The sequence below is a fragment of the Streptomyces sp. NPDC021020 genome (assembly GCF_044333285.1).
Lineage (GTDB): Bacteria > Actinomycetota > Actinomycetes > Streptomycetales > Streptomycetaceae > Actinacidiphila.
In genome coordinates this window covers 1-57,196 of sequence record NZ_JBIRQQ010000013.1, presented here as the reverse complement: position 1 = coordinate 57,196, position 57,196 = coordinate 1, and the positions used below count along the sequence as shown (strand labels likewise).

At 76.0% G+C, this 57,196-nt stretch carries 46 protein-coding genes and 1 pseudogene (1 of these 47 cut by a window edge); 27 read left to right on the top strand and 20 right to left on the bottom strand.

Features of this window, described 5'->3' with window-relative positions; all coding sequences use genetic code 11:
- Positions 1-200, top strand: partial view of an alpha/beta fold hydrolase gene (locus ACH4SL_RS31960; RefSeq protein ID WP_398452170.1) — the 3' end only. 505 nt of this gene lie to the left of the window's left edge; 200 of the gene's 705 nt are visible here — the last part of the coding sequence; the start codon falls outside the window, past its left edge; it ends in the stop codon at positions 198-200.
- A gap of 343 nt (positions 201-543) precedes the next feature.
- On the opposite strand, the gene ACH4SL_RS31955 is transcribed toward ACH4SL_RS31960, so the two are convergent.
- The 5 genes from ACH4SL_RS31955 to ACH4SL_RS31935 all read right to left on the bottom strand — a co-directional run bounded on the left by ACH4SL_RS31955 (position 544) and on the right by ACH4SL_RS31935 (position 3,745).
- Complete coding sequence (locus tag ACH4SL_RS31955) at positions 544-1,476, bottom strand: phosphotriesterase (RefSeq protein WP_398452167.1); 933 nt, start codon at positions 1,474-1,476, stop codon at positions 544-546.
- Complete coding sequence (locus ACH4SL_RS31950; RefSeq protein ID WP_398452164.1) at positions 1,473-1,871, bottom strand: carboxymuconolactone decarboxylase family protein; 399 nt, start codon at positions 1,869-1,871, stop codon at positions 1,473-1,475. The genes ACH4SL_RS31955 and ACH4SL_RS31950 overlap by 4 nt, the downstream gene beginning before the upstream one ends.
- Positions 1,871-2,467: a DUF4865 family protein gene (locus tag ACH4SL_RS31945; protein ID WP_398452161.1), complete on the bottom strand. Its 597-nt coding sequence runs from the start codon at positions 2,465-2,467 to the stop codon at positions 1,871-1,873. The genes ACH4SL_RS31950 and ACH4SL_RS31945 overlap by 1 nt, the downstream gene beginning before the upstream one ends.
- A 49-nt stretch (positions 2,468-2,516) precedes the next feature.
- On the bottom strand, positions 2,517-3,089 hold the full coding sequence (locus tag ACH4SL_RS31940; RefSeq protein ID WP_398452158.1) for a TetR family transcriptional regulator C-terminal domain-containing protein: 573 nt from the start codon (positions 3,087-3,089) through the stop codon (positions 2,517-2,519).
- Between the two features lie 113 nt (positions 3,090-3,202).
- Positions 3,203-3,745, bottom strand: coding sequence for a hypothetical protein (locus tag ACH4SL_RS31935; protein WP_398452155.1), 543 nt, complete (start codon positions 3,743-3,745; stop codon positions 3,203-3,205).
- 140 nt (positions 3,746-3,885) lie between these two features.
- Here ACH4SL_RS31935 and ACH4SL_RS31930 point away from each other — a divergent pair, with 140 nt between their 5' ends.
- Both ACH4SL_RS31930 and ACH4SL_RS31925 read left to right on the top strand, forming a co-directional pair.
- The gene (locus ACH4SL_RS31930; protein WP_398452152.1) at positions 3,886-4,554 is read left to right on the top strand and encodes a response regulator transcription factor; all 669 of its coding nucleotides are present in this window, start codon (positions 3,886-3,888) and stop codon (positions 4,552-4,554) included.
- A gap of 1 nt (position 4,555) precedes the next feature.
- A pseudogene (locus ACH4SL_RS31925) lies at positions 4,556-5,776 on the top strand (ATP-binding protein); the annotation flags it as partial.
- A gap of 33 nt (positions 5,777-5,809) precedes the next feature.
- Here the strand turns inward: ACH4SL_RS31925 and ACH4SL_RS31920 are convergent.
- Entirely contained in the window at positions 5,810-6,373 is a 564-nt protein-coding gene (locus ACH4SL_RS31920; protein ID WP_398452149.1) for an isochorismatase family protein, read from the bottom strand.
- Positions 6,374-6,569: 196 nt separating this feature from the next.
- On the opposite strand from ACH4SL_RS31920, the gene ACH4SL_RS31915 reads away from it, so the two are divergent.
- Entirely contained in the window at positions 6,570-6,809 is a 240-nt protein-coding gene (locus ACH4SL_RS31915) for a DUF397 domain-containing protein (RefSeq protein WP_398452147.1), read from the top strand.
- A gap of 73 nt (positions 6,810-6,882) precedes the next feature.
- On the opposite strand, the gene ACH4SL_RS31910 is transcribed toward ACH4SL_RS31915, so the two are convergent.
- Positions 6,883-7,623, bottom strand: coding sequence for a maleylpyruvate isomerase family mycothiol-dependent enzyme (locus ACH4SL_RS31910; RefSeq protein WP_398452144.1), 741 nt, complete (start codon positions 7,621-7,623; stop codon positions 6,883-6,885).
- Positions 7,614-8,267, bottom strand: coding sequence for a pyridoxal 5'-phosphate synthase (locus tag ACH4SL_RS31905; RefSeq protein WP_398452141.1), 654 nt, complete (start codon positions 8,265-8,267; stop codon positions 7,614-7,616). Before ACH4SL_RS31905 ends, ACH4SL_RS31910 begins: the two co-directional genes overlap by 10 nt.
- Positions 8,268-8,315: 48 nt before the next feature.
- On the opposite strand from ACH4SL_RS31905, the gene ACH4SL_RS31900 reads away from it, so the two are divergent.
- From ACH4SL_RS31900 to ACH4SL_RS31890, 3 genes are all read left to right on the top strand, one after another.
- Positions 8,316-8,966 carry an ABATE domain-containing protein gene (locus ACH4SL_RS31900; protein ID WP_398452138.1) on the top strand — a complete coding sequence of 217 codons (651 nt, stop codon included), beginning with the start codon at positions 8,316-8,318 and terminating at the stop codon, positions 8,964-8,966.
- Positions 8,967-9,594: 628 nt separating this feature from the next.
- Positions 9,595-12,288, top strand: a complete 2,694-nt coding sequence (locus tag ACH4SL_RS31895; protein WP_398452135.1) for an ATP-binding protein — start codon at positions 9,595-9,597, stop codon at positions 12,286-12,288.
- 23 nt (positions 12,289-12,311) lie between these two features.
- Complete coding sequence (locus ACH4SL_RS31890) at positions 12,312-12,809, top strand: hypothetical protein (RefSeq protein ID WP_031523462.1); 498 nt, start codon at positions 12,312-12,314, stop codon at positions 12,807-12,809.
- Positions 12,810-12,832: 23 nt separating this feature from the next.
- Here the strand turns inward: ACH4SL_RS31890 and ACH4SL_RS31885 are convergent, their stop codons facing one another.
- Positions 12,833-13,945, bottom strand: a complete 1,113-nt coding sequence (locus ACH4SL_RS31885; protein ID WP_398452132.1) for an aminoglycoside phosphotransferase family protein — start codon at positions 13,943-13,945, stop codon at positions 12,833-12,835.
- A 239-nt stretch (positions 13,946-14,184) separates the two neighbouring features.
- Between ACH4SL_RS31885 and ACH4SL_RS31880 the strand changes: the two genes are divergently transcribed.
- Complete coding sequence (locus ACH4SL_RS31880; RefSeq protein ID WP_398452129.1) at positions 14,185-15,669, top strand: hypothetical protein; 1,485 nt, start codon at positions 14,185-14,187, stop codon at positions 15,667-15,669.
- 126 nt (positions 15,670-15,795) lie between these two features.
- Here the strand turns inward: ACH4SL_RS31880 and ACH4SL_RS31875 are convergent, their stop codons facing one another.
- Positions 15,796-17,262, bottom strand: a complete 1,467-nt coding sequence (locus ACH4SL_RS31875; protein ID WP_398452126.1) for a PP2C family protein-serine/threonine phosphatase — start codon at positions 17,260-17,262, stop codon at positions 15,796-15,798.
- A gap of 406 nt (positions 17,263-17,668) precedes the next feature.
- Between ACH4SL_RS31875 and ACH4SL_RS31870 the strand changes: the two genes are divergently transcribed.
- From ACH4SL_RS31870 to ACH4SL_RS31855, 4 genes are all read left to right on the top strand, one after another.
- Positions 17,669-19,096: a HEAT repeat domain-containing protein gene (locus tag ACH4SL_RS31870; RefSeq protein ID WP_398452123.1), complete on the top strand. Its 1,428-nt coding sequence runs from the start codon at positions 17,669-17,671 to the stop codon at positions 19,094-19,096.
- 201 nt (positions 19,097-19,297) lie between these two features.
- Positions 19,298-20,416, top strand: a complete 1,119-nt coding sequence (locus tag ACH4SL_RS31865; protein WP_398452120.1) for a glycosyltransferase family 4 protein — start codon at positions 19,298-19,300, stop codon at positions 20,414-20,416.
- Entirely contained in the window at positions 20,413-21,555 is a 1,143-nt protein-coding gene (locus ACH4SL_RS31860; RefSeq protein WP_398452117.1) for a glycosyltransferase, read from the top strand. Before ACH4SL_RS31865 ends, ACH4SL_RS31860 begins: the two co-directional genes overlap by 4 nt.
- A gap of 576 nt (positions 21,556-22,131) precedes the next feature.
- Positions 22,132-23,082, top strand: coding sequence for an SGNH/GDSL hydrolase family protein (locus ACH4SL_RS31855; protein WP_398452114.1), 951 nt, complete (start codon positions 22,132-22,134; stop codon positions 23,080-23,082).
- Here the strand turns inward: ACH4SL_RS31855 and ACH4SL_RS31850 are convergent.
- The 3 genes from ACH4SL_RS31850 to ACH4SL_RS31840 form a co-directional block, all read right to left on the bottom strand.
- A complete protein-coding gene (locus ACH4SL_RS31850; protein WP_398452111.1) occupies positions 22,968-23,861 on the bottom strand; it encodes a biotin-dependent carboxyltransferase family protein in 894 nt (297 codons plus the stop codon). The two genes, ACH4SL_RS31855 and ACH4SL_RS31850, sit on opposite strands and share 115 nt — an antisense overlap.
- 502 nt (positions 23,862-24,363) lie before the next feature.
- Complete coding sequence (locus tag ACH4SL_RS31845) at positions 24,364-24,987, bottom strand: allophanate hydrolase subunit 1 (RefSeq protein WP_398452108.1); 624 nt, start codon at positions 24,985-24,987, stop codon at positions 24,364-24,366.
- 19 nt (positions 24,988-25,006) lie between these two features.
- Positions 25,007-25,816, bottom strand: coding sequence for a LamB/YcsF family protein (locus ACH4SL_RS31840; RefSeq protein ID WP_398452105.1), 810 nt, complete (start codon positions 25,814-25,816; stop codon positions 25,007-25,009).
- A 138-nt stretch (positions 25,817-25,954) separates the two neighbouring features.
- Between ACH4SL_RS31840 and ACH4SL_RS31835 the strand changes: the two genes are divergently transcribed.
- From ACH4SL_RS31835 to ACH4SL_RS31825, 3 genes are all read left to right on the top strand, one after another.
- Positions 25,955-27,502 carry a hypothetical protein gene (locus ACH4SL_RS31835; RefSeq protein WP_398452102.1) on the top strand — a complete coding sequence of 516 codons (1,548 nt, stop codon included), beginning with the start codon at positions 25,955-25,957 and terminating at the stop codon, positions 27,500-27,502.
- A 155-nt stretch (positions 27,503-27,657) separates the two neighbouring features.
- Complete coding sequence (locus ACH4SL_RS31830; RefSeq protein WP_398452627.1) at positions 27,658-28,506, top strand: hypothetical protein; 849 nt, start codon at positions 27,658-27,660, stop codon at positions 28,504-28,506.
- Positions 28,507-28,567: 61 nt separating this feature from the next.
- Positions 28,568-33,787, top strand: coding sequence for a hypothetical protein (locus ACH4SL_RS31825; RefSeq protein ID WP_398452099.1), 5,220 nt, complete (start codon positions 28,568-28,570; stop codon positions 33,785-33,787).
- Positions 33,788-33,799: 12 nt separating this feature from the next.
- Here ACH4SL_RS31825 and ACH4SL_RS31820 read toward each other — a convergent pair whose 3' ends face one another.
- Positions 33,800-34,204 (bottom strand): hypothetical protein, encoded by a 405-nt coding sequence (locus ACH4SL_RS31820; protein ID WP_398452096.1) that lies wholly within the window; start codon positions 34,202-34,204, stop codon positions 33,800-33,802.
- Between the two features lie 172 nt (positions 34,205-34,376).
- Between ACH4SL_RS31820 and ACH4SL_RS31815 the strand changes: the two genes are divergently transcribed.
- From ACH4SL_RS31815 to ACH4SL_RS31800, 4 genes are all read left to right on the top strand, one after another.
- Positions 34,377-37,154, top strand: coding sequence for a nitrate- and nitrite sensing domain-containing protein (locus ACH4SL_RS31815; RefSeq protein WP_398452093.1), 2,778 nt, complete (start codon positions 34,377-34,379; stop codon positions 37,152-37,154).
- On the top strand, positions 37,151-37,567 hold the full coding sequence (locus ACH4SL_RS31810; protein WP_398452090.1) for a roadblock/LC7 domain-containing protein: 417 nt from the start codon (positions 37,151-37,153) through the stop codon (positions 37,565-37,567). The genes ACH4SL_RS31815 and ACH4SL_RS31810 overlap by 4 nt, the downstream gene beginning before the upstream one ends.
- 82 nt (positions 37,568-37,649) lie before the next feature.
- Positions 37,650-38,060 carry a DUF742 domain-containing protein gene (locus ACH4SL_RS31805; RefSeq protein WP_398452087.1) on the top strand — a complete coding sequence of 137 codons (411 nt, stop codon included), beginning with the start codon at positions 37,650-37,652 and terminating at the stop codon, positions 38,058-38,060.
- Between the two features lie 180 nt (positions 38,061-38,240).
- A complete protein-coding gene (locus ACH4SL_RS31800) occupies positions 38,241-38,849 on the top strand; it encodes an ATP/GTP-binding protein (RefSeq protein ID WP_031525414.1) in 609 nt (202 codons plus the stop codon).
- 24 nt (positions 38,850-38,873) lie between these two features.
- Here ACH4SL_RS31800 and glpK read toward each other — a convergent pair whose 3' ends face one another.
- The gene (gene glpK, locus ACH4SL_RS31795) at positions 38,874-40,493 is read right to left on the bottom strand and encodes a glycerol kinase GlpK (protein ID WP_398452083.1); all 1,620 of its coding nucleotides are present in this window, start codon (positions 40,491-40,493) and stop codon (positions 38,874-38,876) included.
- A gap of 275 nt (positions 40,494-40,768) precedes the next feature.
- On the opposite strand from glpK, the gene ACH4SL_RS31790 reads away from it, so the two are divergent.
- The 4 genes from ACH4SL_RS31790 (at position 40,769) to ACH4SL_RS31775 (ending at position 44,924) form a co-directional block, all read left to right on the top strand.
- Positions 40,769-41,677, top strand: a complete 909-nt coding sequence (locus tag ACH4SL_RS31790) for an NUDIX hydrolase (protein WP_398452080.1) — start codon at positions 40,769-40,771, stop codon at positions 41,675-41,677.
- The gene (locus ACH4SL_RS31785) at positions 41,674-42,576 is read left to right on the top strand and encodes a molecular chaperone DnaJ (RefSeq protein ID WP_398452077.1); all 903 of its coding nucleotides are present in this window, start codon (positions 41,674-41,676) and stop codon (positions 42,574-42,576) included. Before ACH4SL_RS31790 ends, ACH4SL_RS31785 begins: the two co-directional genes overlap by 4 nt.
- 99 nt (positions 42,577-42,675) lie before the next feature.
- Complete coding sequence (locus ACH4SL_RS31780) at positions 42,676-43,590, top strand: hypothetical protein (protein ID WP_398452074.1); 915 nt, start codon at positions 42,676-42,678, stop codon at positions 43,588-43,590.
- Positions 43,587-44,924, top strand: a complete 1,338-nt coding sequence (locus ACH4SL_RS31775) for an adenylosuccinate synthetase (protein ID WP_398452071.1) — start codon at positions 43,587-43,589, stop codon at positions 44,922-44,924. Before ACH4SL_RS31780 ends, ACH4SL_RS31775 begins: the two co-directional genes overlap by 4 nt.
- On the opposite strand, the gene ACH4SL_RS31770 is transcribed toward ACH4SL_RS31775, so the two are convergent.
- Complete coding sequence (locus ACH4SL_RS31770) at positions 44,849-45,655, bottom strand: M15 family metallopeptidase (RefSeq protein WP_398452067.1); 807 nt, start codon at positions 45,653-45,655, stop codon at positions 44,849-44,851. The genes ACH4SL_RS31775 and ACH4SL_RS31770 overlap by 76 nt on opposite strands.
- Positions 45,656-45,713: 58 nt before the next feature.
- Between ACH4SL_RS31770 and ACH4SL_RS31765 the strand changes: the two genes are divergently transcribed.
- On the top strand, positions 45,714-46,268 hold the full coding sequence (locus tag ACH4SL_RS31765; protein ID WP_398452064.1) for an NUDIX domain-containing protein: 555 nt from the start codon (positions 45,714-45,716) through the stop codon (positions 46,266-46,268).
- On the opposite strand, the gene ACH4SL_RS31760 is transcribed toward ACH4SL_RS31765, so the two are convergent.
- Positions 46,235-48,628, bottom strand: a complete 2,394-nt coding sequence (locus tag ACH4SL_RS31760) for a glycoside hydrolase family 31 protein (RefSeq protein WP_398452061.1) — start codon at positions 48,626-48,628, stop codon at positions 46,235-46,237. The genes ACH4SL_RS31765 and ACH4SL_RS31760 overlap by 34 nt on opposite strands.
- Positions 48,629-48,808: 180 nt before the next feature.
- Here ACH4SL_RS31760 and ACH4SL_RS31755 point away from each other — a divergent pair, with 180 nt between their 5' ends.
- Entirely contained in the window at positions 48,809-50,830 is a 2,022-nt protein-coding gene (locus tag ACH4SL_RS31755; protein WP_398452058.1) for an acetoacetate--CoA ligase, read from the top strand.
- Positions 50,831-50,878: 48 nt separating this feature from the next.
- On the opposite strand, the gene ACH4SL_RS31750 is transcribed toward ACH4SL_RS31755, so the two are convergent.
- Positions 50,879-52,207 (bottom strand): aminotransferase class I/II-fold pyridoxal phosphate-dependent enzyme, encoded by a 1,329-nt coding sequence (locus tag ACH4SL_RS31750; protein ID WP_398452056.1) that lies wholly within the window; start codon positions 52,205-52,207, stop codon positions 50,879-50,881.
- 80 nt (positions 52,208-52,287) lie between these two features.
- Between ACH4SL_RS31750 and ACH4SL_RS31745 the strand changes: the two genes are divergently transcribed.
- Both ACH4SL_RS31745 and ACH4SL_RS31740 read left to right on the top strand, forming a co-directional pair.
- The gene (locus ACH4SL_RS31745) at positions 52,288-53,616 is read left to right on the top strand and encodes an MFS transporter (protein WP_398452053.1); all 1,329 of its coding nucleotides are present in this window, start codon (positions 52,288-52,290) and stop codon (positions 53,614-53,616) included.
- 192 nt (positions 53,617-53,808) lie between these two features.
- The gene (locus ACH4SL_RS31740; protein ID WP_398452050.1) at positions 53,809-54,651 is read left to right on the top strand and encodes a hypothetical protein; all 843 of its coding nucleotides are present in this window, start codon (positions 53,809-53,811) and stop codon (positions 54,649-54,651) included.
- 91 nt (positions 54,652-54,742) lie between these two features.
- Here ACH4SL_RS31740 and ptsP read toward each other — a convergent pair whose 3' ends face one another.
- Both ptsP and ACH4SL_RS31730 read right to left on the bottom strand, forming a co-directional pair.
- The gene (gene ptsP / locus ACH4SL_RS31735) at positions 54,743-56,413 is read right to left on the bottom strand and encodes a phosphoenolpyruvate--protein phosphotransferase (RefSeq protein ID WP_398452047.1); all 1,671 of its coding nucleotides are present in this window, start codon (positions 56,411-56,413) and stop codon (positions 54,743-54,745) included.
- A gap of 11 nt (positions 56,414-56,424) precedes the next feature.
- On the bottom strand, positions 56,425-56,874 hold the full coding sequence (locus tag ACH4SL_RS31730) for a PTS glucose transporter subunit IIA (RefSeq protein ID WP_398179383.1): 450 nt from the start codon (positions 56,872-56,874) through the stop codon (positions 56,425-56,427).
- Positions 56,875-57,196 lie beyond the last annotated feature (322 nt).

Below are 57,196 nucleotides of genomic sequence, written 5' to 3'. Positions count from 1 at the left end.
AGGGGCTCGCCGAGATCACCGCCCCGACGCTGGTCCTCGGGGGCGGCCCGAGCAGCCACATCCCGCAGGACCAGCTCGCGGACGTCGCCGCCCGCATCCCCGGCGCCCGCTTCACCACGATCCCCGCGGGTCACATGATCCACGACGACCGCTTTTCCGACTTCGTCGCGGCGACCCGGGCATTCCTCTCCGAGAGGTGAGCCCGACGACGCTCGGGGGCGCCGCTCGCGGTGCCCCGCGCCCCTTCCCGCCGGGCTGCCACTTCCCGCCGTCGCGGGACCGTCCCTCTCCTGTGGCTGGTCGCGCAGTTCCCCGCGCCCCTGGTTAGTCGCCCCGCGCGGCATACGCGAGCCCCTGACGGGCGCTTCCCTCTGCGGGGGGGCGGGCCTTGCGGGGAGAGGGCGAGCGTTTTTAGGGGCGCGGGGAACTGCGCGACCAGCCCCCACCGGGCGGAAAGGCGGCCTGCCACGCCAAGTGGCAATCACCTGAGCTTGCTCAGCCCCCGCCGGGGGAGAGGTACCGGAGCGCGTCCGGGGCGCGGGCCTAGCGGGGCCACGGCGCGGAGAGAGCCCGCGCCGGGTTGGCGGCGAAAATCGCTTCCGCCGCCGCGAGGCCGAGTTCGCGGATGAGGCGGGGGCGCAGGGTCCGCAGAAGATACGCCGCGCCGGGGCCCGCGCCTGGCGCCGTCGTGTCGGCGCCGAGCAGCAGTTGGGCGGTGTGGCCCGCCGCGGCGAGGGCGACGAGGGATTCGACCAGCCACGGATCGGTCGCGCTGTGCGCCCGGCTCGGCCCGTCGAAGGCCAGGTACGCCCCCGCGGCGGCGAGTTCGCGGTGCACCCCGGGATCGGGGAAGCGGTTGAGGTGCCCGAGCAGCAGGCTGCTCGCGGGCACCCCGAGTTCGCCGTGGAGCAGCCCGAGGACGTCCACCGCCGCGGTGCCCATCTCGTGGTGGATTCCGATGGGCGCCCCCGTGGCGTGGTGGGCCTGCGCGGCCGCGGCCATGACCCAGCGGGTGTGGTCGTCGAGGGCGTGGAACATCCCGGCGACCTTGATCATCCCGGCTCGCGGCCCGCTCCGCGCCCCACCGGGGTCGTCGCCCACGACTGTGCCCTCGGTCAGCTCGGCGGTGAAGAGTTCGGCGAGCGTGTCGCCGCGGCGCAGCTCCCGCAGCAGCTCCGGCGCGTAGTGCACCTCCTGGTGGAGGCCGGTCGCGGCGATCACGTGCACCCCCGTGGCACGTGAGGCCGCGACCAGCCGGTCGGAGTGCCGCCCCATGGCGAACGGCGTCCACTGGGCGAGCGCCCCGCCGCCGAGGTCGCGGAAGGTCCGCAGCGTGCCGAGCGCGGCCTCCTCGTCGTCGAGCGGGAGGGGCAGCGCGGGGCTGCGCAGGAAGAGGTGGTCGTGCGCGTCGACGAGGCCGAGCGCGGCGGGCCCGATGTCGCCGAGCACCGTGCGGACGGTGCGGGGCCCGGTCACGGGGCCTCCTCCGGCTCGGTCTCGCGCAGCACCGCCGCGGCGACGCGCAGGCCCGCGAGGGCCTTGGGCACCCCGACGTAGGGCGCCAGATGCACCATCACCTCGACGATCTCCCGCGGTTCGACGCCGATCCGCAGGCTGTTGCGGACGTGGTCGTCGAGCTGCGGCTCGACCCCGCCGAGCGCGGTGAGCGCGGCCATCGTGGCGATCTGCCGGTCGCGCAGCTCCAGGCCGTCGCGCTGGTACGTCCCGCCGAAGAGGCTGGTGACGATCCAGTCGGGAAAGCCGGGTGCCAGCGCGTCCAGGCCGGCCAGGGTGCCCTCGATCGTCTCGGGGCCGGCGAGTTCGCCGAGCAGCCGGTAGCCGGCCGCGCGGTCGATCACGGACTCGCGCATCACCACATCCTCCCCTCGGGCAGCTTGTCGAGCTCCGGGCGCGACAGGTGCAGCACCTGGTAGCGCTCCTCGCCGGGTGATTCGGGCGTGTCGGGCACGGTGTCCTCCCAGAGGGTGAAATGGAGCAGCTCCCAGTGCCGCGGGTCGACGACGAGCGCGGTGGAGTGCACGCCGGGCCGTTCCGCGGTGCGCGCCAGGTCCTCCAGGCCGCGCTCGACCGCCTCGGCCGGGGCCGTACCGGCGGGAATCGGGTACGCGCGGCGGGCGGCGGCGCGCGGCGCGGCCTCGTAGGCGGAGCCACGGGCGAAGCCGAGCCCCGTCCAGTGCTCGACGGCCGGGCGCCCGAAGTCGGCGCACAGGCCCTGGAAACCGGCTCCCCACAGGAAGCTGTTCATGCCCTCGGGGGTGTTCCACAGGTAGAAGGGGGCGTACTGGTTGACGGGCGAGCCGTCGACGCCCCGCTCCCGTATCAGATAGGCCTTCTGGCCGAGCCCCGGGAAGTCGTCGAGCAGATGGCCCTTGGTGGCGACCCGGTGGCGGATGATCCGCATGTCGTAGTCGGCGGGCAGGGTGATCCGGTAGTTCATGGCGTGCACGAGCACGTCCTCCTGAGGTCTCGGCTGGTTACGGGGGTACGGCCGCGGTTCACGCGCGGGGGACGGCCTGGGCCGCGAGGAGGGCGACCGCCCCGCGGACGGCGGCGTCGAAGGGCTCCTGCGAGTCGGCGGCGCGGGCCAGCACGTACCCGCCCTGGACGACGGCGACGATCGCCGCGGCGGTGTCGTCCGGGTCGAGGCCGGGCCGCAGCTCGCCGGACGCGACGCCCTCGGCGATGACGCCGGAGAGGTGGCCAATCAGCCAGGCGAAGGTCTCCTGCACGGGCGCGCGCAGTTCGGGGCTCGCGATCACGTCGGGGTCCATCGCCATCCTCCCGACGCGGCAGCCGCGCAGCGCGTCGCGCTCGCGGACGAGGTAGGCGGTGGCCCGCTCCAGCGCGGTGCCGCCGCGGGCGATCTGCTCCTCGGCCTGGGCCCGCAGTTGCGCGGCGCTGCGGCGCATCGCGGTGACCGCGAGGTCGGGCTTGCCGCGGAAGTGGTGGTACATGCTGCCCTGCCCGGCGCCCGCCCGTTCCTGGATGGCCTTGGGGCTGGTGCCGACGTACCCGCGCTCCCACAGCAGCGCCTGCGCGCTCTCGATGAGTCGTTCCGACGTCTCCATGATCGCAGTGTACATACTAGTAGGTACAGAAAGCCAGCCGGAAAGCCGGAAGGCCGGGACGGCCCCTCCCCCGTAGGGGGCCGCCCCGGCCGCGATGGTGCGGTTCGGGCAGGTCAGACGTGCAGGCCGGACACCGTCAGGCCCGCCTCGTCCGCGCCCGGCGCGCCCTTGAGGACCACGCCGCCCGCACCGGGGTGCACGCTCACGCCGCCCTTGCCGGGCTGCGTGGTGACACCGCCGGCGCCGGGCAGGCCCTTCGGCGGCGCCGGGCATTCGGCGCCCGTACCGACGTGCACCGAACCCGCGGGCGCGGGCTTGCCGTTGACGTAGACCGTGACCTTGCCGTTCACGACCTTCACCACGACCTTGTCCCCGGTGCCCTTGCCGGGCCCGCCGGGCCTCCCGGGCAGCGGCGGCAGCGTGACCGGGCCGCCCTTGCCACCCGGCTTGCCGACCTGGACGATGCAGACGACCTGCTTGCCGCCCTTGGCCCCGCCCTTCCCGCTGCTCTTGCCGCCGTCCTTGCCGGCGGGCTGCGCGTGGGCCGCGTGCGCGGCCGACGGTGTCGCGGCGCCGCTGACCGGCGCCGCCGCGACGCTCGCCAGGCCCAGCCCGGCCACGAGGGCGAAGCCCGCGGCAATCCTCTTGTCGATCATCGTGTGCTGTCTCCCGTTCGAGATCGCCGGACCGGCCGGTCCGGCGGTCAGCAGGCTCGTCCGCGGCGGGTGAAGCGGACCTGAAGGCCCGCCAGATGATCTTCATGTTCGCCTTAGGTGGCAGCCCGCACGCTGGGGAGGTGCGCATACTCGTGGTGGAAGACGAACGCAGGCTGGCCGAACTCCTCGCCGACGGGCTGAGCCGCGAGGGCTTCGCCGTCGACCTCGCGCACGACGGGCGCGAGGGGCTCTGGATGGCCACCGAGCACGGTTACGACGCGATCGTGCTCGACGTGATGCTCCCGGAGCTGGACGGCTACGGCGTCTGCCGCAGGCTGCGCGAGGCCGGCGTGTGGACGCCGATCCTCATGCTCACGGCGATGGACGGCGAGTACGACGAGGCCGAGGGGCTCGACACCGGCGCCGACGACTACCTCACCAAGCCCTTCTCCTACGTCGTGCTGCTCGCCCGGCTGCGCGCCCTCGTGCGGCGCGGGCTCCGCGAGCGCCCCGCGGTGCTGGCGGTGGGCGACCTGCGGGTCGACCCGGCGGGGCTGCGCGCGAGCCGCGGCGACGTGCTGATCCCGCTCACGCCCAAGGAGTTCGCGATCCTGCACTGCCTGGCCCGGCGGCCCGGCGAGGTGGTGCCCAAGTCCGAACTGCTCGCGCGGGCCTGGGATTTCGCCTACGACGGTGACTCCAACGTGGTCGAGGTCTACATCAGCGCGCTGCGCCGCAAGATCGACAAGCCCTTCGGCCGCAGCACGCTGCGCACCGTCCGCGGCGCCGGCTACCGGCTGGAGGCCTGAGATGAGCGTCCGGCTGCGCACCACGCTCGCCGCGACCGCCGTGGTGGCGGTGGCCCTCGGCCTCGCCGCGGCCGCGCTCCTGCTGTCGCTGCACGCGAGCCTGACCCGCTCGGCGCGGGAGCTGGCCGTCCAGGACGCGGGGCAGAAGGCGGCGCGGTTCCTGGAGCAGTACGGCGCGCCCGGTGGCGGCATGACGGTCGCCGGCGGAGCCGTGGGTCAGGCGCCGCTGCCGCCGGGGACACCGCCGCCCGGGAAGGGCACAGGCACGCTGGTCGTCTCGGTGAACGTGGACACCGGCGCGGGCCCGGTCACCGTCCAGGGCACCGCGTCCCTCGCGCCGGTCCGCGCCGCGATGCGCACCCTCACCTGGGTGCTGGTCCCGGGCATCCCCGCGCTGCTCGCACTCGTCGCCCTGCTGAGCTGGCACGCCACCGGACGGGCACTGCGCCCGGTGTCCGCGATCCGGGCGAAGGTCGACGGGATCACCGCGCGGGATCTGCACGAGCGCGTGCCCGAGACGGACGCGCGCGACGAGGTCGCGGCCCTGGCCCGTACCGTCAACGCCACCCTCGACCGGCTGCAGCGAGCGGTCGGCGCGCACCGGCAGTTCGTCGCCGACGCGGCGCACGAGCTGCGCAGCCCGATGGCGGTGCTGCGCACCCGCCTGGAGCTTGCCGCGCCGTCGCAGCAGCCCCTCGCCCGCGAGGCGCTCACCGACGTCGAGCGCCTCCAGACGCTCACCGCCGACCTGTTGCTGCTCGCCCGGCTCGACGCCCGCGAGCCGATCCGCACCCGGGAGACGGACCTGGCGCAGATCGTCGCCGAGGAGGCGGCGCGGGCCCGGCCGCGCGCCGACGTCGCGGTACGGATGCGGCTCACCCCCGACGTGCTGATCGACGGCTCGCCCGACCACCTGCGGCGGATGGTGGCCAACCTCGTCGACAACGCGGTGCGGCACGCGTCGGGGACGGTGACCGTCGAGCTGACCCGCGACGGGGTACGCGGCCGGGCGCGGCTGGACGTCGCCGACGACGGGCCCGGCATCCCGCCCGAGCACCACGCCACCGTCTTCGACCGCTTCACCCGGCTCGACCACGCGCGGACCCGCGACACCGGCGGATCGGGACTCGGCCTGCCGATCGCCCGCGACATCGCGCTCGCCCACCGCGCCTGGCTCCAGGTCGTCCCCGGCGGCGGACCGGGGGCGACGCTGCGCGCGTCCTTCCCGCTGCGTGCCCCGGCCGGCCCCGGCCGTTCAGCCCGCGGGGGCGAAGCCGATCTGCGCGGTGCTCACGACGGTGCCGAAGCGCGGGAAGTCCAGTGCGACCGCGGCCTCGTGCTCGGCAGCGGTCAGCGCCGCCATCGCGTCGGACGCGAAGACCAGCCGGTAGTCCAGGTCGCAGGCGGCCCGGGCGGTGGACTCCACGCCCAGGTTGGTGGCGATCCCGGCGAGCACCAGGGTGTCCACACCGCGCTCGCGCAGCAGTTCGTGCAGGCCCGTGTCCAGGAAGGCGCCGATGGTGCGTTTGACGACGACGAGGTCGCCGTCCCGCGCCACGCCCGCCGCCAGACCGCTGCCGGCCGGCTGCTCGGTGACGCCCGGCCGCTGCGTCCGGACGGCCACCACCGTGGCGCCCGCGGCCCGGAAGGCGCCGGCCAGTTCGAGCGCGGCGGCGAGCACCGCGGGGCCGGGCAGCGGGGCGAGGGGTAACGCGATGATGCGGTCCATGAGGTCGATCGTGACCAGCGCGGTGCGCGCCGGGTCGAGGCCGGGGGCGAGCGGGGAGCCGCCGCGGCGTCCGTGATCATGTGCGGTCATGTGCGGTCACCCTACCTGCAGCCCCCGCCGGGCCGCCCGGTGTTCACAACGGACCGTTCTCGCTCGCGAACCGCCCCCGAAGTGGCCCCGGCGCGATCGGAACCGGCCCCGCCGCGGGCGGCTTCCGCCATCTTGTGTCGGCGTGCGCCACGGCCGCTAGTGTGGTGGACACGCAACGCAGCGGGAGGAGCACGACGTGGCGGAAAGCACCACGGGACAGCCGGTGGCGGACGGGAAGAAGCCCAAGCTCGACCTGACGGACGCCGAATGGCTGTCGAGCAAGGAGGGCAACGGCGATGTGCAGATCGCCTTCGTCGAGGGCTACATCGCGATGCGCGACGGCCGGCACCCCGACGGTCCGGCGCTGATCTTCACCCCCGCGGAATGGCGGGCCTTCGTACTCGGCGCGCGCGACGGCGAGTTCGACCTCACCTGAGCGCGGCGGAGCAGGCCGGGGCACGCGCGGACGCGTACCCCGGCCCTTTCGTGTCAGGGCCGCGCCCCGGCCGTCACGGCCAGTTGCCCAGCTCCGGCAGCGGCCCGCCCTCCAACGGCCCCTCCGGGCGGCGCCCGGCGAACCACGCCGCGAGATCGGTGAGCCGGCCCTCGACGGCGATCGGCGCCCCGCGGCCGTACGTCCACACCTCGCCGGTGTCGACGGCGGTGACCGTCAGCCCGACCCCGCCCGGCGCCCGCACGGACAGGAAGTCGAGCAGGTGGGTACACAGCTGCGGCGACCAGCCGGAAGGGCCCGCGCCGAGCAGCGCGTCCACCGTGTGGATCTCCAGCTCCCGCCACCAGGCCAGCCCCACCGTGCGCAGGGTGCCGTCGCGGTACGCCACCGGGCGCCCCCAGTCGCCGGGCCCGACCGCGGCCCAGGACGCCTCCGCCTCGTCCAGCGCGTCGGCCAGCGCCGCGGTCAACCGCGCCGCGGGGCGCCCGTGTCCGGCCTCGATCGCGGCGTCCCGCGCGGGCCTGCCGCCGTCGTAGACCTCGATCGTCCTGCCCCGCAGCGCGTAGCGCGCCTGTCGCGCGAGGGCCTGCCCGACGCCCTCGATGTGCGTGAGGACATGGCCGCGGGTCCAGCCGGGCAGCGCGCTCGGGGCGCGCAGCGCCTCGTCGGTCAGCTCCCCGGTGAGCCCGCGCAGCCTGGCCAGACCTGCGGCGAAGGCCTCCTGCAGATCGGGCTCCGGCTGCTCGGCCGCCCCCTCGCCGTCCGTCCCGCCCGCCGTCCGCTCGGTCACGGCCACAGCAGTCCCCTTTCCCATCCCTCGCCGGTGTGCGTGTAGACGACCCTGGTGTGCCGCCGGTCCCGGTCGCCCTGCCAGAACTCGACGCTCCGCGCGTGCAGTGTGTAGCCGGTCCATCCCGGCGCGACCAGCCCGGGGTCGGCCTCGACGCGGGCGGCGGCCTCGCGCACCGCCGTGTCCCGGGCCGCCGGGTCGGCCAGCGGCGTGGACTGCCGGCCGAGCAGCGCCTCGGCGCGCGCGGCGGGCGAGCGGGCCAGGAAGTCCGCGGCGCTCCCGGCCGCGCCGCCCGGCTCCACCCGGCCGCGGATCCGGACCTGCCGGGCGAGCGGCGACCAGTAGAAGGTGAGCGCGGCCGCGGGCCGCGCGGCCAGCTCGCGGCCCTTGCGGCCGCCCGCGTCGGCGGCGAAGTGCCAGCCGTCGGGGGAGACGTCCTTGAGGATCAGCACGCGGGCGGCCGGGTCGCCGTCCTCCCCCGTGGTGGACAGGGTCATCGCGTGCGGCTCGCGCACCCCGGCCCGTACGGCCGCGAGCAGCCAGTCGACGAACAGCTCACGCGGGTCGGGCGGCAGCGAGCCGAGGTCGAAACCGGGCAGATCACCGGCGAACACGTCCAGTCCGCGCAGCAGTTCACGCAGGTCGGACACAGACACCCCCTCCGTGTTAACGGTTTTTGCTCACCGTACCATTAGGTCATGGCCGCTGATCATCTCGCGCTGGACCTCGCCGTCACCATCCGCCACGACGGGCACGGCGGCGTCGCCGACGACCTCGCCGAGCCGGCCGGGCTGACGCGCTGGGTACGGGCGCGCGCCGACGCGCTGCGGGCCGACCTCGCGGCGGGCGGCGGCGCCACCGCCCCGTTCACCGCCGAGGACTTCACGGCCGACGCGGCCGCGCTCGCCGCCGCCGTCGAGGTGCGCACCGCACTGCGCGCGCTCTTCGCCCGCGCGGTGCGGCCCGGCCCGGCCAGCTCCGCGGACGAGGGGCGGCTGCCGCCCGCCGGCCAGGCCTTGGAGCGGCTCAACGCGGCCGCCGCGCTGGTCCCTTACGCGCCCCGGCTGGAGTGGCCCGCCGGCGGGCCCGCGACCGCCGCGCGCGCCGCCGCCCGCACCCCGCGGGCCGCCGACCTCGTCGCCGCCGCGCTCGCCCGGCACGCCATCGCCTTCCTCGCCGGCCCCGACCGGGAGCGGCTGCGGGCGTGCCCGGCGCCGCGCTGCGTGCGCTACTTCGTCAAGGAGCACACCCGCCAGGAGTGGTGCAAACCGTCGTGCGGCAACCGCGCCCGCGTCGCCCGCCACGCCGCCCGGCAACGCGCCGCGTCCGGCCCCGCCGACCCGGCGTAGCGGACGGGGCGGGACGGGGGAGCCGCGCGAATACTGCTGGAGGCCCACCGCACCGGCATCCCGGCCGCACCTGCCGCGCGGTCGGCACGCCGCGCACCCCGCAGCGCCGACACCCTGGCCGTACCCGCTGCACCCGCCGCACGGTCGGCAGGCCGCGCACTCCGCAGCAAGCCACAGCACCGACACCTGGCCGCACTCGCCGCACTGGCCGCTCCCGCCGTGTCCGCCGCATGGTCCGCACCGCACCCGCCCCGCAGGGGCCACCCCACGTCGCGTACGCGGCGTCACTCGTCCGGGTGAGCCCGCTCCGCGGCGGCTACGGGCGGTAATGGGGCGCACCGGGGGCGCACGGGGGAACGGGCCCGGCACGTATCCCGGGCACGCCGGACCGGCGCCGCCCCGCACGGCAGGCTCGCAGCGGCCGCCCGGGCGACAGCGCCCCGCGTACGCCCCCGCCGCCCCGCGAGCCGTGGCCGGTCGTGCCCCCTGTTCGTGGCCGACCGGCGCGGCTGTTCCCGCTCACACACCGCACCCGACGGCGTACGCTGTGAGGCCGTACGAGGTCGACAGGCGACCGCGAGCGCGGCGGCGCGAACGCCTGAGCCCCACCGGCCGCGAGGGGGTGCCCATGCCGCAGCGCCACACCCGGCTCCGGCCTGCGCTGCTGGAACGCGACGCCCAACTCCTCGCCGTGGAAGAGGCCCTGGACGAGCTGACCGGGCGGCGCGCCGACGGCTCAGGGTACGAGGACGCGGCGCGCAGCGGCGGCCTGCTCGCCTTCTCCGGAGCCGCGGGCCTGGGCAAGACCGCGCTGCTCGCCGAGGTACGCCGGCAGGCCACCGGCCGCGGCTGCACCGTGCTGTCCGCACGCGGCGGCGAACACCAGCAGCACGTCGCCTTCCACGTCGCCCGGCAGCTGCTGCAACCGCAGTTCGCCGCGGCCGGCGAGGCCGAGACCCGGGCCGCGCTGGGAAGTTGGTACCGCGTCGTCGGCCCCGCGCTCGGCCTGTGCACCGCCGAGGGCGACGCGTCGGACGCCCAGGCGCTGCGCGACGGCCTCGACTGGGTGCTCACCCACCTCGCCGTCAGGCGCGCGCCCGTGGTGCTGGTCCTCGACGACGCCCACTGGGCCGACGCGCAGTCCCTCAACTGGCTGGCCGCGTTCGCGCCGCGCACCGACGACCTGGCCATGCTCGTCGTCATCGGCTACCGGCCGGACGAACTCCCGCCGGACGCCGAGGCGTTCCGCGGCCTGCCCGGCAGGTCCGGCCACCGCCCGATCGGGCTGCCGCCGCTCACCGAGGCCGCCGTCGCCCGTATCGTGCGCGACGCCGTGGGCGCCCACGCCGACGACGCCTTCTGCCGCGAGTGCTTCGAGGTCACCTCCGGCAATCCCTTCGAGGCCGTCGAACTGGCCGCCAAGGTCGCCGAGAGCGGCCTCACCCCGGACGCCGCCGCCCTGCACCAGCTGCGCGACCTCGCCGCCGCCGTCAAGGGCCCCGGCCTCGCCCGCCGCCTGGACCGCCTCGGCCCGTCCACCGTGCGGCTCGCCTGGGCGGCGGCCGTGCTCGGCACCGCCGGCACGCCCGAACTGGCCGCCGACGTCGCCGGGCTCGGCCACGAGGAGGCCGTCGACTGCGCCGAGCGGCTGCGCGCCGCCCGTATCCTCGCCGGCGGCGAGACGCTGGATTTTGTCCACCCGCTGATCGCCACCGCCGTCTACCGCGCCATCCCCGACACCATCAGGACCGGCCTGCACGCCCAGGCCGCGTGGTCGGTCGTGGACGCCGGGCTCGGGCCCAGCGCCGCCGCCCGGCATCTGCTGGAGACCCGCCCGGCCGGCGACCCGTGGGCCGTCACCCAGCTGCGGGCCGCCGCCCGCGACACCCTGCGCGCCGGTGCGCGCGAGGCCGCCCGCAGCTACCTGCGCCGGGCGCTGCGCGAGCCGCCGCAGGACGACGACCGGGCCGCGGTGCTCTACGAGCTGGCGTGCGCCTCGCAACTGCTAGAACCCTCCGTCACCGTCGGCCATCTGAAGGCCGCGCTGGAGGAGCCCACGGGCGACCCGGCGCTGCGCGACGGCATCGTCTTCCGGCTGTCGCAGTCGCTCGCGCACAGCGACCAGCTCGGCGAGGCCGCCGAGGTCGTGGCCCGCGCCGCCCGCAGCGCCACCACCGCCCGCGGGCGGCTGCGCATGCAGGCCGAGCAGTTCATGTGGGACGCCTTCCGCATCGACGAGCCCGACTCGCAGGGCCGCTCCAAGCGGCTGACCCTGCTCGCCGACCGGCTGACCGGGCGGGACGCCACCGAGCGCTACATCATCGGCCTGCGCGCGTGGGACGCGACGCTGCGCGGCGAGCCGTCCTCCGAAGCCCTGCGGCACTCCGCACGCGCCCTGGCCGGCGGCCTGCCCTGGGCCGACGAGACCCGCGGCTTCGAGGTGCCGGTGCTCGTCGCCATGACCTACGCCTACGCCGACCGGCCCGAGCGCACCGAGGAGCTGTTCGCCACCGGCGTCGCGGAATTCGAGCGGTTCGGCTTCCACGGCGCCCATCTCGCCTTCGGCCAGGTGCTGCTCGGCCACGTCCGCTACCGCCAGGGCCGGCTCACCGACGCCGAGCGCGCCGCCCGCGACGGCCTCCGGCTCGCCGAACGCGTCGGGCGCGGCACCCCCGTGCACTGGTACGCGGTGGCGGGCCTGGTCGAGGTGCTGCTGGCCCGCGGGCAGGTAGCACCCGCCGTCGAGGTCGCCGGGGACCAGGCCTTCCACGCGCCCTTCCCGTCCGCCGTCACCTTCCCCGACGCCCAGGCGGTGTACGGCGAGCTGCTGCTCGCCCAGGGCCTGCACGCCGATGCCGCCGCGGTCCTGACCGAGGTCGGCGGCCGGCTGGACCGGCGCGGCTGGCGCAACCCCGCCTGGTGCCCCTGGCAGATCCACCTCGCGCTCGCCCAGCAGCACACGGCGCCGGACAGCGCGCTGACGACCGCGCTGGACGCCGTGAGCCGGGCCCGGCAGTACGGCGCCGGCTCCGCGATCGGGCAGGCGCTGCGGGCCGCGGGCCAGGTCACCACGGGTGCCGAACGGCCGCGGTTGCTGGCGGAGGCCGTGACGCACCTGGACGCCTCGCCCGCGGCGCACGACCTCGCGGGCGCCCTCGTCGACCTCGGGAGCGCGCTGCGCACGGCGGGCGATCACGAGGAGGCCGCCGAGCGGCTGCGGGCGGGCCTGGCCACCGCGGAGAAGTGCGCCGCGGACGGAACGGCCGAGCGCGCCCGGGCCGAATTGGCGCTGATCACCGCCGCACGCGGCACTGCGGGCTGAGCACGGCCCAGTACCATGGCGGCATGTCCTTCCTCCGCCGCCGCCCCGCCACGCCCACCGGGCCGGACTTCGACGTTCTCGCGATGGACCCGGGGGACTGGCCCGGCGACCTGGGCGCCGGCCTGCTGCCCGGCCCCGACGGGCGCTGCGAGGGCATCTACCTGCGCTACGACCTCTTCGGCGGGCGCGGTCCCGCGATGCTCATCGGCAACCTCCCGGAGGGCTCGCCCGCCCGCCAGCTGGAGGAGGGGCAGGTGCCCTTCGAGGTGGCGCAACTGCTGGCCGCGCTCGGCAACGACGAGCCGGCGGTGGTGACCGAGACCGAGGACACCCCGGTCTGGCAGGGCGACGGGCTGCTGATCGTGCGCCGCATCAAGATCTCCGAGTCGCGCGTCGCCTGCGCGCAGTTCGACCGCAGCGACGGCGTCCAGGTGACGATCGCCACGTGGGACCGGCCGATCACCGACGACCTCTACCAGCTGCTCAAGCCGCTGCCCGCGGAGATGTTCCAGGCCGGCTGAGCCCCCGCGCTCAGCCCGACCGCTCAGCGGGTGCCGACCGCCGCGCGCACCGCCCTGCGGGCCAGCCCGCAGTCGTCGTGCAGCCGGCGCAGCAGCAGCCGCTGCTCCTCGCCGGTCTCGGCGGCACCCGGCGCCGGCGGGGCCGTGGAGCGCATCGTGCGCTGGACGGCCGTCTCGTAGGTGCGGATCTCCCGTGTCAGCACGAGCATCAGGTTCACCAGGAACGCGTCCAGCGCGGCCGGGCCCTGACTCTGCGCCTGCTGGCTGATCTGGCGGCGCGCCGCCTCGTCGTCGCCGAGCACCGACCACAGCACCGCCAGGTCGTACCCCGGCAGATACCAGCCCGCGTGCTCCCAGTCGACCAGCGACGGTCCGGCGGGCGACAGCAGGACGTTGGACAGCAGGGCGTCGCCGTGGCAGAACTGCCCCTGCGCGTGGGCCAGTCCGTGCAGCAGCTTCTGCAGGTCGCCCATGTCCCGGTCGGTCAGCAGCCCCAGCTCGTGGTAACGGCCGAGCCGCGCCGCGTAGTCGATCGGCGCGTCGAACGAACCGGGCGGCGGGCGCCACGCGTTGATGCGCGCGTACGCCGCCAGGGCCGCCCGTACGTCACCGCGGGCCGGGGTGTGCGAGGGGTGGCGCTGCGGCGAGACCACCCGGCCGGGCATCCGCTCCATCACCAGCACGCAGCTCTCCGGGTCGGCGGCGATCAGCCGCGGGACCCGTACCGGAGGGCGGTGCCGGACGAAGGTGCGGTAGGCCGCTATCTCGTGGCGGAAACGATCCGCCCACGCGGGGGAGTGGTCCAGCAGGCACTTCGCCACGGCCGGGGCGCGCCCCGAGGTGCCGACCAGCAGGGCGGTGCGGCCGCCGCGGCGCAGCAGCTGGACGGGGGTGAACTCGGGACAGATCCGCTGCACGGCGGCGACCGCGGTACGCAGCTGGGCTCCCTGCGGGCCGGTCAAGTCGAGTCTCCCGCTGAGCGGATGGGTCCCGCCGAGCGTCGCGCGCCGCAGGCCGGCCGCCGGCCGCGCTCTGAGCGCCGGTTCGGGCACGACGGGGAAGCCCTGGCGGCTCGCGGCCGGCCGGGGCGGAACGGGACGGGGCGGGGCGGACACGGAGGACGATGCCGAATACATGGGAGAAAGCAGATCCCTTCGTGTGCCAGCAGGCGAGGAGGCGCCGGGCCCCGGCCCGGTGCCGCACCCTGGGGAATGCGGCGCCGGGACGGGGTGGCGCGTTCCTACCTGACACCCGGGCGGCCGTGGCAGACCATCTGGCGGACCCTGGCGAACCCTGGCGAATAGTCGCGCGGCCCATGTCGGGGGGATGCCGCGGGGAATAGTGTCAACAGCGCCGAGGAACCTGGGGGCTTGACGTGGGCAATGTGGCCAACACCCGACTCGCGGACCTGTTCGCACTCACCGGCTGGTCCAAGGGCGAGCTCGCGCGGCTGGTCAACCGGCAGGCGGCGGCCATGGGCCATCCGCAGCTGGCGACCGACACCTCGCGGGTGCGCCGCTGGATCGACACCGGCGAGTCGCCGCGCGATCCCGTGCCGAAGGTGCTGTCCGTGCTGTTCACCGAGCGTCTCGGCCGTGTCGTGACCATCGAGGATCTCGGGTTCGACCGGCGCCGGCAGACGAGCAGGAAGAAGGCCGGCGACGGCCTTCCGTGGGCGCCGGAAAGAACGGCCGCGGTCCTCACCGAATTCACGGGAATGGACCTCATGCTCAACCGACGCGGTCTGGTGGGCGCGGGCGCCGCGCTCGCCTCAAGCACCGTCATCAGCAATGCCATGTACGACTGGCTGCACTCCGACCCGGCCCTCGCGGCCGACGCCCCCGTCCTCGACGACCCGCTGCACGCCGACCCCGCCGACTACGACCGCTACGAGGCGGCCCCGGTCGGCTCGCAGGAGGTCGACTCGCTGGAGGCCTCGGTGCAGGTCTTCCGGGCCTGGGACGCCTCACGCGGCGGCGGGCTCCAGCGCAAGGCCGTCGTCGGCCAGCTCAACGAGGTCGGCGGCATGCTCTCCTACCACCACCCGGCGCACCTCCAGCGCCGGCTGTGGGGCGTCGCCGCCAACCTGGCGGTCCTCGCCGGCTGGATGTCCCACGACATCGGCCTCGAACCCACCGCGCAGAAATACTTCCTGATCGCCGCGCACGCCGCGCGCGAGGGCGGCGACCGGCCGCGCGCCGGCGAGGCGCTCTCCCGCGCCGCCCGGCAGATGGTGCATCTCGGCAAGCCCGAGCAGGCGCTGGACCTGATGAAGCTCGCGCAGTCCGGCGCGGGCGAGCAGTCGCTGCCGCGCACCCGCGCCATGCTGCACACCATCGAGGCCTGGGCGCAGGCGTCGATGGGGCGCGGCCAGGCGATGCGCCGCACGCTCGGCGAGGCCGAGGAGCTGTTCGTGTCGGACCGGACCGAGGGCCCGGCGCCCGACTGGATGCAGAACTTCGACGAGGCCGACCTGCACGGCATGCAGGCCCTCGCCTACCGCACCCTCGCCGAGCACGAGCCCGCCGCCGCGCTGCAGGCGCAGGTCCACGCCAAGCAGGCCCTCGGGCTGCGCACCGAGGGCCACGAGCGGTCGACCATCTTCGACTACCTGTCACTCGCCTCGGCCTGCTTCATCGCTGACGACCCCGACCAGGCCGACCGCTACGCCCGGATGGCGCTGCTCACCATCGGCCAGACCTCCTCGCACCGCACCTGGGACCGGCTGCGCGAGATGTACCGCCTCACCGGGCGCTACTCCGACTACAGCCGGGTGCAGGAACTGCGGCAGGAGATCGAGTCGAAGCTGCCGCGGCAGAAGGCGGGAGGCGCCGGCGGAGCCCGCTACCGTGAGGCCTGACGGCCACGCCGGGCATCGTTACTGCGCACTTTCCCCACACCCGTTCCCGCACCCGATTCCGGCTGTCCGCTGCCCCTGACCCGGCACCGTACGGCCGTCTTACGGCGCGCTCCCTGCCGCTGCCGTTCAGCCGATCCTGGCGATCAGCACGCAGGCGTCGTCCTCGCGGTCCGGGGTGCCGAACTCCTCCGCCACCATCCGCACGCAGTCCTGTGCGCTCCTGGCGGCGGTCAGCCGCGGTGCCATGGCCAGCAGCCGGTGCCCGCCCCCGTCGGCCTCCGGCACGCCCAGGCCTTCGGCCGCGGCGCGCCGCGGGACGAGTCCGTCGGTGTGCAGCACCAGCAGGTCGCCGGGCGCGAGCTGCTCGCGGGCCTGGGCGTACTGCGCACCCGAGGTCGCGCCGAGCAGCACGCCGTCCGGCGTGTCCAGCAGCCGCCCTGCCCCGTCGCGGAAGAGCAGCGGGGCGGGGTGGCCGGCCTGCGCCCAGTGCAGCACCCGGGTGCTGGGGTCGTAGCGGCAGCACAGCGCGCTGCCCAGGGCGGGCTGCGGGGAGGTGTCGAGCAGTTCGTTGAGCCAGCCCATCAGCGGGCCGGGCTGGAGGCCCGCGACGGCCATGCCGCGCAGCGCGCCGAGCAGCATCGCCATGCCGGACGTGGCGGCGACGCCGTGGCCGGTGAGATCCCCGACGGTCAGTAACGACGAGCCGTCCGGCAACTGCATCGCGTCGTACCAGTTGCCGCCGATGAGCGCGCCGGTCGCGGACGGCAGGTAGTGCGCCGCCAGATCCATCGTGGTCGGCCCCCCGTCCTGCGGGAAGCGCTGGGCGCCGCGCCACGGGGGCAGCACGGCTTCCTGCAGCTCGACCGCCATCCGCCGCTCGGTCTGTGCGATCTGCCGCTGCCGCTGCAGCGACTCCCTGGTCTCGCGCAGGGTGCGCTGGCTGCGCCGCAGGTCGCTGACGTCCCGCAGCACCGCCCACATCGACTCCGTGCCGCCGTCGGTGCCGAGCACCGGCTCGCCCACCATGTGCACGGTGCGGACCGAGCCGTCGCCGCGCACGATGCGGAACTCGCCGTCGATCGGCCGCCCGTCCACCAGGCAGCCGGTCACCATGCCGGTCAGCAGCGCCTGGTCCTCGGCGAACAGCCACGACGGCAGCTCGTCCAGGGTGAGCGGCCCGTCGTCGCTGGTGCGGCCGAAGATCCGGTACAGCTCGTCCGACCAGTGCGCGGTGTCGGTGAGCAGATCCCACTGGGCGCTGCCCGCCCGGCCCAGCGCGCCCACGGCGGCCGCGTCGGGCCCGCCGTCGCGCAGCGGTACGTCCAGCAGCGGCGGCCGCCCGTCGGGCGTGCCGTCGTCGCCGAGGCCGTCCCGCAGCTGCCCGAGATGGGCGCCGAGGTCGTCGAGCTGGTGCACCGCGAGGTCGCACAGCGCGCGCCGCCAGCGCAGCTGGGGATTGCCCTCGCTGTCGCCGTCGCGCAGCATCGCGTCGACCCGGGTGCGCAGGTGGCGCGCCTCGGTGATGAGCGCGTCCACCGCACCGGGGTCGGGCAGTTGCGCGGCGGTGTGATCCGCATGCGTGGGGGACGGCATGACGCACTCCGAACGTGTCTGCTGGCAGGCGCTCTCGGCCGTGGCGGACGGAAGGGGCCGGTAACGACTGTTGCACAGGGAGCGATGGCCCGTAAGGGTTTCCGCGATACCCGATCCGGTGGTGCTTCTGGCATATGCCAGCTGCTCAGCGCGTTTTTGGCCACCCGATGGCCGTCCGGCCGCCGCCCGGCGGACGCGTCACCGCCCCCCGGGAGCCATCTTGCTCCTGGTGACGGGGGTACCGGAAGCGACAGCGCGCCCCCGAGTCGGTAGGCTGCCGCCGCCCGTCCCCCTCGTGGTCCACCCCTGCCGCCAGGCATGAAACGCCCGGTGGGAGGTAAGGATGCCGGGCATCAGCAGCGGAAATCCCGTTGCCATGGAATCCCCCGCACCGGATGCTGACCTCATGTTCGACCCAGACATAGCGCCCAGTGGCACTCTTCTCGGCCTCCTCCAGCGGGGGCGCGGAGACGGTCCCCTGCACGCCCTCGCGGCGCCGCGGGCCGAGGCACTCGCCGCCCTGGAGCACTGCGTGCTGCGCGACCCCCGGCTCGACTGGCGGGTCGAGTCGCGCTCCCTCTACTACGCGCGGCTCTACTCCGACCTGGAGGGCCCGCTCGACGGGATCGAACAGCACCTCTTCCACCCCGACGACGTGATCGCCCCCGACGAGCACCGCTGCGGCCTGGCCCTGTCCGTACTCGGCCACCTCGCCGGGTACGGCCGGCGGGACGCGCTGCGGCTGCTGCGCCGCTACGCCGCGACCGGCGGCTGCTGGGAATGGGCCCTTGACGAGCTGGCCGTCCGCGACGGGGAGGCCGGGCTGCGCGCCCTCGGTCCCGCCGTCGTCGCCCGCTTCCCGCGCACCCCCGAGGGCGACGCGGAGCTCGCCCGCGCCGTCCGCGAGTCCTACGAGCCCCGGCCCTGGCAGCTGTGGGCCGAGGACGCCGTGCACCCTGAGACCGCCGAACGCGTCCGGCGGGCCGGCGAGCAGGTCAGCTTCGACCGCTGGCAGCGCCAGCTGCGCTCGGCGGGCCCGACCCCGGGCTGGGGGGTCGCCGCCGTCCTGGACTGGGCGCAGCAGGGCCTCGACGCGCACCCCGCCGTCGAGCGGGACCAGCCCGCCGCCCGCTGCCTGGCCGCCGTCGCCGGGCCCGAGGACCGCCCCGCACTGCTCGCGGCCGCCGGGCACGGCCCGTCCGCCGCCCGCGCCGCCGCCCTGCGGCACCTGTCCGACCGCCGCGACCCGCGCTGCCTCGACCTGATCGGCGCCGCCGCAGAATCCCCCGACGAACGTGTGCTGCGGGCCGCCGTCGAATCCTTCGAGCGCATGCACGACGGCGCGGCCCTGGACCGCGCCCGCGACTGGGCCCCCCGCACCGACGCGCTCGGCGCCGCCGCCGCCCGCACCCTCGCCCGGCACGGCGAGCCCGCCGACAGCGGCCTGGTGCTCGCCGCGCTGCGCCGCGCCGTCCAGAACGACGGCGCCGACGCCGAGGGCATCGAGCCGCTCGTCGAGGGGGTGGGGCGGCTCGCCGCCTGCCACGCCGCGCCGCTGCTGCGCCACCTGTACCGCGAGACGTCCTGCTCGCAGCTGCGCGGCACCGCCGCCCGCGCGCTGGCGTGCGTGGACCCCGGCTTCGCCGCGGGCTTCGCGGTGGAGTGCCTGTGGGACTGCGAGGAGGCCACCCGCGAACTGGCCGCGCACCGCGCCGCCTCCGGCGACGTCCGGGTCCTGACCCAGTTGCGCCGCCTCGCCGCCGATCCGGCCGAGGAGGCCGAGGTGCAGACCGCCGTCCGCGGCAGGCTCAGCTCCGGCGGCACCGGGCGCTGAGGCGCCCTCACGGGGCCGGGGCCGGGGCCGACGCCGCCCGGGCCCCGCGGGGCTCCCGGCCCCGCCGAACGGCGCGGAAGGCGGCCCGCGCCACGAAGGACCGGGCCGGAGCGTGAGGCGCGGGCCAACGCTCACGGGGCGTTCCCCTTCGGGAAAGATCCTCGTGGCCGTGACAACGCCCGGCCCGGCGACAACCTCCGTATGAGAGTCGCCATCGTCACGGAATCCTTCCCGCCCGACGTCAACGGTGTCGCCCACTGCGCCCTGCGCACCGCAGAACACCTCGCCAGGACCGGCCACGACCCGCTGGTCATCGCCCCCGCAGGACCGGGCGACCAGCAGGCCGACCTCCCCTGCCCGGTCGTCCGCGTCCCCTCCCTCCCGCTGCCCGGATACCCCCAGGTGCGCGTCGCGCTGCCCGGCCGCCGCACCGCCGCCGCGATCGCCGCCCACCGCGCCGACATCGTCCACCTGGCCAGCCCCTTCGTCCTCGGCGTCCGCGGCCAGGCCGCCGCGACCCGGCTGCACATCCCCGCCGTCGCCGTCTACCAGACCGACCTAGCCGGCTACGCCAGGACGTACCTGAACGCGGGCGAGGCCGCCGCCTGGCGCCGCATCCGCGCCGTCCACTCCGCCGCCGCCCGCACCCTCGCACCCTCCAGCGCGTCCCTGGCCGCGCTCACCGAGCACGGCGTCCCGCGCGTCCACCTGTGGCCGCGCGGCGTCGACGCCACCCGCTTCCACCCCGGCCGCCGCGACGACACGCTGCGCCGCGAACTCGCCCCGCGCGGCGAGCTGATCGTCGGCTACGTCGGCCGGCTCGCCGCCGAGAAGCACGTCGAACTCCTCGCCGGGACGTGCGAGCTGCCCGGTGTGCGGGTCGTGGTGGTCGGCGACGGCCCCAGCGGGCCCGGGCTGCGCCAGGCGATGCCGCGCGCGGTCTTCCTCGGCCGCAGGACCGGCGACGACCTCGCCCGGATCTTCGCCTCCCTCGACGTCTTCTGCCACACCGGCCCCTTCGAGACCTTCTGCCAGACCGTCCAGGAAGCCATGGCCAGCGGCGTCCCGGTCGTCGCCCCCGCCGCCGGCGGCCCCCTCGACCTCGTCGACCACGGCCGCACCGGCCTGCTCGTGCCGCCCGGCGACGACCTCGCGGTCCGTACCGCCGTCCGGCTGCTGCACGCCGACCCGCGGCTGCGCGTCCGCTACGGCGCCGCCGCCCGCGCGACCGTCGCCGACCGCAGCTGGGAAGCCGTCGGCGACCTGCTGCTCTCCCACTACGACCAGGTGCTCGGCGAGCGCGCGACGGTCGCCGCGTGAAGACCGCCGGCCTGCGCATCGTCCGCGTCGCGAACTTCGTCACCCCCGTCTCCGGCGGCCTGCGCACCGCGCTGCGCCACCTCGGCGAGGGATACGCGGCGGCGGGACACGAGCCCGTCCTCGTCATCCCCGGCCCCGAGGCGTCCGACGAGACCACCCCGCAGGGCCGCGTCATCACCCTGCCCGGCCCGGAGATCCCCGGCAGCGGCGGCTACCGCGTCCTCACCCGCCGCGCGCCCGTCGCCGCCGTCCTCGCGTCGCTCGCGCCCGACCGGCTGGAGGTCTCCGACCGCACCACCCTGCGCTGGACCGGCGAATGGGCCCGGCGGCGCAGGGTGCCCGCCGTCATGGTGTCGCACGAGAGCGCCGACGGTGTCCTCGGCACCTGGGGCGTCCCGGGCGCCGCCGCCCGCCGCGCCGCTGACGCGCTCAACCGCCGCACCGCGCACTCCTACACGCGCGTGGTGTGCACCACCGGGTGGGCGGAGGCGGAATTCCGCCGGATCGGGGCCCGCAACGTCGTCCGCGCCCCGCTCGGCGTCGACCTCTGCGGTCTGCACCCCGGCCACCACGACCCCGGACTGCGGGAGCGGTACGCGCACGGCGCCGCCGTCATGCTCGTGCTCTGCTCCCGGCTCAGCCCCGAGAAGCGGCCCGACGACGCGCTGGAGGCCCTCGCGCACCTGCGGCGGGCCGGCGTCGACGCCGCGCTCGTCGTCGCGGGCGAAGGGCCGCTGCGCAGCCGGCTCACCACCCACGCCAGGACGGCACGCCTGCCCGTGACCTTCCTCGGCCACGTCGCCCGCCGCGACGACCTCGCGGCGATCCTCGCGACCGCCGACGTCGCGATGGCACCCGGCCCCGTCGAGACCTTCGGGCTCGCCGCCCTCGAAGCGCTGGCGTGCGGCACGCCGGTGGTGGCCAGCGCCCGGTCGGCGCTCCCCGACATCATCGGCCCCGCGGGCGACTCCGGCACGACCCCCGCGGAACTGGCCGCCGCCGTCCGCGCCCTCCTCGCGGTACCCGCCCCCACCCGCCGCACCCGCGCCCGCCACCGCGCCGAGCTCTACACCTGGCCGGCCGCCGTCTCCGCCTTCCTCGCCGCCCACACCGCCCTCCCCACCGGAATCCCCCGATGAGCCCCCTCCCCACCGACGCGGGAACCCGCGCCCCCAGCCGCCCACCGGCGGAAGGCCGCGTACGGGCCCCGGGTGGCAGTCGGCCGCGAGGGGCGGGCGTAACCCCAGCGGCGGGAAAGGCGGTGTCCCGCGCCAGGTGGCACCCCCTCGGGGGCGCGGGGAACTGCGCGCCCAGCTGTCCACCGGCGGATGGTCGCGTACGGGCCCGGGTGGCAGCCCGTCGCGAGGGGCGCGGGGAACTGCGCGCTCAGCCGTCCACCGGCGGATGGTCGCGTAGAGGCCCTGGGCGGCAGCCCGTCGCGAAGGGCGCGGGGAACTGCGCGCGTAACCCCAGCGGCGGGAAAGGCGGCGTCCCGCGCCAGGTGGCACCCCCTCAGCGGCGCGGGGAACCGCGCGCTCGGCTGTCCACCGGCGGACGGTCGCGTACGGGCCCGAGTGGCAGCCCGTCGCGAGGGGCGCGGGGAACTGCGCGCGTAACCCCAGCGGCGGGAAAGGCGGCGTCCCGCGCCAGGTGGCACCCCCTCAGCTGCGCGGGGAACCGCGCGCCCAGCTCCCGCGGCGCGAAAGGCCCGGCTCATGAGTGAGCTCAGGTTCGCCGTGCTCGGCGACTCCGTCAGCGAGGGCCTCGGCGACCCCGCGCCGGCCGGCGGCTGGCGCGGCTGGGCCGGCATCCTCGCAGCGAGCCTGGACGCCGACCTCCTCAACCTCGCCCGCAGCGGCGCCCGCACGGGCGACGTCGCCGGCCCGCAGCTCGGCGCGGCGCTCGACCACCGCCCGCACCTCGCCTCCGTCCTGGTCGGCGGCAACGACACCCTGCGCGGCGGTTTCGCGATCGACCGGGCCGCGGCCGACCTCCACGCCGCCCTGGGCGCCCTGCGCGCCCGCGGCGCGGTCGTGCTCACCGCCTGCCTCCCGGACCCCGGCACCGTGCTGCGGCTGCCGTGGCCGCTGGCCCGCCCGCTGGGCCGCCGGATGCACGCCCTCAACGACACCGTGCACGCCCTGTCCGCCCACCACGGCGCCCTCCACCTGCACGCCGCCCGGCGGCCCTGGGCGACGAGCCCGGGCGCGCTCAGCGCCGACCGGCTGCACCCGAGCGAGACCGGTCACCGGATGCTGGCCGCCGACTTCCACGCCCTGCTCGCCTCCGCGGGCCTGGCCGCCGGACCCGCGCCCCGGCTCGCGCCGGACGGCCCGCCGCCGGGCCGCACCGCCTCCGTGTGGTGGATGGCGACCCGCGGCACGAAGTGGGTCGCGGACCGCTGCACCGACCTACTGCCCGATCTGCTGCGGCTGGCCGCCGAGGAATACCGGCACACCGCTCGCGGCACCGCGCCGCTGCTCGACCACGCCGCCCGGGAGGCGACCGCCCGGGCCCTGGAGTCGCTGGGCGTCACGGCGGCGCCGCCCGTTCATCCCGCGGGACGGGCCGCCGAACGCAGTACGACGAAGCGGATCCTGCTGCCCGGCACGGACTGGGCCGCGGCGGGCAGCGACTCCTCGGGCACCACACCGATCACCGGATAGCCGCCGGTCGTCGGATGGTCGGCGAGGAAGACGACGGGGCGCCCGTCCGGCGGCACCTGGACGGCGCCCGGCACCATGGGCTCGCTCGGCAGCTCCCCGTCCCGCCCGGCCGCCCGCTCCAGCGCGGGGCCGACGGTGCGCAGGCCGATCCGGTTGGAGGCGGGGGAGACCGCGTACTCGCCGGTGACCAGCGCGGTCAGCGCGCCGGGCGCGAACCAGCCGTCCCGCGGCCCCGGCACCAGCGGCAGGACCAACTCCCCGCCCGCGGGCCCGTACGGCAGGACGTCGGCGACGGCCCAGCCGGCACCCCGCCCGGAGCCGACCGGCAGCTCGGCGCCGTCGGCGAGCGGTGCGGGCCCGAGCCCGGAAAGCAGGTCGGCGGAGCGGCTGCCCAGCACCGGTTCGACCGCGAGCCCGCCGGCCACGGCGACGTACGAGCGCAGGCCGGCCGTCGCCGCGCCGACCTCCAGCACCGCGCCGCCCGGCACCCGCACCGGCGCCCCCCACGCGGCGGGCCGGCCGCCGACCCGTACCGGGCAGGGCGCTCCGGTCACGGCGACGAGCAGCGGCCGCACGGCCCGCAGCGCGCATCCGTTCACCGTCGTCTCCAGCGCGGCGGCCCCCTCGGTGTTGCCGACCAGCCGGTTCGCGAGCCGGTACGCCGGCACGTCCAGCGCCCCGGACCGCGGCACCCCCAGATGCGCGTACCCGGCGCGCCCCAGGTCCTGAACGGTCGTCAGCGCCCCGGCCCGCACCACGACGAACCCCACCACGCTCATCGCCCCCCTCCCCCCGATCCCCGCCCACCTGCACCCGCCGGAAGGCACTGCCCGGCACCGCGCCCGCGCCACCGCTGAGCCGAACCGCCCCCGCCGGGCCCACGCCAGGCACGGACCCGCGGCGCGCACTCCCGCCACGGACCCGGTGTGCCGCGGCCGCGCCTGCGGCTCACACCGGTCACGGCACGGAGGCGGAGGCCGCTGCCCGACCGGCACGGGACGCCAGCAGACGCAGGGACACGGCAGCCGTCACCCGCCACCGCCCAGCCTCCGCCCGGCTCCCGCCACCCGCCTGCCGGCGGCAAAGCCCGGCGGGTCCGCAGGGCTCGGCTCCCGCCCGCACGGGCCCCGCTGCGGCAGCCGTCACCCGCCACCGCCCAGCCTTCGGCCCGCCCTTGCCACCCGCCGGCCGGCGGCAAAGCGCGGCGGGACCGCACGACTCGGCCCCCGTCCGCCCGGCGGGTCCGCAGGGCTCGGCCCCCGCCCGCCCCGCGGGCCCCGCTCATGGCGTCACCTCCACGAAGCGGACCTCCGTGCCCGGCGAGAGCAGTGCGGCCGGGTCGCGGGACGGATCCCACAGCGGGGCGTCCGTCGTGCCGATGAGCTGCCAGCCGCCGGGGGAGGAGCGGGGGTAGGCGCCCGCGTAGGGGCCGGCCAGGGCGACCGAGCCCGCGGGTACCGCGGTGCGCGGGGTCGGGCGGCGTGGGACGTGCAGCTCGGGTGGCAGGCCGGTCAGATAGGCGAAGCCGGGTGCGAAACCGCAGAAGGCCACTCGGAAGGGCGTCGCGGTGACGATGCCGGGCACCTCCGCCGGGGCGACCGACCACAGCGCGGCCACCTCCGCCACGTCGGGCCCGTCGAAACGCACCCGCAGCTCCTGCGGCTCGCCGCTGCCCGGCCCTGCGGGCGGCACCTCCCAGCCGGTCACGGCGGCGGCGAAGCCGCGCGGATCGGCGAGGCCCGCGACCAGCACCGTCCGCGCCGCGGGCACGATCTCCCGCACCTCCGCGAACTCCCCGGCCGCGCGCCGCCGCAGCAGCTCGGCGTGCAGCGCCTGCGCGCCCGCGCCGTCCTCGGTCTCGACCAGCACCGCGTCACGCCCCATCGGCAGCACCCGGCACCTCATGACGCACCCGCCCCGTACGTCATACGAACGCCACCACCCGCACCCCGGCCCCCTCCAGGGCCTCCCGGACCCGGGCGGCGAGCTGCGCGGCGCCCGGCGTGTCGCCGTGGACGCACAGCGACCGCGCCGCGACCGCCACCGGCTGCCCGTCGACCGCGGCCACCCCCGCGCCGGAGGCGATCCGCACCGCCCGCTCGACCACCGCCTCCGGCTCGCCGACCACCGCGCCGGGCTCGCGGCGCGGCACCAGCGTGCCCCGCGGGGTGTACGCGCGGTCGGCGAACGCCTCGGCCACCGCGGGCAGTCCGGCGGCGGACGCGGCCGCCAGCAGCTCCGAGCCGGGTAGCCCCAGCACGGGCAGCCGCCCCGCCAGCAGCACCCCGTCGACGATCGCGGCGGCCTGCTCCGCGTCGTGCACCGCCCGGTTGTACAGCGCCCCGTGCGGCTTGACGTACGCCACCTGCGCGCCCGCCGCCCGCGCGAAGACCTCCAGCGCCCCGATCTGGTACGCCACTTCCGCCGCCAGCTCGTCCGGCGGCACATCCATCGCCCGCCGCCCGAAGCCGGCGAGATCGCGGTAGGACACCTGCGCCCCGATGCGCACCCCGCTCGCCGCGGCCCGCTCGCACACCCGCCGCATCGTCGCCGGATCGCCCGCGTGGAAACCGCACGCTACGTTGGCGCTCGTGACGACCTCCAGCAGCGCGTCGTCGTCGGTGAGATGCCAGCGGCCGAACCCCTCGCCGAGGTCGGCGTTGAGGTCGACGACCGCCCCCGCCGCACCGCTGCCGGATCCCGCGGCCGACCCGTTCCCGGCGTTGTCCGCCATGCCCGCCTCGCCGTCCTCTCCGTGCCTCCGCCCGGCCGGCAGGCCCCCGCGCCTGCCGTACGATGCCGGTGGACCGATCATGGCATCCCGCACCGACAACGGGCGCCCGCCCCGTGCCGATCCGTGCCGTTTCGTGCGATGTCGGTGGCACCGCCTAGGGTGTGGGGCGTGACCACGACCGTCCCGTATCCGCTGCCGGGTGCCCCCCGGCCGGCTCCGGGCCCCGCCGCCGACGAGGGCCTGGCCCGCCGCCTCAAGGCGCTCGCCTGCACCGCCCCGCTGCACGACCTGGACGCCCGCAAGGCCAATCTCGCGGGCGAGTATTCGGTGTACGCGATGGCGGAGGTCGCGCTCGCCGCGATCGACCTGGTCACCCTCCACATGGACTTCGACACCGGCGCCGACCACGACCAGATAGTGGCCAGGCTGATGCCCCGGGTCGCCGCCCAGACGCCCGCCCGCTCCCACGCCGAGCACGAGCGGGTCGCCCGCTGGGTGCTGGAGAACCTGATCAACGTCGGCAGCGCCGACCGCGGATTCCGCGCCGTCTACGGCACGTTCGGCCCCGACGGGGAGTACGTCCGCAGGGATTACGACTTCAAGCTCGTCGAGGAGGTGCCCGGCCCCGGCGGCAGCGTCTACCTGCGCGCCACCGACGAGGCCGTCAACGTCCTGGTGGGCGCCCTGGACACCGACGTCACCAGCGCCCAGATCGCCGCCGAGGTCAAGCTGGAGGTGCTGATCAGCCGGGGCAGGCTGGCCGACGCCCAGCTCGCCGCCGAGCAGGCCCGCTACCGCACGGTGCAGTACGCCGAGACGCTGCGCCGCACCCTGGAGGCGACCCGGCGCAACGTCCGGGCGGTGGACTGGCTGCAGCAGGTCCCCGACCTGATCTCCGAGGCCCTCGACCACGTCGCCGACCGCTACCGGCACGAGAACGCGATCCTGACCAACATCCGCAAGGCGCGCGACGAGGCCGAGGATCCCGAGCACAAGCGGCGCGCCGCCGAGCTGGTCGACATCGTCAAGGACTGCATCCGGCGGCACACCCAGCTCCAGTCCCGGCTGCTGGAGGCCGGCCCGCTCTTCCGCGCCGAGCAGGACCGGCAGGCCTTCGCCACGCCCCCCGCCCGCGCCGGACTCGACCTGTACGGGCAGCTCGTCGCCCCGCTGCTGCCGCTGCCGGTCGAGCACGCCTCCCGGGTCACCGACGCCTTCTTCGCACGCGGCACGGGCCTGCGCACCCCCGCCGCCGTCCGCGTCACCGACCTGGTCGAGCTGCTGCTCACCCCGCCGGTCGAACGCGACCACCTCGGCGCCGAGATGCCCGAGCCGGATCTCGTCGCCACCCCGGACGACAGCCGCTTCTCCGACGAGCAGCTCGAAGCCGCCCTCGACCTGCTGGACCTGCCGCACGACGCACCGCGCCGGCTGTCCGGGCTGCTCGCCCAGGCCCGCGCCCTCGACCCGGAGCTGCCCTACCTCGTCGCGCTGCTGTCCCTGCACGCCGCGTCGCCGCCGGTGGGCACCGCCGTACGGCAGGGCGAGCCGCAGCTGCTCTTCGCCGTGGACGACGGCACGGAATTGGACGACCCGGAATTCGGCGGCGCCGACCTCGTCCTCGGCACCGCTCGCCTCGCCGCCCGCCCCGCGGAGCCCAAGGAGCAGAAGGAGAGGACGCCGTGACCGACGACCGCGAGGAGCGCACCGACCGCAGGAGCGCGGCGGCCCCCGCGCCCGGCGCAGGAGCGGGCCGCGACACCGGGCGCGACGCGTACGACGGATACGCCGCCCCCGACGCGTACGAGCAGCCCCGCGAGGCCCCGCGCGAGCGGGACGCGCTGCGCGACCGGGAGGGCGGCGCGCTGACCGCGGGCGACGTCGCCGACGCCGCGCGGCTGGTCGGCTTCGGCCTCCAACCCAAGCTGCTGCCCGCCCGCGACGCCGAGTACGCCGAGCTGATCCGCCGGCACCGTGAGGACCCGGGCTTCGCCCGCACCGCCGACGCGGTCGCGGCCGGGCTCGGCCTGATCGTCCTGGAGGTCTCGCCGCGCGCCGGGATGGCCGTCGCCGCCGCCGAGGACTCCGTCTTCGCCGTCCGGATGGGGGATTACGCCCGGCGCGCCGCCTCCGACGCGGGCGACCGCTTCCTGCACGGCCTGGCCCACCTGGCCGCCGCCGCGCTCGCCTTCCCCCGCCCCGAGGATCTCGCGGACGACGGTTACATCGGCCGTATCACCGTCAACGGGGTCGACGCCTTCGTCCGGCAGGCCTGCCGCCGGCTGGAGGAGCGGGCCGACGAGAGCGGCGAGGTCACCGACCCGGCGAGCGACGCACCCGGCCTCGAAGCCGCCTGGCGGGTCTACAGCAGGCGCAGCGCGACCGGCGCGACCAAGGACGCCCGGCGGCTGGCCGGCTCCACCACCGGCATCATCGCCAAGGCCGTCACCTTCCTGGTCGACTCCGGCTTCCTCCAGCGCACCGGCGACGAGGCGGGCGGTACGTACCGCACCACGGCCCGCTACCAGCTCCAGGTCCGCGACATGGCCGGCAGCGCGGCCATGGCCGAACTGCTGGAGCTCGGCGTCGTGGCCGTCACCGACGGCACCGCGAGCCTGCTGCCCGCCGCCTCCGACGACGGCGCGGACCTGGTCGCCGACGCGGGACTGCCCTTCCACACCCCCGCCTGACCGCCCGCCCCGCCCTCCCGACCACCCGCCACCGACCCCTCCAGCCACGAGAGTCCGCCGCATGTACGAGCTTTCCCGACTCCGCCTCTACTCCATCGGGCCCGCCGGCGCGCGCTACGCCGACACCGTGCTCGATCTGCGGGGCGTCGGCGAACCCGTGCCGCGGCCCGCGCCCGCCCAGGGCGACTTCTTCGCGGACGAGCCGACCGGCCCGCCGCGCCGCCCCGCCCCCGCGGGCGTGCTCTTCCTGGAGAACGGCGGCGGCAAGTCCGTCCTGCTCAAGCTGATCTTCTCGGTCATGCTGCCCGGCCACCGCAACACCCTGGGCGGCGCCAGCTCCGGCGTGCTGCGCAAATTCCTGCTCGCCGACGACTGCGGGCACGTCGCCCTGGAGTGGCAGCACACGCTGACCGGCGAACTGGTCGTCGTCGGCAAGGTCAGCGAGTGGCGCGGCCGCCAGGTCTCCACCGACCCGCGCAAGTTCGCCGAGGCCTGGTATTCCTTCCGCCCCGGGCCCGGCATGAGCCTGGACTCGCTGCCGGTCGCCGAGTCCACCGCTGTGCGCCCGCCCGTCGAAGGCGCCTCCGGGGCGCGCGGCCGGCGCCGCACGATGAAGGGCTTCCGGGACGCCCTCACCGAGGCCGGCAAGGCCTACCCGAACCTGGACGTGGTGTGGGAGGAGATCCACGACCGCTGGAACGAGCACCTCGGCAACCTCGGCCTCGACCCCGAACTTTTCCGCTACCAGCGCGAGATGAACGCCGACGAGGGCGAGGCCGCGGGCCTCTTCGCGGTCAAGAAGGACTCCGACTTCACCGACCTGCTGCTGCGCGCGGTCACCGACACCCGGGACACCGACGGCCTCGCCGACCTCGTCCACGGCTTCGCCGGCAAGCTCGGCCGCCGCGCCGAGCTGACCGCCGAACGCGACTTCACCGCGGGCTCCCTCGACCTCCTCCAGCGCATCGCCGACACCGCCGAGGCCCGCGAGCAGGCCCGCGCCGTCCACGCCCAGTCCGAACGCCGCACCCGGCTGCTGGCCCGCCGCCTCACCGCCCGGGCCCGGCAGGAACGCGACCGCACCGCCGACATCGCGCAGGACATGGCGCAGGCCGCGCACGCCGTCACCGACGCCGGGCACTCCCGCGCGGGCAGCGCCCTCACCGCCGCGGAGATCGCCTACCGGCACGCCTCGCTCGCCCTGGCCGCCGCCGACAAGGGCGCCGCCGCGCTGCGCCGCGAGCTGGGCGACGCCCGCACCCTGCACTCCGCCTGGCAGGCCGCCGAGACCGTGCTGCGGCAGCGCGCCGCCGAGGACCGGCTGCACCGCGTCAGCGTGGCCATCCGCGAGGCCGAACGGGACGCGGCCCCCGCGCTCGCCGCCCGTACCACCGCCGCCGCCGACCTCGTCCGCGCCCTGCACGGCGCCGCCGCGCGCGCCGAGGCCCAGGCCGACACCGAGGAGGAGCGCTCGGCGCAGCTCCAGGAGCGGTCCGAGGCCGCCCACCGCGACGCGACCGCCGCCGCTACCGAGGCGCAGCGCGCCCGCAGCGAGGCCGGGCACCTCGCGCAGCGGCTCGCCGAGGTCGAGCAGGAGACCGCGCAGGCCGTACGGTCCGGCTGGCTCGACGACTCCGCGCCGGACGCCGACCCGGCCCGCGCCGCCCTGGCCGCCGCCGCCACCGAGGAGAGCGCGGGCGACCTGGCCCGCGCCGCGGCGGAGTCCGCACGTGCCGCCGCCGCCCGGGCACGGGAGGCCGCCGGCACCGAATCCCGCGCCGAACTGGCCGCGGCCCGCGCCGCCGACGCGCTCTCGACCGCGGAATCCGCCCTGGCCGCGGCGACCGTCGCCGCCACCGCGCTGACCGCCGAGCCCCGCATGACCGCGCTCCTCAGCCTCCCCGCCCCCCGCACCGAGCCGGGCGCCCCACCCCAGGACGCCGCCTCCGTCCCGGGAGCCCGGGCAGGCGGTACGTCCGCGCCGGGCCGCGGCACGCCGGGTTCCGCACCTGGCAGCAGCGGTGCCGCCTCGGGAGCTTCGGGCGCCGCCGTGCCCCCGGCGCCCGGCGCGACCGCGACCGCCGGTGCTCCCGGGTCCGCGGCACCCCCGGCGGACCCCGGCGGGACCGCCGGCCCGGGCGAGTCGGCTCCCGGGACATCCAGCGCCACCGTGGACGGCACCCGCCGTGGCAGTTCCCCTGCGGCTGCCGCATCTCGATCCGGTGACCTCGCTGACGGTGACGTCCCGGACGGCTCCCGTCCCGGCCGTTCCTCGGCCGCTGCCGAATCCCGGTCCCAGGCCCGCGCCGTGGTCGGTGGCCTCTCCGAGGGTGACGTCCCGAACGGTTCCCGCCCTGGCCGGTCTTCGGCGGCTGCCGCATCTCGATCCGGTGACCTCGCTGACGGTGACGTCCCGGACGGCTCCCGTCCCGGCCGTTCCTCGGCCACCGCCGTGCTCGGCCACCTCGCCGATGGCGACGGCCTCACCCCCGCCGTGCTCGACGACTTCGCCGAGCCGCTCCGCGAGCTTCTGGACAGCGCCGTCGCCTCCGCCGAGCGCCAGCTGTTCGACCTGCGCACCGCCGCAGCCGACGACGCCCGGATCCTCGCCGCGCTCGGTGACGGCGGTCTGCTGCCGCCCGGCCCCGACGTGCTGGCCACCGTCGAATTCCTCGGGGAGCACGGCATCCCGGCGCTGCCCGGCTGGCGCTACCTGGCCCAGGCCGTCGACCCCGCCGACCACGCGCTGGTCCTGGCGTCCCGCCCCGAGCTGGTCGACGGCGTCGTGGTCACCGACGCGGGCTCCTACCGGCGGGCCCGCGAGGTGCTGGAGCAGGCCGCGCTGCTGCCGAGGTCCGCGGTCGCCGTGGGCACCGCCGCCGCGCTGCTCGCCCCGCCGCCCGCGACCGCTTCCGGCAGCCCCGACGTCTTCCTCGTCCCGCCGAATCCGGCGATGCACGACGAATTCGCCGCGGACGGCGAGCGGCAGGCGCTGCGTACCCGGGCCACCGCCCGCGAGGAGGACATCCGGACGCTGGCCGCCCGGCTGGCGTTCGACCGTACGCTCGCCGCCCGGCTCGCCTCCTGGCGCGCGGCCTGTCCGCAGGGGCGGCTCGCCGAGCTGGCCGCCGAGGTCGCCGCGGCGCGCGAGACCGTACGCCGTACCCGTGCCGAGCTGGCCGACGCCCGTACCGACCGGGCCGAGGCGGAGGCGGCCGCCGCCGAGGCCGCGCAGGACAGCGACGTCCGCCGGGCCGCCGCCGAGCAGGCCCGGCGCGCCGCCGACGCGCTGTCCGGGCTCGCCCACCGGCTCCGCGAGCGCGCCACCTGGCAGCGCAGGGCGCGTGAGCTGGCCGCGGACGCCGCCGAGGCGGAGGCCCGCGCGGAGGCCTGCCTTGCCAGGGCCCGCGCCGCCGACGAGGACCGCCGGGCCGCCCAGCGCGCCTCCGACGACGCCCGCCGCACCGCCCGCGTGCTGCGCGCCGAGCGCGCCGAGATCGCCGGGGCCCCCGACGACGGCGCGTCGGGCACGGCGCCGGACGCGGCCCCGCCCGCCGCGTCCCTCCCCGCGCTGCGCGAGGCCTACCGCGCGGCCTCCGAGGTCTACGAGAAGGTGGGCGTCGGCGCCGACCTGCGGGCCGAGCAGGCCCGCGCGGAGAGCACCGAGAACGCTGCGCTCGTCGAACTCGACCGGCTGACCAACAAGGTGCGCAGCCGCGCCGCCCAGCTGCTGGAGGGCCCGGACGGAGCCGACGGCCCCTCCCGGCAGGCCGCGGCCGCCCGCGCCGAGGAGCTGGTGCAGACGCTGGAGTCGCGCGCCTCCGCCGCCAGCGAGCAGCTCGGCCGGCTGCGCGGCGAGGCCGAGCGGCTGGCCCCGGCCGACGGCGAGCCGCACCACACGGAGTTGCCCGGCGCCCTCGTCCCGCGCGACGCCGAGCACGCCCAGGAGCTGCTGCGCGCGGCCACCGCCGAGGTCGCGGCCCGCACCGAGGCGCTGGAGCAGGCCACCGACGCGCACGCGGGCCTGGTCGCCGCGCACCGCGCGGCCGAGGACGCCGCGAGCGGCTTCGACGAGACGGCCGCGCTACTGCGCGACCTGCTGCGGGACGGCCCCGGCCCGCAGCAGCCGGAGGAGGACGAGCCCGAGCCGTACCCGGGCAGCCAGGAGGCCGCCCGGCAGGCCGCCGCCGAGGCCCGGCGCAGCCTGCGCGGCTGCGCCGCGGATCTGTCCGCCGCCGAGACGCGCCTGCGGGAGGCCGCGGACGTTCTCGTCCGGCACGCCAACGCGGTCCGCTTCGAGCAGGTCAGGACGCCGGCCCGGCAGCAGATCCGGGAGCTGCCCGCGGCCGCGCTGCCCGAGCACGCGGCGGCGTGGGCGGCGGCGTTCGCGCCGCGGCTGCGGGTGCTCACCGACGAGCTGGAGCAGCTGGAGCGCAACCGGGAGATCATCGTCGACCGGCTGCGCGGCCTGGTCGAGTCTGCGCTCGCGACGCTGCGCTCCGCGCAGCGGCTCTCCCGGCTGCCGGAGGGCCTCGGCGAGTGGTCGGGCCAGGAGTTCCTGCGGATCCGCTTCGAGGACCCCGACCAGTCGGTGCTGACCGAGCGGCTCGGCGAGGTCATCGACGAGGCGACCAGGTCGGCGCTGCGCAAGAACGCCGACCTGCGGCGCGACGGCATGTCGCTGCTGCTGCGCGCGGTCGCGGCCGCGCTCCAGCCGCGCGGTGTCGCGGTGGAGATCCTCAAGCCGGACGCGGTGCTGCGCGCCGAGCGCGTCCCGGTCGGGCAGATGGGCGACGTCTTCTCCGGCGGCCAGCTGCTCACCGCCGCGATCGCGCTCTACTGCACGATGGCCGCGCTGCGCAGCAACGACCGCGGCCGGGACCGGCAGCGGCACGCCGGCACCCTCTTCCTCGACAACCCGATCGGCCGCGCCAACGCCACCTACCTGCTGGAACTCCAGCGGGCCGTGGCCGACGCGCTGGGCGTGCAGCTCCTCTACACGACGGGGCTGTTCGACACGACGGCGCTCGCGGAGTTCCCACTCGTGGTGCGGCTGCGCAACGACGCGGATCTGCGCGCGGGCCTGAAGTACATCAGCGTCGAGGAGCACCTGCGGCCCGGCCTCCCGGCGCAGGACGCCCAGGGCGAGCAGATCCACGGCGAGATCACCGCCACCCGGATGTTCCGCCGCCCCCCGGAGGTCCCGCAGCCCGCGGCCGCGGAGGAGCCCGCACCCGCGGAGGAGCCCGCCGGCGGCCCGGAGACCGTACCGCGGTCCTGACCGGCCGCCGCGTCACACCCCGAGGTGCCGCGGTATGTGCGGGCGCCGCCGCCCTCCCGTGCCGGAGGGCGGCGCCGCCGCACGCCCCTCCCGCCGGGCTCTGCGCCGTTCGGCGCGCCGGGCCCGCGCGGCGCTGCTGGGGCTGGAGAGCACCCCGTTGCGCTGGTTCCACACCTGCCGGGTCACCCACACGTCCAGCACCGCCCATGTCGCGACCACCGACGTCAGCACGGTGGTCAGCAGCATCGGCGCGGACAGCCACGAGCGCCCGACGGCGAGCAGCACGTCGATCATGCCCTGCACCAGCGCGACGGCGCTGATCAGCACCGCCCGCACCGCGGCGGCCCGCACCGGGTCGGCCATCCGTGGCCGCCTGGCGGGCTCCTCGACCCAGACGTTCCGCTGTCGCACGTCCATGATGAGTGGCTGCCCCGAAACCTCCCGGTGCATTCCGGGGAACGTTTCGCCGCAGACCTGCCCAACTCACATACATACTTTCGAGTTACCTCTGAGGCGGTAGTAGGCTCACGCCGTTTGGACGCGCGAGACGCGTGAACCGCCCCCACAGGGGGAAACCGTTGGGGAGGCCATGAGCTTTCGCGGTACGACGATCCGGCGGAAGATCGTGGCGCTGCTGCTGATCCCGCTGGCGTCGCTGACCGTCATCTGGGCGTTCGCCGCCGTGGTGACGGGCAGGGAGCTGCTCGACCGGCCCGACGTCAAGCGGGTCGCCGACGACATCGGATATCCCGGCATCGCCGCCACCCAGAGCCTCCAGCAGGAGCGCCGGGCGGCGATGATCTACGCGGCCAACCCGCGCGACTCCCAGGCGAGGATCGGCTACACCAAGCAGCAGCAGGTCACCGACGGCTCGATCGCCAAGATGCGCACCCGGATCAGCACCACCGGGGTGCGCGGCGACCTGACCGCGGAGTCCCGGCGCCGGCTGGACGCCTTCCTGACCGACGTCGAGAGCCTCACCTCGCTGCGGCAGCGCGCGGACGACGGCAAGATCAGCCGCAACGACGTCTACACGGCGTACAACGACATGATCACGCCGGCCTTCCAGCTCTTCCAGTCGCTCAACCCCTACAACGACTTCCGGCGCGACGAGCAGCACCACGCCGCCATCCAGCTGAGCATGGCCCGCGACCAGATCAGCCGGGAGGACGCGCTGATGGCCGCGGCCATCAGCGCCGGGCACATGAGCGCGGCCGAGCTGAAGTCCTTCACCTTCGCCGTGGCCGACCAGCGCGACGACTACCAGTCCAGCCTGTGGCTGCTGGGCGACGACCAGCGCGCCGGCTACGACGCCTACTGGCGCGACGGCAACGGCAAGACGCTGCGCGCCGCCGAGGACGCGGTCATCGCCGCGGGCGTGGACAACGCCCCGATCGTCGCCGCCCACCAGTCCTGGCCGTCGGTCGCCGCGACCACCATGGACGACCTGAACAAGCTGGACGACGCCGTCCAGAGCCGGTTCGGCGACACCGACCCGCCGATCGCGACGACCACGATCGCCGAGGCGGTCTTCGTCGGCGGCATCGGCCTGGTCGCCGTGATCGCCACGCTGTTCGTGTCGGTACGCATCGGGCGCGGCCTCATCCGCGACCTCACCGGGCTGCGCCGCGACGCGCAGGAGGTGTCCGGCACCCGGCTGCCGCAGGTCATGCGGCGGCTGGCGGCCGGCGAGGAGATCGACGTCGAGACCGAGGTCCCGCGGCTGGAGTACCCGGACGACGAGATCGGGCAGGTCGGCAAGGCGCTCAACACCCTCCAGCGGGCCGTCGTCGAGGCCACCGTGCGGCAGAACAGCCTGCGCAACGGCGTCTCCGAGGTCTTCGTCAACCTCGCCCGCCGCAGCCAGGTCCTCCTCCACCGCCAGCTCACGCTGCTGGACGCCATGGAGCGCCGCACCGACGACAGCGAGGAACTGGCCGACCTCTTCCGGCTGGACCACATGACCACCCGCATGCGGCGGCACGCCGAGGGCCTGGTCATCCTGTCCGGCGCCGCGCCCTCCCGGCAGTGGCGCAAGCCGGTGCAGCTCATGGACGTGGTGCGGGCCGCCATCGCCGAGGTCGAGGACTACGAGCGGATCGAGATGCGCCGGCTGCCGCGGCTGGCCGTCGCGGGCGCCGCCGTCGCCGACCTCACCCACCTGCTGGCCGAACTCATCGAGAACGCCGCGGTCTTCTCGCCGCCCCACACCACCGTCAAGCTGCACGGCGAGCCCGCCGCCAACGGCTTCGTGCTGGAGATCGACGACCGGGGCCTCGGCCTGACGCCCGACGCGCTGCTGGAGGCGAACCTGCGGCTCGCCGAGACCCCGGAGTTCGAGCTGTCGGACACCGACCGGCTCGGCCTGTTCGTGGTCAGCCGGCTCGCCCAGCGGCACGGCGTACGCGTCTCGCTGCGGCAGTCCCCGTACGGCGGCACCACCGCCGTGGTGATGATCCCCGACACGCTGCTCAGCGACACCGCCGAGGACACCGGGTCCACCCCCGTGTCCGGCACGCCCCGGCTCGGCGGCCTCGACCCGGCGGGGGACACCGAGCACACCTTCCGCCAGTGGGGCCTGGAGGGTGTCGACGACATCGGCGGCGAGCACCGCAAGGAGCACTCCGCCCACCCCGACGAGCCGCTCTCCGCGTCCTTCGGCCGGGGCCTGGACGCCCTCGTCGACCCGGCCGAACTGCCCCCCGGCAGCGGCGCCGACGCGGCCCCGGACCCGCTGCCGCTGCCCAGGCGCCGCCCGCGCGGCACCGGCACCCCGGTGCTGATCTCCGACCGCGCCCGCCGCCCGCTCGGCAATTCGCCCGACGAGGACCCGGCGGGCGGGAGCGGGACGCCGGACGCGGAGGACTCCGGCGCCGCGGCCGACCCCGCCGGCCACCCGGAAGAAGCGTCGCCCGGCACCCGGCAGCCCCGCGCCGTCACGGCCGTGCCCTCGCTGCCCGCGGGCGAGCCCCCGCAGGAGCCGGGAGAGCCGGAGGCGGCCGCGGACGGGCCCGGCAGCTCGCTGCCCCGCAGGGTCCGGCAGGCCAGCCTCGCCCCGCAGCTGCGCGGCGGCGCCCCGCGCCCCGCGGCGGGCGACGCCGAGGGCGGCGGCACCCCCGAGCGCTCCGCCGACGAGGTCCGCGCCCGGATGGCGTCCATCCAGCGCGGCTGGCAGCGCGGCCGCCGTGCCGCGGAGACCGCCCCCGGCGAGGGACCGGCCCCCGCGCCCGACGCGGCCCCGGCCGCCGGCGACGAGCCCGCGGGCGGGGCGGTCGAGCCGACGGCGCCGACCGAGCCGGCTGCACCGGCTGCACCGACGTCAGTGACGAGAACGACCAGAACGACACCTGAGGGGAACGGTCGATGACCGCACCATCGAGCCCGACACGTGAGCTGAGCTGGCTGCTGGACGACCTGGTGACGCGGGTCTCCAGCGTCCGCAAGGCGCTGGTGCTCTCCGGCGACGGCCTCGCCACCGGCGCCTCGGACGGGCTGACCCGCGAGGACTCGGAGCATCTGGCGGCGGTCGCCTCCGGCTTCCACAGCCTGGCCAAGGGCGTCGGGCGGCACTTCGCCGCCGGGCAGGTCCGGCAGACCATCGTCGAGCTGGACGAGGCCTTCCTCTTCGTCACCGCCGCGGGCGACGGCAGCTGCCTGGCCGTGCTCGCCGACGCCGACTCCGACGTCGGCCAGGTGGCGTACGAGATGGCGCTGCTGGTCAAGCGGGTCGGCGTGCACCTGGGCACCGCCCCGCGGCAGCACGGCGGCGCGGCGGGCTGAACCACCCCGCCGCACGACGGCGCGGCGTACACGCGGAAGGACCGGGCAGGAGCGACCAGCGGGAGCGGGGTGACACGGTGACATGACGGCTGAATCGGACCGCTGGTACGACGACGCGGCAGGGCCGGTGGTACGGCCCTACGCGATGACCCGCGGGCGCACCAGCCACGCGGCCGAGGCGAAGCTGGACCTGATCGCCCTCGTGGTCGCGGCCTCCGGTGGCGCGGGCGACGGCGGCGCCGATCCGGCCGACCCGGAGGACGACGTCTCGCTGTCCCCCGAGCAGGTGGAGATCGTCCGGCTCTGCCACCAGCAGCCGGCCTCGATCGCGGAGATCGCCGCCGAGGTCGACCTGCCCGTCGGTGTCGTCCGCGTGCTCGTCGGCGACCTGCTGGACGCCGGCCATGTGACGGTGCGTCCGCCCGTGCCGCCCGCCGAACTGCCCGACGAGAGCATCCTGCGCGATGTCATCAACGGCCTGCGGGCCCTCTAGTCACGCCCCGCCCCACCCCTCCCGTACCGCTGCGAACCGCCCCGCGGCGGGCGGGTTTTCCGCTACCGTTTCCGTCCCCGGTCCCCACCGGCAACTCCACCGGCGTCCCCACCGCCGCAGCCTTCCGGTCCTTCCGGTTCCCACCGCCGTTCCCCCCGCAGGAAGAAGCAGACGAGATCCATGGCCATCGTCCACGCCGAGCGCCGCCGGCCGTCCGCCCCGGACCCGGTCGTCCTCAAACTGCTCGTCGCCGGCGGCTTCGGCGCCGGAAAGACCACGCTGGTCGGCGCGGTCAGCGAGATCAGGCCGCTGCGGACCGAGGAGCTGCTGACCGAGGCGGGCCGCCCGGTCGACGACCTCACCGGCGTGGAGGCCAAGCGCACCACCACCGTCGCGATGGACTTCGGCCGCATCACACTGCGCGACGACCTGGTGCTCTACCTCTTCGGCACCCCCGGCCAGGACCGCTTCTGGTTCCTGTGGGACGAGCTGGCGCAGGGCGCGCTGGGCGCGGTCGTGCTCGCCGACACCCGCCGGCTGCCGGACTGCTTCGCCGCCGTCGACTACTTCGAGACCCGCGACATCCCCTTCACGGTCGCCGTGAACTGCTTCGACGGGGTCCGGCTGCACTCCCCGGAGGCCGTCGTCGACGCGCTGGACCTCGGGCCCGGGGTGCCGGTGGTGCTGTGCGACGCACGCGAGCGCGAGTCGGTCAAGCGGGTGCTGGTCAGCGTCGTGGAGCGCGCCGCGGCGCACGCCTCGGCCCGCCGGGCGCCCGCCGCCCCCTGACGCCCCCGGGCCCGTGACCCGCCGTCAGCCGACCCGCGGGCGGCGCGGCCGCACCTCGGGCTCGTCGCCGTCCAGCCAGTCCAGGCTGCGCCGGACGGCCTTCCTCCAGCGCGCGTACTCCCGTGTCCGCTCCGCCCCGCCCATCGCGGGCTCCCACCGGGCGTCCTCGCGCCAGTGCGCCCGCAGCTCGTCCGGGCCGTCCCACACGCCCGTCGCCAGGCCCGCCGCGTAGGCGGCGCCCAGGCTGGTGGTCTCGCGGACCACCGGGCGGATGACCGGCACGCCCAGCACGTCGGCCTGGTGCTGCATCAGCAGCCCGTTGCCGGTCATCCCGCCGTCCGCGCGCAGCGCCGCGATCCGCACCCCGCTGTCGCGCTGCATGGCGTCGACCACCTCGCGGGTCTGCCAGCTGGTGGCCTCCAGCACCGCCCGGGCCAGGTGCGCCCGTGTCACGTACGCGGTCAGGCCGGTGATGACCCCGCGCGCGTCGGACCGCCAGTAGGGCGCGAAGAGACCGGAGAAGGCGGGGACGACGTAGGCGCCGCCGTTGTCCAGGACGCTCGCGGCGAGCGGCTCGATCTCGTCGACCGAGCGGATCAGGCCGAGCCGGTCGCGCAGCCACTCCACGAGCGCGCCGGTGACCGCGATGGAGCCCTCCAGGCAGTACACCGGGCGCTCGCCGCCGAGCTGGTGGGCGACCGTGGTGAGCAGCCCGCTCGCCGACGGTACGGGCCGCCCGCCGGTGTTGAGCAGCAGGAAGCTTCCGGGGCCGTAGGTGTTCTTGGCCTCGCCGAGGTCGAAGCAGGTCTGCCCGAAGAGTGCGGCCTGCTGGTCGCCGAGCGCGGCGGCCACCGGCACCCCGGCGAGCCGCCCGGTGGCGGTGCCGTAGACCTCGGCGGAGGGGCGGATCCGCGGCAGGACGGCCTCGGGGATGTCCATGGCGGCGAGGATCGCCGGGTCCCAGTCCAGGGTGTGCAGGTCCATCAGCAGGGTGCGGGCGGCGTTGGTGACGTCGGTGACGTGCACCCCGCCGCGGGGGCCGCCGGTGAGGTTCCAGACCAGCCAGGAGTCGATGGTGCCGAAGGCGATCTCGCCGTTCTCCGCGCGGTGCCGCAGGCCCGGCACGCGCTCCAGCAGCCAGGCGATCTTGGGACCGGAGAAGTAGGGGGCGAGCGGCAGCCCGGTGGTCTCGCGGAAGCGGTCCTGCCCGTAGGCGCCGCCGAGTTCTGTGCACAGCCCCGCGGTGCGGGTGTCCTGCCAGACCACCGCGTTGTGCACCGGGCGGCCGGTCGCGCGGTCCCACAGCACGACCGTCTCGCGCTGGTTGGCGATGCCGAGCGCGGTGAGCTGGTCGGGCCGCAGCCCCGCCCTGGCGAGCGCGCCCGCGGCGACGGCCTGCACCTTCGCCCAGATCTCGGTGGCGTCGTGCTCGACCCAGCCGGGGCGGGGCAGGATCTGCCGGTGCTCGCGCCGGTCGGCGGCGACCACCCGGCCCGCGGCGTCGAAGACCAGGCAGCGGGTGGAGGTGGTGCCCTGGTCGATCGCGGCCACGTAGGCCTCCGGCCGGTCCGCGCGGGCGCGCGGACCGGCGGCCGGGCGTGCGGCCGGCGGGGTGGCTGCCTGGGTGGGGACGGTGCCGCTCATGTCGCGCTCCCTTGCCCGGTGGATGCCGGCCCGGCCGGCGGTGGGCGCGCGGATCCGCGGCGTGCGCGAACCCCCCACGCCGCCCCGCCTCGCGCTGCCGGAAGTGTTGCCCGGCGGTGACGGAGCGTCAAGCGGGCGTACAGCGCGGAAATCCCGGGCGGAAATCAGAGACGGAAACCGCGTGGACGGTGCCGGAGCCGGATGGTATGTTCTTCTCCAAGCGAGAAAGACTCACCTTGAGAACAACGCCGTGCGGCGGAGAGGGGGCGGTGGCCATGGCCGAGCCGGAGGGTACGCAGTCCGAGCGCGGCTTCCTCGCCGCGTACGACCCGCGCGCCTTCGACCCGATCGCGGTCACCGTGGACGTGGTCGCCCTGACCCTGCGCGCGGGTGGCCTCCAGGTACTGGCCGTGCAGCGCGGGGAACAGCCCTTCGCGGGCCGCTGGGCGCTGCCCGGCGGCTTCGTACGGGCCGGCCGCGAGTCGCTGGACGAGGCGGCGGCCCGCGAACTGGCGGAGGAGACGGGCCTTAACGCCGCGGCGCTCGGCCGCGTCCACCTCGAACAGCTCGGGTCGTACGGCAGCCCGGCGCGCGACCCGCGGATGCACGTCGTCTCGGTCGCCTACCTCGCCTTCGCCCCCGGCCTGCCCGACGCGCGGCCCGGTGGTGACGCGGCGGGCGCGGCGTGGCTGCCGGTCGAAGCAATTGCGCAGGCAATTGCAGCGACGGAGCAACCGGACACGGTGCGTGCGCGTCCCTTCGAGCAGGGTCGGCGGTCCGGAACCTACGGGGGTGGTACCGGCCGCCGGCCCGTCCCGCCGGGAGAGGCGCCCGCACCCGGCGGGGGCCTCGCCTTCGACCACGCGACGATCCTCGCCGACGGCCTGGAGCGCGCGCGGGCCAAGATCGAGTACACCCCGCTGGCCACCGCCTTCCTCGGCGAGACGTTCACCGTCTCCGAGCTGCGCGCGGTCTACGAGACGGTGTGGGGCGCCCCGCTGCACGCCGGCAACTTCCACCGCAAGGTCCTGTCCGTACCCGGCTTCGTCGAGCCCACCGGCGAGACCGCCGCCCGCCCGGGCAGCCGCGGCGGCCCCCGGGCCCGGCTCTACCGCGCCGGGGACGCCCGGCTGCTGCACCCGGCGCTGCTGCGCCCCGGCCCCGACACCGGGGACACCCCGTGACGGGCCCGGACGCCGCCTCCGGCGCCGACTTCGAAGCCGTCCCCGCGACACCCCGTGGCCCCGCTGCCCCCGACCTCCCGTCCCGATCGTCGGGCCGCACCCCGCGGCACACGTACGCCCCCGGCCCCGCACTCACCGAAGGCGACCTCGCCACGCTGCTCACCGCCCGCTACGAGGACGGCGGCGAGCACCGCACCGCCGTCCTGAAGACCGCCCGGCATCCGCGCGACAACGACCTGCTGGAGCACGAGGCCGACATCCTGGCCCGGCTGCGCAGGGTCGGCGAGGAACGCCACCGGGCCTACGCCCCCGCCCTGATCGAGAGCTTCGAGCAGCCCGGCGGGGACGGCGGCCCGCGCCGGGTCAACGCCCTCGAACCGCTCGACGGCTTCCGCACCCTCGCCGAGGTCGCCGCCGCCCACCCCGGCGGGCTCGACCCCCGGGACGCCGCATGGATGTGGCGGCGGCTGCTGACCGGGCTCGGCTGGGCGCACCGCGCCGGGCTGGTGCACGGCGCGGTCTTCCCCGAACACGTCCTGATCCACCCCGCCCTGCACGGCGTGGCGCTCGTCGACTGGTGCTACGCCACCGCGGCCGGCACCGACCTGCCCGTCCTGGTCTTCCGGCACGCCGCCGACTACCCGCCGGAGGCGCCGGCCCACCGGCCCGCGACCGCGGCCACCGACCTCCACCTCGCCGCCCGCTGCATCGCCGGCCTCATGGGCGACCGGGCCCCCGCACCGCTGCGCGCCTTCCTGCGCGGCTGCACCCTGCCCGAGCAGCACCGCCGCCCGCAGGACGCCTGGGCGCTGCTCGCCGAACTCGACGACCTGCTGGAACGCCTCTACGGCCCGCGTACCTTCCGGCCGTTCACGATGCCGCCCGCACCCGCGGGCTGACCGTACGGCACGAACCGCGCGCGGGCACCGCGCCCCTCCCGGCCACCGGGAGCGGCGGCCACCGCACACACGCACACACACCACACCCAGGGGGAAACCATGGGCAGCGGACGCTGGTCCACCGATGTCTACGACGCCGCCGAGCGCTACCGTGCCGCCTCCGGCACCGGCGCCTTCGCCTACAGCGACTCCGTGCGGCGCCGCTCGCCGCGCGACACCTGGCGCGCCCACCAGTCGCTCGACCCGCACGGCCTGACGGTGCGCGAGAGCCGCGACTCCGACGAGCACCCCACCTCGCTCGCCGTGGCCGTCCTCTTCGACGTCACCGGCTCCATGGGCGGCGTCCCGCGCACCCTGCAGACCAAGCTCCCCGACCTCTTCGGGCTGCTGCTGCGCAAGGGCTACACCCCCGACCCGCAGATCCTCTTCGGCGCGGTCGGCGACGCCACGTGCGACCGGGTGCCGCTCCAGATCGGCCAGTTCGAGTCCGACAACCGGATGGACGACGACCTCGGCAACATCCTGCTGGAGGGCGGGGGCGGCGGCCAGATGACCGAGTCCTACGAGTTGGCCCTCTACGCCATGGCGCGGCACACCTCGCTGGACTGCCACGAGAAGCGCGGCCGCCGCGGCTACCTCTTCCTCATCGGCGACGAGATGCCCTACGGCAAGGTCAAGGCCCGCGAGGTGAAGGCGGTGCTCGGCGAGACGATCCCGCAGGACATACCGGTCCAGGACGTGCTGGCCGAACTCAAGCGGAAATTCCACGTCTTCTACATCCTCCCCGCGGGCGCCTCGCACGCCGGCAACACCGACGTACTGACCCTGTGGCGCCGCCTGCTGGGCCAGAACGTCATCGAGCTGGACGACCTCGACGCGGTGTGCGAGACCATCGCGCTGACCGTGGGCCTCGGCGAGGAGGCCATCGACCTGGCCACCGGCCTCGCCGACCTCGCCGAACTGGGCTCCGACGCCGTCGACTCGGTCGCCCGAGCCCTGTCGGACCGGCGATGAGCACCGCCCGCGTCCCCGGCGGACGCCCCCACACCCTCGTGGTGGACCTCGGCTTCGGGGACGCGGGCAAGGGCGCCACCGTCGACCGGCTCTGCCGCGGCGGCGGCGTCAGCGCCGTCGTCCGCTTCAACGGCGGGGCGCAGGCGGCCCACAACGTCGTCACGCCCGACGGCCGCCACCACACCTTCGCCCAGTTCGGCTCGGGCGCCCTGCACGGGGTGCCCACCCACCTGTCCCGCTTCACCGCCGTCGACCCGCTCGCCCTCGCCGCCGAGGCCGACCACCTGCGCAGCCTCGGCCTGCCCGACCCGTACGCGCTGCTCTCCGTCGACCGCGCCGCACCGCTGGCCACGCCCTACCACGCCGCCGTGGGCCGGCTGCGCGAGCTGGCCCGCGGCGCGGCCCGGCACGGCTCGTGCGGCATGGGCGTGGGGGAGACCGCGCGCTACGCCCTCGCCCACCCCGGCGACGCGCCGACCGCGGGCGACTGCGCCTCCCGCCCCCGGCTGCTGCGCCGGCTGCGGCTGCTGCGCGACCGGCTCGCCGACGAGCTCGGCCCGCTGCCCGCCCCGCCCGTAGAGGCGTGCGCCGAGGCGTACGCGGCCTTCGCGGGCGCCGTCACCCTCACCGGCGACGACGCGCTGCGCGGCTTGGCCCGGCGCGGGCCGCTGGTCTTCGAGGGCGCCCAGGGCGTCCTGCTCGACGAGTGGCACGGCTTCCACCCGTACACCACCTGGTCGACGACGACCTTCGGCAACGCCGAGACGCTGCTGGCCGAGGCCGGCGCCGCGGGGGAGGGGCTGCGGCTCGGCGTGGTGCGCAGCTACACCACCCGGCACGGGCCCGGCCCGCTGGTCACCGAGGATCCCGAGCTGGCCGCGCTGCTGCCCGAGCCGCACAACGGCGACGGCCGCTGGCAGGGCCCCTTCCGTACCGGGCACTTCGACGCGGTCGCGCACGCCTACGCCGTCGAGGTCTGCGGGGGAGTGGACGCGCTCGCCGTGACCCATCTGGACGCCCCGGGCCGCTTCCCGTCCCTGCGGATCTGCCGCGGCTACGGCATCGACGGCGAACTGGTCGAGCACCTGCCCGCCGGTCCCCCCGGCGACCTGGAGCGGCAGGCCGCGCTGACGGCGCGGCTGCTGCGCGCCGCGCCCGCGCTGTGGGACACCCCGGGCGGCGAACCGACCCGCTGGAGCGAGGCGATCGGATCGCTGCTCGGGGCGCCCGTGGCGCTGGAGTCCTTCGGGCCGAACCGTCAGGACGTCAGGGACCTGCGGTCGACGGGGAAGTCGAAGTACGTGTCGGGGAAAGGCTCGGAATCGAGCGTGTAGTGCCACCACTCCTCGGGCAGGTTGGTGAAGCCCTGCGCCTGCATCGCGTCCATCAGCAGCATCCGGTTGGCGTGCTGCACGCCCGTCACCCGCGGGTCCAGGGTGTGCGCGAGGGTGTCGAAGCAGTCGAAGCCCGTGCCCATGTCCAGCGAGTTGTCCGGGAAGCGCTCGGCCTTCGGCCCGTAGCAGGGCGTCAGCGGCTCACCGGGCCGGTAGGGGCGGGTCGGCAGCGCGGGCAGCGGCACCACCGTCAGGTCCATGGTGCTGCCGCGGCTGTGCCCGGATTTCGCGGCGATGTAACCGTCCGCGAACAACCGGGTCTTGTCGACCTGCGGGTAGAACTCCGCCTTCATCTGCGTGGCGTCCAGGTCCGCGGCCCACGCGACGAAGTCGTCCACGGCCCGCTGCGGGCGGTAGCAGTCGTAGACCTTGAGCGAGTAGCCGCGCCGCAGCAGCCCCTGCTGCACCCGGTGCAGGCCCTCGGCGGCCGGGCGGGTCAGGATGCACATGGCCTTGCGGTAGCCGTCGACGGGGGCGCCGGTGAAGTTGTGCGGGGTGATGTACCGCATCTCCTGGACGATCGTCGGATCCACGTCCCGCAGCGCGACGAACTGCGCGGGCGCCTTGGGCTCCGGACGCGCCTGCACGGGCGCCGCGGAGGTGACGGTGACCGCGGCCAGTGTGGCGAGAGGCAGGACGAGTGCCCGCAGTAAAGTCGTGAGTTTCGGCATCCCCCTGGGATACCAGGGATGGGGCCCGCCGCGACAGGCGATCGGATACAGTCCCGGCGTGTCCGCGACCCCTCCCGCGCCCCCGGTGAAGAATTCCCACTGCTCCGCGTGCGGGGCGTCCTACCCCGCCGGGGCGCCCTGGCCGCGGCACTGCCCGGCGTGCGGCACCGTCGCCTACCGCAACCCGCTGCCGGTCGCCGTCGCCCTGCTGCCCGTCCGCGACAGCAGCGGCACCTCCCTCGTCGTCATCCGCCGCACCATCGAGCCGCGCCGCGGCGAACTGGCCCTGCCCGGCGGCTTCGTCGACCACGGCGAGAGCTGGCAGCACGCCGTCACCCGGGAGCTGGCCGAGGAGACCGGCATCGCCGCCGACCCCGCCGACGTCTGCCTCGCCGACGCCCTCACCGACGAGCCCGGCGGCTACCTGCTGCTCTTCGGGCTGCTGCCGGAACGCCCCGCCGCCGATCTGCCGCCGTCCGCGCCCACCGACGAGACCGACGGCCACCAGCTGCTGCGCGCCCCGCGCGAGCTGGGCTTCCCATTGCACACCCTGGCCGCCCGCCGCTGGTTCGGCGGCGGCTACGACCCGGCGCCGCGCACCCGTACGGTGTAGCCCGGCTCCTCGCCGCCGTCCCGCTCCACCACCACGGCCCCGTCCGCCCACCGCGACACGAAGCGCTCCATCCGCGGCCGGCCCCAGCCGTCCGGGTCGCCGGTGAAGAGCACCCCGCCGCCGCTGCGGTCCCGGCGCGGCGCCCACGCCTCCAGCTCCACGGCCCCGCCCTCGCCCGCGACCGGCAGCACCGCCCCGGCCCTGGCCAGCACCGGGATCCGGCCCCGGGGCGCCGCGATCCGCACCCGGGTCCGGCCGCGGTGCGCCTCGCCGGTCGCCGTGTCGTACCACAGCCCGCGCGGCAGCCGTACCGCACGCATCGTCACCCCCGGCTCCAGCACCGGCGCCACCAGCAGCGAGTCGCCCAGCAGGAAGGCGTCGCCGCAGTCCCGCAGCGCCCGGTCGCCCGGCGAATTCCACCACAGCGGGCGCACGTACGGGGCGCCGGTGCGGTGCGCGACGTGCGCGAGGGTGTCCAGGTACGGCAGCAGCCTGGCCCGCTCCGCCAGCGCGGCCCTGGCGTGCTCCAGCACCTCGGGCCCGAACTCCCACGGCTCGCGGCGCCCCGCGTCGATCGCCGAGTGGGTGCGGAAGAACGGCAGGTACGCGCCCAGCTGGAACCACCGCAGATACAGCTCCGGCGAGGGCGACCCGGTGAAGCCCCCCACGTCCGGGCCCGAGTACGGCACCCCGCACAGCCCGAGCCCCAGCACCAGCGCGAGCGAGGCGCGCAGCCCCGCCCAGCCGGTCGCGACGTCGCCCGACCAGGTGCCGCCGTAGCGCTGCATGCCCGCCCAGCCCGACCGCGAGAAGAGGAAGGGCCGCTGCTCAGGGCGCAGTTCGCGCAGGCCCTGGTAGCCCGCCGCCGCCATCGCCAGGCCGTAGACGTTGTGCGCCTGCCGGTGGTCGCCGCCCGCGCCCTCCAGTGCGTGCCGCGCCGAGCGCGGCAGCGTCGGCTCGCCGAACGCGGCGAAGGACACCGGCTCGTTCATGTCGTGCCAGACCCCGGCGAAGCCCTGTGCGAGCCGCTCCACGTACAGCCCGCCCCACCAGGTGCGCACCGCGGGGTCGGTGAAGTCGGGGAAGACCGCCTCGCCCGGCCACACCACGCCCCGCACCTCGCGCCCGCGCACGTCGCGGACGAACGCGTCCACCGCGCGCCCGCCGTCGTAGGCCCCGAGCCCCGGCTCGCGCTTGACCGCCGGGTCGACGATCGACACCAGCCGCACCCCCTGCTCCCGCAGGTCGCGGGCGAGGCCCGGCAGGTCGGGGAAGTTCGCGCGGTCCACGGTGAAGACCCGGTGGCCGTCGAGGTGGTCGATGTCCAGGTGCAGCGCCGACAGCGGCAGCCCGTGCTCGCGGTAGCCCGCCGCGACCCGGCGCACCTCCTGCTCGCTGCCGAAGCCCCACCGGGCGTGCTGGTGGCCCAGCGCCCAGCGCGGCGGCAGCGCCGGGCGGCCGGTCAGCGCCGTCCACCCGGCCAGTACCCGGGACGGCGTACCGGCGATCACCCAGTAGCGCAGCGGGCCGCCGTCCATCCGCAGCTCGCAGCCGCCGTGCCGGTCGTGCCCGGAGCCCGCTCCCTCCTCGCCGTCCCGCAGGGTGACCCGGCCGTCCCACGTGTTGTCGTGGAAGACCAGGTGGCAGCCCGCGTCGGAGACCAGCAGCTGCACGGGCATGGTGATGTACAGCGGGTCGTCGCCCGGCTCGAACGAGCCGCCCGGGTCGGTGTTCCACAACCGGTAGGTGCCCGCCGCCAGCCGCGGGCCCGCGGCCCGTCCGCCCAGCCCGTACACCCGCGCGTCGGCCGGGGTCTCCGAGCGCTGCACCCAGCGCGCCCCGCGGGTGCCCTCCGCCGCGCCCGCCGGATCCCACCAGCGCGGCGGCAGCTCCCGCCGCAGCAGCCGACCGCCGGGGGTGCGGAATTCCACCGCGCCGTGCGCGGACACCCGGACCGTCACCCGCTCCGACACCACCCGCCAGCCGTCCGGGTCCGGCTCCAGCAGCGCCCGCGGGTCGGCCTCCGGGCAGCCGCCGTCCGCCAGGCCGGGCGCCGGGCCCCACTTCGAGGGGCCCGCCAGCGCGTACGACGGCTCGGGCGCCGCGCCGTCCCAGCCGCAGAAGACCGCGCCGCCGGCCGCGACCCGCACCCGCAGCACGGACCGGGCGAAGTGCACGGTGCCGCCGCCCGGCATCGGCTCGGCCCGCACCGCGGCCCCGGGCACCCGGGCCCGCTCGGTGCCGTACGGCGGCAGGTCCCTGGCATCCGTGCGCTTCCGCCGCCATGCCGCGGCCACCGTACGCCGCCCCTGGGCGGAACCCGCCATCCGTACCGACCGCAGCAGGTCCCGTGCATCCATGGCCCCAGCTTTTCACTGCCTTCGCACGACACGCCGCCCGTTCAGCCGGTGTTCACCTTCGGGTGCGGTGGCGGACGCCACACCGGGGGCCCGCACCCTGTGGGCGACCGCCCTGGCGATCCGGCCGCCGGCATGGCATCGTCCTGACCAGCCGTGCTGTGGACCGTCCTGGAGCCGCCCATGACCAGCCCCGCCGAAGCCGACCGCGCCCCCGAGGCCCTCTGGACCCCGGGCCCCGAGCGCGTCGCCCGCGCGCAGGTGACCCGTTTCCAGAACTGGGCCCACGAGCGGCACGGCGCCCCCGCCGTACGCCCCGACGACCCCCAGGGCGGCTACGCGGCCCTGCACGACTGGTCGGTGCGCGAGAGCCGGACCTTCTGGCAGGCCCTCACCGAGTGGTACGACGTACGCTTCGGCTCCCCTTACGAGCAGGTGCTCTCCGACGACGCGATGCCCGGCGCCCGCTGGTTCCCCGGCGCGACCGTCAACTACGCCGAGCACGCGCTGCGTCCCGCGCTCGACGCCGCGCGCCGCGACCTGCCCGCCGTGCTGTACGTCGACGAGCGCATGGAGACCGGCATCCTCAGCTGGGCCGAGCTGTCCCGGCAGGTCGCCTCGCTCGCCGCGGCCCTGCGCCGCCTCGGCGTCCGCCCCGGCGACCGGGTCAGCGGCTACCTGCCCAACACCCCGCAGGCGGCCGTCGCGCTGCTGGCCACCGCCGCGGTCGGCGGCGTGTGGACCTCGTGCGCCCCCGACTTCGGCGCCCGCAGCGTCCTGGACCGCTTCCAGCAGGTCGAGCCGGTCGTGCTGTTCGCCGTCGACGGCTACCGCTACGGCGGCAAGGAGCACGACCGCACCGCGGTCGTCGCCGAGACCCGGGCGGGCCTGCCCTCGCTGCGCGCGACCGTGCACATCCCGCTGCTGGACACCCCGGCGCCCGAAGGCGCCCTGGAATGGCGCGAGCTGATCGCCGGCGACCCCGAACCCGCCTACGAGCAGGTGCCGTTCGAGCACCCGCTGTGGGTGCTGTACAGCTCCGGCACCACGGGCCTGCCCAAGGCGATCGTCCAGTCCCAGGGCGGCATCCTGCTCGAACACCTCAAGCAGACCGGTCTGCACCTCGACCTCGGGCCGGACGACCGCTTCTTCTGGTACACCTCCACCGGCTGGATGATGTGGAATTTCCTGGTGTCGGGCCTGCTGGCCGGCGCCACGGTCGTCCTCTACGACGGCAGCCCCGGTTACCCGTCGATCGAGGCGCAGTGGCGCATCGCCGAGCAGACCGGCACCACCGTCTTCGGCACCTCCGCCTCCTACGTCGTCGCCTGCCGCAAGGCCGGTGTGCACCCGGGGCGCGACTTCGACCTGTCGCGGGTGAGCTGTGTGGCCACCACCGGCTCGCCCCTGCCCCCCGACGGCTTCCGCTGGCTGCACGACGAGGTCGCCGAGGACCTGTGGATCGCCTCCGTCAGCGGCGGCACGGACGTGTGCAGCTGCTTCGCGGGCGGTGTGCCGACCCTGCCGGTCCACGTCGGCGAACTCCAGGCGCCGTGCCTGGCCACCGGCCTGGAGGCGTGGGACGCGAACGGCGAGCCGGTCGTCGACGAGGTCGGCGAGCTGGTCGTCACCAACCCGCTGCCGTCCATGCCGGTGCGCTTCTGGAACGACCCCGACGGCAGCCGCTACCACGACAGCTACTTCTCGATGTACCCCGGCGTGTGGCGGCACGGCGACTGGATCACCCGCACCTCGCGCGGCACCGTCGTCATCCACGGCCGCTCCGACTCCACGCTCAACCGGCAGGGCGTGCGCATGGGGTCCGCCGACATCTACGAGGTCGTCGAGCGGCTCCCGGAGATCCGCGAGTCCCTGGTCATCGGCATCGAGGAGCCGGACGGCGGCTACTGGATGCCGCTGTTCGTCCGGCTCGCCGACGGGGTGGAGCTCGACGACGCGCTGCGCGACCGGATCGCCGGGGCGCTGCGCTCGCAGCTCTCGCCGCGCCATGTGCCCGACGAGGTCATCGAGGTGCCCGGCGTGCCGCACACCCTCACCGGCAAGCGCATCGAGGTCCCGGTCAAACGGCTGCTCCAGGGCACCCCGCTGGACCGCGCCGTCAACCCCGGCTCCGTCGACGACCTGACGGTGCTGCGCTTCTACGAGCGGCTCGGCGCCGAACGCGCCGCCGGGCGGGGGGAGTAGCGGCGGCGGGGAGCGGTACGGGGGAGGGGGCGGCGCGCCGGGGCCGCCTCAACCGCCGTAGGTCTGGGCCGAGTCGGCGAGCACCGCCGCGAAGTCGGCCGTCAGCCGCGCGCCGTCCGCGGGCTCCAGGTCGGCGGTGGTGATCCGCACGCCCGGCATGCTGCCGATCCGGAAGCGCGCCCCGCCCGCGACCCACCAGCCGCGCGACCGCAGCCCGTTGACCACCGCGGACTCGTCCCGCACCGGCACCCACACGTTGAAGCCGCTCACCCCGTGCGCGCCGATGCCCTGCGCGGCCAGGGACGCCAGCAGCGCCGTGCGCCGCTCCTCGTAGGCGACCGCGGCCGCGGCGACCAGCGCGGTGGTGGCCGGGTCCGACATCAGCCGCACGATCGTCTCCTGCAGCACATGGCTGATCCAGCCGGATGTGAGCAGCAGCCGCCCGTCGTGCCGCGCGAGCGTGACCGGGTCGCAGGCCATCGCCGTCCAGCGCAGGTCGGTGCCCAGGTGCTTGGAGACGGTGCGGACCTGCGCCCAGCGCCCCGGCCCGTCCTGCCCCGCCGTCACCAGGGAGTGCAGCGGGCCGCCCGCGGTGTCGGCGCTGTGGTCGTCCTCCACCACCAGCACGTCCGGCGCCGTGGCGAGCACCTCCAGCAGCTCGGCCCGGCGGCCCGCCGACAGCCGTGAGCCGTACGGATTCTGCGCCCGCGGGCACAGCACGACCGCCCGCGCCCCCGCGCGCAGCGCCGCCCGCAGGCCCGCGGGCGCCATCCCCTCGTCGTCCACCGGCACCGCGAGGGTGCGCAGGCCCAGCGCCGGGACGAGGTCGAGCAGATGGTGGAAGCCCGGGTCCTCGACCGCCACCGCGTCGCCGGGCCGCAGCTCGACCGACAGCAGCCGTGAGATGCAGTCCAGCGCGCCGTGCGCGAAGGTCACCTGGCCGCCGGGCACCCCGTCCCGCTCGAACCACGCCCGGGACAGCTGCTCCAGCTCCGCGAGCCGCGGCGACGCCCGGTGCGACCTGGCCCCCGGGGAGAGCCGCCCGGGAGGCACGAGATCGGGCAGGAACGCCGGATCGGGGTGGCCGCCCGCGAGGTCGCGCAGCCCCTCGGGCACCCGCGGTGGGCGCCGCGAGGTCACCACCGGGGCCGGCGCCACCACCGTGCCGCCGCGCCCCCGGGTCACGACGATGCCGCGGCCGCGCAGCTCCTTGTACGCCGTCGCCACCGTGCCGGGGCTCACGCCGAGCGTCCCGGCCAGCGCCCGGACCGGCGGCAGCGACTCACCGGGCCGCAACCGGCCCTCGGCGACGGCCTGTTCGGCGGACGCGGCAATCTCTCTGGCCGTACCGCCCTCGATCGCATATTGTGTTGCCACAAGACAGAGTATGTACCAATACAAAAGAGTTGGCAAGGGCCGGGAACCGGTCCGCGCCACCGGGCGAAGGACGTGACGCCGTGCAGGGGGCACCGATCGTGCAGCGGGCAGCGAAGGCACTGAAGTTCCCGGAGATACCCGGCGGCCCGGACGGCCGCCGGATGCTGTGGATCAACCTCGTCGACAAGACCGGCTCCGGCCTCTGGTACTCCGTCACCGCGCTGTACTTCGTCGTCGTCGCAGGGCTCGACACCCGCAGCACCGGCCTGCTGCTCGGCCTCGGCGGCGTCGCGGGCGTCGCGGGCGCCCCGCTCGCCGGACGCCTCGCCGACCGGCTCCCGCTCACCCGCGTCCTGCTCGCCGTCCAACTGCTGCGCGCCGCCTCCGGCCTGCTCCTGCTGCTCGCCCACGGCTTCTGGCAACTGCTGCCGCTCGTCGCGGTCGGCAGCTTCGGCGAACGCTCCGCCTCCGTCCTCACCAAGCTCTTCGCCGCCCGCGTCGCGGGCCAGGACCGCGCCCGCTACCAGGCCGTCCAGCGCACCGTCGTCAACGTCGGCTACACCGTCGGCGGTCTGGCCGCCTCCGCCGCGCTGGCCGTCGGCACCACCACCGTCTACCGCCTGCTGCTCCTCGGCGACGGCCTCTCCTTCCTCGTTGTCGCCCTCCTCGTCGCCCGCTGCGCCGAACCGCCCTCCGCCACCCGCACCGTCACCTCCCACGAGGCCGCGGGCGCTTCGACGCCCCGCACCCCGCCCGCCGCCGCGAGCCCCTGGCGGGACGCCGGCTACCTCGGCTACGCCCTCCTCGACGCCGCGATGTTCCTGCACGGCGTGGCCCTCACCGTCGGCCTGCCGCTGTGGATCCTCACCCGCACCGACGCCCCGCACGGACTGGCCGCGAGCGTCTTCGTCATCAACACCGTCATCGTCGTCCTCCTCCAGGTCCGGATGTCCCGCTTCGCCACCACCGCCCGCGTCGCCGCCGACTCGCTGCGCCCGGTGGCCGCCTGGCTGCTGCTGTCCGGCCTGGTCACCGCCGCCGCCGTGGTGCACGACCGGTGGGCGGCGACCGCCGCGGTGCTGGCCTCCGCGGTCGCCTTCACCGTCGTGGAGATGGTCCAGTCCGCCGTCGGCTGGGAGCTGTCCGTCTGCCTCGCCCCCGAAGAGGCCCAGGGCGCCTACGTCGGCGTGTACGGCCTCGCGCAGTCCGTCGCCCGCTGCGTCGGGCCGCTGCTCGTCACCTCCGTCGTCCTGGCCGGCGGGCCCGCGGGCTGGATCGGCTTCGGCGCCGTCCTCGCCGCCGCCGCGCTCCTCCAGCGCCGCCTGGTCCTGCGCCGCCTCGCCCGCCCCGCGCCGGCACCGGAAGAGGTCGCGTTGTCAGTGGCCCCCGTTACAGTCGGTGAGCAGTAGAGAGCACACCGAATCCGCTCGCAGGGGGAGCCATGCAGAACACCGGCCACACGCACAAAGCCGCCCGGACCACCACCGGCGCCGGCGGCGGCAGCCGCTCACGTACCCGCAAAACGGTACGGACCAGGGCGCGCCGCCGCCCGCCCGGCCGCGCCGCCTACCGCCGGGCGCTGCGCCGCGAAGCCCCCACCCGTGGTCGGACTGCTCCTCGACGAGCAGGACTTCACCACCATGACCGGCTACCGGAGCTTCCCCTTCACCGACTACGGAACGTACCTGCGGCACCTCGACGCCCTGCTCCGTTCCCTGCACGCCCAGGGCGCCGGCATCGCCGTCACCCTCTTCGACCCGGACCGGTTCGCCGACCACTGCGCCGACACCCGCAGGCCACCGGACACCCCCGAGGCCCGCGTCCGCTACACCGCCGAGATCAGCACCACCGGCCCCGCCGTCCACTACACCCGCCAGCCCCTCCGCCACCTGCGCGCCAGACTCGCCCGCGCGGCGGACCTGCGCACCACCCGGGACCGCGCCGCGGACCTCCTCGCCGCCGCGGGCCGGTGCCCCGACTGCGGCGAGGCATTCGCCCACTGCGCCTTCGACCTCGCCGCCCACACCCTGCTGCGCCTGCTCGCCGCCGCGGGTCCCGGCCGCCACCACCTCGTGGCCAGCCTGCCCCCCGACGACGGCCCGCCCCTGCTCTCCGCCGCCCAGGCCACCACCACGGCAGACGGCGGCATCGACCTCGACGACGCCGAAACCACCGCCCTGTGCACGGTCATGGCCGCCGCCCGCCTCACCGCCCGCCCCGGCGGACTCGTCCTGCGCACCACCGACTCCCGCGGCATCGACACCGTCCGCGGCTGGTCCTTGCACCGCGACGGACCCCACCCCCTCACCGAGGCAGAGGTCTTCGACGCCTACTGCACCGACCCCGAGACCGGCGACGTCCTCCCGCCCGAGCCCGGAGTGCGCTACCGCGCCGGCCTCGACCTGCCGCCCCCGCACCCCGGCCCCGGACCCTACGACGGCTGACGGCCCGCCGGCCCGCACACGCGGAAGGGCGCCCCACCCGCAGGTGAAGCGCCCTCCGCAGCATTCCGCACCACCGCGCAGGACCGCCCGGCTACTCGCCGGACAGCACCGCCTGCACGGCCCGGCGCGCCTCGTCGGCACTGTCGGTCGCCCGCGCGGCCGCCGCCGCACGCTCGCACTGCGCCAGCGTGTACTTCGCCAGCGTCGCCCGCACGTACGGAATCGACGCCGCACCCATCGAAAGGCTGGTGACACCCAGACCCGTCAGCACACACGCCAGCAGCGGATCCGCCGCAGCCTCACCGCACACACCGCAGCTCTTGCCCTCGGCCCTGGCCGCCTCCGCGGCCAGCGCCACCAGGTCCAGCAGCGCGGGCTGCCACGGGTCCTGCAACCGCGCCACCGCACCCACCTGGCGGTCCGCGGCGAAGGCGTACTGCGCCAGGTCGTTCGTCCCCAGCGACAGGAACTCCACCTCCTGGAGCACCGACCTGGCCCGCAGCGCGGCCGACGGGATCTCCACCATCGCACCGAACTTCGCCGACAGCCCGGCCTCGCGGCACGCGTCCGCGAACGCCTTCGCGTCCTGGCGGTCCGCCACCATCGGCGCCATGACCTCCAGATACACCGGGAGCCCGGCCGCGGCGGTCGCCAGCGCCCGCAGCTGCCCGCGCAGCACCTCCGGGTGGTCCAGCAGCGACCGCAGACCCCGCACTCCCAGCGCCGGGTTCGGCTCGTCCGCCGGCGTCAGGAAGTCCAGCGGCTTGTCGGCGCCGGCGTCCAGCACCCGCACCACGACCCGGCCGCCGGGGAAGGCCTCCAGTACCTGCCGGTAGGCCTCGACCTGCTTCTCCTCCGACGGCGCCTGCGCCGAGTCGTCGAGGAAGAGGAACTCGGTACGGAACAGCCCGACGCCCTCCGCGCCCGCCGCCACCGCGGCCGGCACATCGGCGGGCCCGCCGACGTTCGCCAGCAGCGGCACCTTGTGCCCGTCCGACGTGGCACCCGGCCCGGAAGCGGCCGCCAGCGCGGCCTTGCGCTCCTCCGCCGCGGCGGTCAGCGCCGCCACCTTCTCCGCGCCCGGCTCGACGAAGACCTCGCCCGTACTGCCGTCCACCGCGATGACCGTCCCCTCGGACAGCTCGCCCGCACCCGGCAGCGCCACGACCGCAGGCACCCCGAGCGCCCGCGCCAGGATCGCGCTGTGGCTGGTCGGCCCGCCCTCCTCGGTCACGAAGCCCAGCACCAGCGCCGGGTCCAGCAGCGCGGTGTCCGCCGGTGCCAGGTCCCGCGCGATGAGCACGTACGGCTCGTCGCTGTCCGGCACACCCGGCATCGGCACGCCCAGCAGCCGGGCCACGATGCGGTTCCGCACGTCGTCCAGGTCCGCGACCCGACCCGCCAGGTACTCCCCGGCATTCGCCAGCAGCGCCCGGTAGGAGGCGAAGGCGTCGTAGACCGCCCGCTCCGCGGTGCTGCCCACCGCCACCCGGCGCTCCACGTCCGCCAGCAGCTCGGGGTCGAGCGCCATCAGCGCCTGCGCCTCCAGCACCGCCTGCGCCTCACCGCCGGCCAGATTGCCGCGCGCCTTCAGATCCGCGGCGACCGCCTCGACGGCCTGCCGCGCCCGGCCCTGCTCGCGTGCGGTGTCCCCGGACGCGATCTGCTTGGCCGGGGGCTCCAGCACCGCGGTGCCCATGTGCCGTACCTCGCCGATCGCCACTCCGTGGCTGACACCGACACCCTGAAGCGTTGTCTCCATCGGTCCCGCCCCTACTTCCAGCTGAAAAGGGTGTCGCCGGCGGCCACGTCCGCGGCCTCCACCAGTCCGGCCAGCGCGTCCGCGGTGGCCTCCAGCGCGACCACGGGGCAGATCGGCGACTTGCCCGCCGCCTCCACTCCCGCCGGGTCCCAGCGCACCACCGCGTCACCGCGGGCGACGGTGTCGCCCTTGGCCACGAGCAGTTCAAAACCCTCACCGTTGAGCTGCACGGTGTCGATGCCAAGATGGGTCAGCACCCCGTGGCCCTCGTCGTCCACGACGACAAAGGCGTGCGGGTGCAGGGAGACGATCACTCCGTCCACCGGAGCCACCGCCTCACCGGGCTCGCGCACCGGGTCGATCGCCGTACCGGGACCCACCATGGCGCCGGAGAACACGGGGTCCGGCACAGCCGCGAGCCCGATGGCCCGGCCGGCGAGGGGAGACGAAACGGTCGTCATGAGGAAGCCTCCTAGGTGCGGAGTATCGAGGGCCGTCACTGCCTGTCACCGGACGGCCAGCCGCGACAGCAGCCTAAGTCATGGCAAGTGGTGATTCGGCCTGAGGCGTACCGTCCGCACACCCGTCCGGATCCCTACCCCCGATTTGCTCCGTGCAGAGCGGTCCAGTAGGTTGGCACGACCGCTTGGACGAGAACCCACGGAAACGTGCGTGCTCGGAAAACGGGTGGTAATTCCGACCGGAAATCTTCTGATAGAGTCGGAACACAACGAAGGGAAAGCCCGGAGGGGCCGGTGAAACGGTCTCGAAGGAAGCTTCCGT

Bases quoted from the DNA above. Each gene is read 5' to 3' on its own strand.
- ACH4SL_RS31850 (WP_398452111.1), bottom strand. From the start codon at position 23,861: ATGAGCGTGGTGGGGTTCGTCGTGGTGCGGGCCGGGGCGCTGACGACC.
- ACH4SL_RS31730 (WP_398179383.1), bottom strand. From the start codon at position 56,874: ATGACGACCGTTTCGTCTCCCCTCGCCGGCCGGGCCATCGGGCTCGCG.
- ACH4SL_RS31865 (WP_398452120.1), top strand. From the start codon at position 19,298: ATGAGAGTCGCCATCGTCACGGAATCCTTCCCGCCCGACGTCAACGGT.
- ACH4SL_RS31835 (WP_398452102.1), top strand. From the start codon at position 25,955: ATGTCGGTGGCACCGCCTAGGGTGTGGGGCGTGACCACGACCGTCCCG.
- ACH4SL_RS31845 (WP_398452108.1), bottom strand. From the start codon at position 24,987: ATGAGGTGCCGGGTGCTGCCGATGGGGCGTGACGCGGTGCTGGTCGAG.
- ACH4SL_RS31800 (WP_031525414.1), top strand. From the start codon at position 38,241: ATGGCCATCGTCCACGCCGAGCGCCGCCGGCCGTCCGCCCCGGACCCG.
- ACH4SL_RS31770 (WP_398452067.1), bottom strand. From the start codon at position 45,655: ATGCCGAAACTCACGACTTTACTGCGGGCACTCGTCCTGCCTCTCGCC.
- ACH4SL_RS31890 (WP_031523462.1), top strand. From the start codon at position 12,312: ATGTCCTTCCTCCGCCGCCGCCCCGCCACGCCCACCGGGCCGGACTTC.
- ACH4SL_RS31900 (WP_398452138.1), top strand. From the start codon at position 8,316: ATGGCCGCTGATCATCTCGCGCTGGACCTCGCCGTCACCATCCGCCAC.
- ACH4SL_RS31885 (WP_398452132.1), bottom strand. From the start codon at position 13,945: ATGTATTCGGCATCGTCCTCCGTGTCCGCCCCGCCCCGTCCCGTTCCG.
- ptsP (WP_398452047.1), bottom strand. From the start codon at position 56,413: ATGGAGACAACGCTTCAGGGTGTCGGTGTCAGCCACGGAGTGGCGATC.
- ACH4SL_RS31950 (WP_398452164.1), bottom strand. From the start codon at position 1,871: ATGCGCGAGTCCGTGATCGACCGCGCGGCCGGCTACCGGCTGCTCGGC.
- glpK (WP_398452083.1), bottom strand. From the start codon at position 40,493: ATGAGCGGCACCGTCCCCACCCAGGCAGCCACCCCGCCGGCCGCACGC.
- ACH4SL_RS31775 (WP_398452071.1), top strand. From the start codon at position 43,587: ATGAGCACCGCCCGCGTCCCCGGCGGACGCCCCCACACCCTCGTGGTG.
- ACH4SL_RS31840 (WP_398452105.1), bottom strand. From the start codon at position 25,816: ATGGCGGACAACGCCGGGAACGGGTCGGCCGCGGGATCCGGCAGCGGT.
- ACH4SL_RS31815 (WP_398452093.1), top strand. From the start codon at position 34,377: ATGAGCTTTCGCGGTACGACGATCCGGCGGAAGATCGTGGCGCTGCTG.
- ACH4SL_RS31825 (WP_398452099.1), top strand. From the start codon at position 28,568: ATGTACGAGCTTTCCCGACTCCGCCTCTACTCCATCGGGCCCGCCGGC.
- ACH4SL_RS31760 (WP_398452061.1), bottom strand. From the start codon at position 48,628: ATGGATGCACGGGACCTGCTGCGGTCGGTACGGATGGCGGGTTCCGCC.
- ACH4SL_RS31920 (WP_398452149.1), bottom strand. From the start codon at position 6,373: ATGACCGCACATGATCACGGACGCCGCGGCGGCTCCCCGCTCGCCCCC.
- ACH4SL_RS31790 (WP_398452080.1), top strand. From the start codon at position 40,769: ATGGCCGAGCCGGAGGGTACGCAGTCCGAGCGCGGCTTCCTCGCCGCG.
- ACH4SL_RS31780 (WP_398452074.1), top strand. From the start codon at position 42,676: ATGGGCAGCGGACGCTGGTCCACCGATGTCTACGACGCCGCCGAGCGC.
- ACH4SL_RS31935 (WP_398452155.1), bottom strand. From the start codon at position 3,745: ATGATCGACAAGAGGATTGCCGCGGGCTTCGCCCTCGTGGCCGGGCTG.
- ACH4SL_RS31855 (WP_398452114.1), top strand. From the start codon at position 22,132: ATGAGTGAGCTCAGGTTCGCCGTGCTCGGCGACTCCGTCAGCGAGGGC.
- ACH4SL_RS31895 (WP_398452135.1), top strand. From the start codon at position 9,595: ATGCCGCAGCGCCACACCCGGCTCCGGCCTGCGCTGCTGGAACGCGAC.
- ACH4SL_RS31940 (WP_398452158.1), bottom strand. From the start codon at position 3,089: ATGGAGACGTCGGAACGACTCATCGAGAGCGCGCAGGCGCTGCTGTGG.
- ACH4SL_RS31870 (WP_398452123.1), top strand. From the start codon at position 17,669: ATGTTCGACCCAGACATAGCGCCCAGTGGCACTCTTCTCGGCCTCCTC.
- ACH4SL_RS31805 (WP_398452087.1), top strand. From the start codon at position 37,650: ATGACGGCTGAATCGGACCGCTGGTACGACGACGCGGCAGGGCCGGTG.
- ACH4SL_RS31820 (WP_398452096.1), bottom strand. From the start codon at position 34,204: ATGGACGTGCGACAGCGGAACGTCTGGGTCGAGGAGCCCGCCAGGCGG.
- ACH4SL_RS31755 (WP_398452058.1), top strand. From the start codon at position 48,809: ATGACCAGCCCCGCCGAAGCCGACCGCGCCCCCGAGGCCCTCTGGACC.
- ACH4SL_RS31875 (WP_398452126.1), bottom strand. From the start codon at position 17,262: ATGCCGTCCCCCACGCATGCGGATCACACCGCCGCGCAACTGCCCGAC.
- ACH4SL_RS31810 (WP_398452090.1), top strand. From the start codon at position 37,151: ATGACCGCACCATCGAGCCCGACACGTGAGCTGAGCTGGCTGCTGGAC.